The following is a 49,462-nucleotide window of genomic DNA, read 5'->3' on the forward strand; positions in this document are numbered from 1 at the left end:
TCTTCTAGCAGTTGCTTGACGTTCTTCATCGCTTGCTCGGCCTGGGCGCGTGGATCGCCGAGGCCGACGAGGTTACCGTCGAAGTCGGTACCGATCTGGCCGCGCACATAGATGGTGTTGCCGGCACGCACGGCCTGGCACAGGTCGTTGTCCAGCGCCTGGTTAGGGTAGGTCTGTCGGGTGTTGAACATGCGGATGCGAGTGTGGGTCGGCATAACGGCAACTCGTGGGAAACGGGATGACGCCAGCTTCACACCGCCCTGACTCCGGCGAAACCAGCATTTGCGCGGGGTAGTGCTTAGGAAAAACCGAAGCCCCTGCAACTCATCGCCTGGCGCGTGACCCGGCACGAACCCTGCAACGCTTCCCCTACAGTCATTGTTGAGAGGGCAGGCGTGATGCTCAGTCGTATTACTCAGCGTCAACTGGAGTATTTCGTCGCGTCGGGAGAGGCGGGCAGCATCAGTGCGGCCGCTGAACGCATCCACGTGTCGTCGCCATCGATCTCGGCGGCGATCACCCATATGGAGGCCGAGCTGGGCATTCAACTGTTTATCCGCCACCACGCCCAGGGCATTTCCCTCACGGCGGTGGGGCGCCTGGTGATGCAGGAAGCCAAGCTGATCCTGGAGCAGATGACCAACCTTTACACCATCGCTTCGGAGTCCTTGAACACCGTGCGTGGGCCGTTGCGAGTCGGCTGCCTGGAGTCGCTGGCGCCGATGATCACGCCGGAACTGGTGTTTGGTTTCGGCCGGGCGTTTCCAGGCGTGCGGCTGACGCAAGCTGAGGGTAACCATGAAGAGCTGCTGGAAAAACTGCGCAGCGGTGAGCTGGATATCGCCCTGACCTACGACTTGGTGACCAGTGCGGACATCGACTTTCAACCCCTGGCGCAGCTGCCGCCGTACGTGATGGTCGGCGAGTATCACCCGCTGGCGAATTCACCGGCCGTCAGCATGCAAGACCTTGAGGCTTACCCGGTGGTGCTGCTCGACACTCCGTGGAGCCGCGACTATTTCCTCAGCCTGTTCATCCAGGCCGGCACTACGCCGAACATCATCATGCGCTCCACCAACCTCGAAACGGTGCGTGCCATGGTGGGCAATGGCATCGGCTATTCCTTTGCGAATGCGCGACCCAAATCGAACCTGTCCCAGGACGGCAAGCGCGTGATCCGCCTGCGACTGGCCGGCGCACACCGGCCGATGCGCCTGGGCTACGCCACGGCCAGCAACACTCAGCTGTCGCGCGTGGTGTCGGCGTTTGCCGAGCGTTGCCGCATGTTCGTGTCCGACCAGTACATCCCCGGCATGGCGCCGCCGAGCTTTTTCGACCCCCATGCGGTGCGGACGCTGACCGGTGTGAATTGAGGATGCTCCACAAAGGGGCACCTATCACCTGGTGGTGAGCGGGCTTGCCCCGCGCTGGCGCGGGGCAAGCCGGCTTATCACTGTAATGTCGCTGCATAGGTTCTGCCTACCCAGTGCCCCGGCTTTTACGAATTGACCCCAAGTGCCTCCCCCCACGACTCTGAACCCATCGATGTAGATCAATTTCTCAGGGCACAGCGACGATGACATTCGACTGGAATTACATGTTTGGTTTGCTGGGCGATGCCGAGTTCTGGCGGGCGACGTGGACGGTGATCAAGCTCAGTACCCTGACCTGGGTCTTGAGCATTGGCCTGGGCTTTCTGCTGGCGCTGGCCAAGCAGTCCAGGCATGGCCTGCTCAGTGTGCCGGCCCGTGGCTATATCTGGCTGTTCCGCAGCCTGCCGCTGCTGGTGTTGTTGATTTTTATCTACAACCTGCCGCAAGCGTTGCCCGGCACCTCGGCGATCCTGGCCGACCCTTTCTGGTCCGGCCTGCTGGCGCTGGTGATCTGCGAAACCGCCTACGTGGCTGAGATCCATCGCGGTGGACTGCTGTCGATTCCCAAAGGGCAGGCCGAAGCAGCGCGGGCGCTGGGCCTGAAGTTTTTCGGCACCCAATTGCGCGTGGTGATTCCCCAGGCACTGCGGGTGGCCTTGCCATCGCTGGCCAACGAATACATTTCCATCGTCAAGCTCACCTCCCTGGTGTCGGTGATTTCCCTGACTGAAATCCTGATGGTCGGCCAGCGCCTGTATTCGCAGAACTTCCTGGTGATCGAGACCATGGCGGCGGTGGCGTTCTTCTACGTGTTTATCGTCACGGTGTTCGACTTCCTGCTCAAACGCCTGGAGCGCTTTCTCGACGTCAACGAGCGCAACGTCTCCCGTGTTCCCGATGCGGCGGTGCTGGCCCTGGCCAGCCAGCAGCGCACAGCCTTGGCGCGTCCGGTCACCCACGGCGAGCCCGCGTTGCAAGCTGCGCGGTTGCACAAGGCCTACAACGATATCGAGGTGCTGGGCTCGGTCAACCTGCAAATACAGCCCGGTGAAGTGGTGTCGGTGATCGGCCCGTCCGGCTCCGGCAAGACTACGTTGATCCGCCTGCTCAACGGCCTTGAACAACTGGACAACGGCGAAATCAGGATCAACGGCCAGCCGTTCATTCACTTGAATAAAGTCGGCGCGCAGAAACCCCAGTACATCGAGCACGCCGAGCATCGCCTGAACATCGGCATGGTGTTCCAGAGCTTCAACCTGTTCCCGCATCTGACCGTGCTCGACAACCTGCTGATGGCGCCGAAATACCATCGCCTGGGCGCGACCGCCGAACTCAAGCAGCAGGCCTACGCACTGCTGCACAAGGTCGGCATGCTCGACCACGCCTGGAAGTACCCGCACCAGCTGTCCGGCGGCCAGCAGCAACGCGTGGCCATTGCCCGTGCCTTGATGATGCGCCCGCAGATCATGCTGTTCGACGAGCCCACCTCGGCGCTCGACCCGGAGAAGGTCAACGAAGTGCTGCAAGTCATCGAAGCCCTGGCCGAGGAGGGCATCACCATGGTGATCGTCACCCACGAGATGAACTTCGCCTTCAAGGTATCCGACCGCATCGTATTCATGGAGAAGGGCCGCGTGGTCTGCGACGACACGCCGGGCGCCCTGCGCAGCGGACACAACCCACGCGTGGAGGCGTTCCTCAAGGACGTCTCGTTGGCGTGACCCCCTCAACGTTCAGGACACACAACATGATCGAGCAAGCGCAAATCGAACAATTCCAGCGTGACGGTTTCTTGGTGGTCGAAGGCGTGCTGTCATCGGCGGAAGTGGCTGAGCTGCAACACGACTTCGACCAGTGGGTCGAAGAAAGCCGCGGCCACTCGCAGGGCTGGGGCGCCACCGTGGATGGCCGCGAGCGCTTTGACCTGGAGGGCGACCACCGCGCCGATCACCCGTCGCTGCGCCGGGTCAGTTCGCCCACCGAGATCTCGGCGGCCTATGAGCGCGTGGCGTTGCACTCGCGCATGGCGGCGATTTCCGCGCAGCTGATCGGCGCCAATGGCGCACGCTTTCACCACAGCAAGATCAACTCGAAACTGCCCCACACTGCGACTCAGGTGAAGTGGCACCAGGACTTCCTGTTCACGCCCCACAGCAACGACGACATCGTCACCGCCTTGCTGATGGTCAGCGAAGTGACCCCTGAAAACGGACCGCTGAACGTGATCCCCGGCAGCCACAAGGGCCCGCTCTGGTCGCACTGGCAGCACCAGCGTTTCACCGGTTCCGTGGACGACGCCGTCGTTGACGCGCACTGCCAGCACCCGGTGGCCTGCTACGGCCCCGCTGGCTCCGTGTGCTTCATGCACACCCGTCTGCTGCATGCCTCCAGCCCAAACGAGACCGAACTGCCGCGGACCCTCTTCATCAGCGTGTACGCCGCTGAAGACGCGTTGCCATTCGGCGAAAACCCATTGCCCAGTGCACACGCCGGCCTGTTGGTGGCCGGTGAAGAAAGCGGCTTGGTGCGTTCCACGGACAACCACATGCGCTTGCCGCAGAAGCCCCGTGGCGCCTCGTTCTTCGTGCAACAGGCCGGCCAAGATTCCGCCACTGCCTAACCTCCCAAAAACCTTGCAGGTAATCACCATGACAGCGTTTCGTAAAAGTATTCGTCCCCTTGCCGTGTGCCTGCTGGGCGCCGCGGTTGCGATGACTTCGTTGGCAGCTTCGGCGTTCCAGCAGGACGGCAAGATCATCGCCGGCTCCGACGTGACGTTCTTCCCTTATGAGTACATGGATAACAACAAGCCCGCAGGTTTTGACATCGAGTTCATGGACGGCTTGGGCAAGGTCATGGGCCGCAAGGTCGAAACCCTCGACACGCGTTTCCCCAACCTGATCACCGGCCTGCAGGCCGGGCGTTTCGATGTGACCAACTCGTCGATGTACATCACGGCGGAACGGGTCAAAGTCATCGATATGATCCCTTACCTCAAGAGCGGTGAGTCGATCCTCACCCTCAAGGACAGCAGCTTCCAGCCCAAGACCCCGGAAGAGTTCTGCGGCCACAAGATCGGCTCCATGGGCGCCACCTCGTGGTTGGCGCAGATGAACAAGCTGTCCACCGAGTACTGCGTGGCCAAGGGACTGAAGCCGATCCAGATCAGCGAATACAGCACCGACCCGCAGACCACCCAGGCCCTGCTGGCCCACGCGGTAGAAGCGCAAATCACCGACGCCGCCGTGGCCCGTGGCGTGATCGACAAGCTCGGCAGCCGCGTGGTGATTTCCTCCGACACGCTGATCTACCCGGTGCTGAACGGCTTTGGTGTGAAGAAGGGCAATGACACGGTGAAGAAGGCCTTGCTCGACGGCCTGGAAAAATACCGCGCCACGCCGGAATACGCCGCCTTGCTTAAGAAGTACAACTTCCAGGCACCGACCGATGCCGACATCGCGGCGCTGATGCCGAAGTAAACCTATCAGCGCGTGCCGCATTCGCGTGCGGCCGCGCCCTGCGGAGACCGATTCATGGCGTTATCCCACGAAGAACAGGCGCGCATCGACCTGGCGGCGACCTTTCGCATCATCGCGCACCTGGGCATGCACGAAGCCGTGGCCAACCACTTCAGTGCTGCGGTGTCGGCCGATGGCAAACAGTTTTTGCTCAACCCGAAGTGGAAGCACTTTTCACGTATTCGCGCGAGCGATCTGCTGTTGTTGAACGCCGATGATTCGGCCTGTGCCGATCACCCGAACGTGGACCCCACCGCCTGGTCGATCCACGGGCAGATCCATCGCCTGTTGCCGCAGACCCGCGCGGTGTTGCACTTGCACCCGGTCTACACCACGGCAGTGGCGTGCCTGGCCAAGCCGCATATCCCGCCGATCGACCAGAACACCGCGCGTTATTTCAACCGCGTGGCGGTGGACGAACTGTACGGCGGCATGGCCGACACCGAGGCCGAAGGCGCACGCCTGGCCGGGCTGCTGGATGGCAAGAGTCGGCTGCTGATGGGCAATCACGGCGTGATGGTCACGGCCGGCTCCATTGGTGAAGCCTTTGACGATATCTGGACCCTGGAGCGCGCCTGCCAGATCCTCGTCACCGCCTGGTCCACCGGGCAGCCGTTGCGGGTGTTGTCCGATGAAGTGGCGGAAAAAACCGCGCGCGGCTGGGAAGGTATTGCCGATTTCTCGCGCCGGCACTTTGAAGAAATGAAGCAGTTGATGATCGACGCAGACCCTTCCGTGCTCGACTGAGGACTCCACATGACTTTTTCCGTTGTCGCCCGCTGCGCCGAGACGGGCCAGTTGGGCATCGCCATCAGCTCTTCGAGCATTGCCGTGGGCGCGCGTTGCCCGTGGCTGCGGCCCGGCGTAGGGGCGGTAGCGTCGCAGAACATCACCTTGCCGAGCCTGGGGCCGCAGGTGCTGGACCTGTTGGAACAGGGGGTGGCGCCGAGTGAGGCGCTGGCCGCCTTGGCTGGGCAGGATCACAGTGAATATCGCCAGGTGACGGTGATTGATAACGCAGGCCGCACGGCGCATTTCAGCGGCGCGCAGACCCTGGGCATCCACCATGCGGTGAGTGGCGAGCAGTGTGTGGCGGCGGGGAATATGCTCGCCCATCCTGCTGTGATCGATGCCATGGTGGCTGCTTTCGAAAAAGCCTCCGGGCATCTGGCCGACCGCTTGCTGGCGGCGATGCAAGCCGGTGTGGCAGGCGGTGGTGAAGCCGGGCCGGTGCATTCGGCGGCACTGGTGGTGGTGGATGACCTCTTGTGGCCCATCGTCAACCTGCGGGTGGACTGGGCGGATGAAGACCCCATCGGCGCCCTCGACCAGCTCTGGCAGGCTTATCGCGGGCAGTTGCAGGCCTACATCGACCGTGCCATCAACCCGCAGATCGCACCCGGCTACGCCGTACCCGGAGACGATCGATGAACAGCCGCGAACTGCTGGCGCAACTGGTGCGTTTTGACACCACCAGCCGCGAATCCAACCTGGCCCTGATCGACTTTGTGCGCACGTATTTGCAGGACCACGGCGTGGCCTGCGCGTTGGTGTACAACGAACACAAGAGCAAGGCCAACCTGCTCGCGACTATCGGCCCGGCAGAAGTGCCCGGCATCGTGTTGTCCGGGCATACCGACGTGGTGCCGGTGGAGGGGCAGCGCTGGAGCGTGGCGCCGTTTGACCTCACCGAGAAAGACGGCAAGTTGTACGGCCGTGGCACGGCGGACATGAAGGGCTATATCGCCTGTGTGCTGGCGTGCGTGCCGGCCCTGGTGAAGGCTTCGCTGCGCATGCCGGTGCACATTGCGCTGTCGTATGACGAAGAAGTCGGTTGCCTGGGTGTGCGTTCGCTGATCGAGCGATTCCATGAGCAACCGGTCAAACCGCTGCTGTGCGTGATCGGCGAACCCACCGAACTCAAGCCGGTACTCGGCCACAAGGGCAAACTGGCGATGCGTTGCCACGTGCATGGAGCGGCGTGCCATTCGGCCTATGCGCCGGCGGGCGTGAATGCCATTGAATATGCCGCGTGTTTGATCAGCGAGCTGGTGCGGCTCGGCGAAACGCTCAAGGCGCCGCCGCATCTGGATCAGCGCTTTGCTCCGGCGTTTTCCACGGTGCAGACCGGCCTGATCAACGGCGGCAAGGCACTGAACATCGTTCCGCAGGACTGCAGTTTCGATTTCGAAGTGCGTTCCTTGCCCGCCCAGGATCCCTGGCAGGTTGCCCGGCAATTGCAGGCATACGCCGAGCAAACCCTGTTGCCGGCGATGCGGGCGGTGAGCGAGCAATCGGCGATCAGCCTCAGCGAGTTGTCCAGCTATCCGGGGTTGGCCACGTCGCTGGAAAGCCAGGCCGCCGAGTGGGTGGCGCAGTTCTGTGGCTCGCGGGAGTTCGCCACCGTGGCCTTTGGCACTGAAGGCGGATTGTTTGACCAGGCCGGCATTCCCACGGTGGTGTGCGGGCCGGGCAGCATGGAGCAGGGGCACAAGCCGGACGAGTTTATCAGCGTGGCGCAGTTGCAGGCCTGTGATCGGATGCTGGCGCGGGTGCTGGAGTTTGTGAGCCAGCCTGCAAACTAAGGTATACACGGCCCATACCCAAGTAGGATTACGAGCGGTGTTGCCCCGTCGCACACTGTTTTGCAGTGCGATGCACTCGCCGCAAACAACCGGAGAGCGACCATGCAAACCCCGCTGGAAGTCCTGATGAACCAGGGCACAGCGGGGTGTCTGTGACCTCTGGCCGTTATACCTGTGCCACACCCACCCGCCACTGCGCAGGCGGCAGGATCCCATTCACCAGGTAATTGCCCACAATCCGCGACTTGTACACGCGCGGGTTGTGGTTCGCCAGGGTTCGCGCGTTTCGCCACAACCGGTCCAGCGCCTTGTTGCTGGCGGTGGCACTGGCGCCCAGTGCATCGAACAGCGCCGTGGTGGCCGCCAGTGTCGCATCCACCACCGGGTTCACGGCCAGGCACACTTCCAATTCAGCCAGCGCAACCTGCGGATCGTCATCGTGCAACGGTTGGTCATGGGCGATTACATACTGCGCGGTGTGCTCCAGCCGTTGCGCCGCTTGCTGGGCGATGGCTTGCGCAGCGTAGGCCTGGCTGGCGACTTCGCCGATCACTTGCAGCAGTTGCACGTCCTGGCCGGCGGTGTCGGCATTGCCGGTGGTGAAGGTGCGCGCGCGTTGGCGGAGTTCTTCGGCGCCGCTGAGGGCGGCGCGGCGGGCGATGCCGGCGAGGGTACTGAGGTGGTAGAGCTGGAAGAACGATTGACCGTGGCCAAAGCGCTGTTGGGTGAGGCGTACGTCGTCGTCCACCACGGGCGCGTTGTCGAAGATGCAGGTGCCGCTGGCGGTGAGGCGTTGGCCGAAACCGTTCCAGTCATCGACGATCTGCACGCCGGGGGCCTTGAGGTCGACGACCACGCTGTAGATCGTGCCGTCTTCGCCGGTGGCGATGGTGTTGATCAGGTCGCTGTAGAGCGCGCCGGTGGTGTAGAACTTTCTGCCGCTGATGCGCAAGGCGCCAGCTTCGTCACGGTGCAGGCGGGTTTCGAAATCGCCGCGGGTCTGGTTGCCGACTTCGGTGCTGCCGGGGGAGAGCAGGGCGCCCTGGCCGAGCCGGTCTAGCCATTTGGCGCGCCAAACCCGGTCCTTGGCACTGAGCACGTCTTCGCAGAAACCGAAGTGCCCACGCAGGGCTTGGGTGATGTTGGAGTCGGCGGCGGACAGTTCCGTGAGCAACGTCAGCAATTCGACCAGCGTCGCATCCTGGCCGCCGTAACTGGCCGGCAGACGCCAGCGCGGCAAGCCCAAGGCGTTCAGTTGCTGGATCACGGTGGCGAGGCTGCCGCGTGTCTGATCCGCCACCGCCGCCTGCGCGAGAATCTGCGCAAAGAGGGGACGAAACGGCGCGGCCAGTTGTTCGTAGCGGGCGGTGGGCGGTGTGCCCCAGATATTCAAAGTGGGAATCGACATGCAATGGACCTTGCAGAAAATGGTTCAGGTGCTGGGGTCCAGTGGTCTGGTACGGCCACCCTAACTCAGGTGCGGCAAAGTTTTTAATACGAATAGCAGCTAGCGAGCTGTACGACGGTTCTATCGATAGTGCCTAACAGTATTAAACCCCGCGCTTTTATTGCGTTAGCTTCTACGTCAAACGGCCAGACTGCATACCCACAGATGGTTGAACCAACCCTCCAACCCTGTGGGATTTTCCATGATCAACCGTCGAACACTGCTGTCCTTGCTGGGCCTGGCCTCTCTTGCACTGTCTGGAACGTCGGCCGGAGCCGCCGAGCCGCTGACCCTCACCGTGGGTGATCAGTTTTTCTCCAACCGTATCGTGCTGGAGCTGTCGGGTGAGCTTAAAGACCTGCCGTACAAAATCGATTTCAAACGGTTCAACACCGGCTCGCCGGTGGCCTCGGCCGTGGCCAGCGGCGCGCTGGATGTGGGCATCGTCGGCGACACCCCGGTGATCAGCCTGGCCGCCAATGGTGCGCCGGTCAAAGTGGTCGCCAGCACCCAGACCAGCCTCGACGGTGTGGGTATCGTGGCGCGCAAGGGCATTCACTCGGTGGCTGACCTCAAAGGCAAGACCGTCGCCATCTGGAACGGCTCGTGGAGCCAGCAACTGGCGTACAGGGCGCTGGATGAAGCCGGTGTGCCGCGCAGCAGCGTCAACTTCAAATACCTGCTGCCGGCAGAGGCCAGCCTGGCGCTGACCCAGGGCGACATCGACGCCTTCGGCACCTGGGAACCCTACGTGTCGCTGCAGGAAAAAGAAGGCAGCACCCTGATCCGCAACGCCAAGGGCCTGATGAGCGCACCGACCTACATCGTCGCCTACGAGCCGGCCCTGGCGCAGAAAAGCGCGATCATCAAGGACTTCATCGCCCGCCTGACCCGCGCTCGGCAGTGGAGCAACACTCACGTCGATGAGTACGCCGAAGCCTGGTCCAAGGCCAACCAGTCGGCGCCGGAAATCGCCAAGGTGTGGTTCAAGCGCGACGCGATCAAGGTGCTGCCGATCTCGCCGACGATTATCAGCGAGGCCCAGGCCACGGCGGATTTTTTGGTGGATGCGCAGATGTTGAAGCAGCGGTATGACGTGGCGCCGTTGTTTGATCGGGTGCTTTAAACACGGGGGAAACAAGCCCTCATAGTATCCACCCAATGGTTGTCGGGCCCGGCTACCGAATGTATTTCGTGCGTACGGGTATCACGGCCTACTTGAGGCTGTGGGGGCGCGATAAAACCGACCAGAAAAGGGGGGCAAAGACGCGCTATGAAATGATCCAGAAGCTGATGCTGGCGCCAGGGATTGAGCTGACTGTGCGGCCGATTGCAGGAGCGAGCAAGCCCGCCCCTACAAACCTCTGAATCAGCGCACCAGGCACGGCTGCTTGTTGTTGAAGCGCCACCCCGGAATCAGAAACTGCATCGCCACGCTGTCATCCCGCGCGCCGAGGCCCATGCCTTTGTACACCTCATGGGCCTTGGCGACCGCGTCCATGTCGATCTCCACCCCCAGGCCTGGCTTGTTTGGCACTTTCACGTAGCCGCCTTCGATTTTCAGTGGCGCCTTGGTCAGGTGTTGACCGTCCTGCCAGATCCAGTGGGTGTCGATGGCGGTGATGTCGCCAGGGGCCGCGGCGGCTACCTGGGTGAACATCGCCAGGGAAATATCGAAGTGGTTGTTGGAGTGCGAGCCCCAGGTCAGGCCCCATTCATGGCACATCTGCGCCACGCGTACCGAGCCTTGCAGGGTCCAGAAATGCGGATCGGCGAGGGGGATGTCGACGGATTGCAGTTGGATCGCATGACCCATTTCACGCCAGTCGGTGGCGATCATGTTGGTGGCGGTCTTGAGGCCTGTGGCGCGACGGAATTCGGCCATGACTTCGCGGCCCGAGTAGCCGTTCTCGGCGCCGCAAGGGTCTTCTGCGTAGGCGAGTACGTGGTGCTGGTCGCGGCACAGCCGGATGGCTTCTTTCAATGACCAGGCGCCATTCGGGTCGAGCGTGATGCGGGCATCCGGAAAGCGTTCGGCCAGGGCGGTGACGGCTTGGATTTCTTCGTCGCCGCTCAGCACGCCGCCTTTGAGCTTGAAGTCGTTGAAACCATACTTGGCCTTGGCGGCTTCAGCCAGGCGCACCACGGCGTCGGCCGTCAGGGCTGTTTCGTGACGCAGGCGGAACCACTCATCGTCGCTGTCGGCTTCGTTGCGGTAGGCCAGAGGGGTTGCGCTGCGGTCGCCGACATAGAACAGGTAGCCGAGCATTTTTACCGCGTCGCGTTGCTGCCCCTCACCGAGCAAGGCCGCCACCGGGACGTCGAGGAATTGACCCAGCAGGTCGAGCAGCGCGGCTTCCATGGCCGTGACGGCGTGGATGGTGATACGCAGGTCAAAGGTCTGCAAGCCACGACCGGCAGCGTCGCGGGAGGCAAAGGTGCTGCGCATCTGGTTGAGGATGCGCTGGTATTGGCCAATGGGTTGGCCGATCACCAGGCTGCGAGCGTCTTCCAGGGTTTCGCGGATGCGCTCGCCACCGGGCACTTCGCCCACGCCGGTGTTGCCGGAGCTGTCCTTGAGAATCACGATATTGCGTGTGAAGTAGGGGCCGTGGGCGCCGCTGAGGTTGAGCAGCATGCTGTCATGGCCGGCGACGGGGATGACCTGAAAGTGAGTAACGACGGGCGTAGTCATGGCAAGTTCCTGAATAAGCTCAAAGAGGTTTGCTGAGGGCGGCGTTTGTTGGCTCGGCGCTCGGTGAAATCGGAACGGCAGAGGGCGAGGTCTTGGCGAAAAACACCAGGATCGCGGCCAGCAACGAAGTGCCGGCCAGGCCGTAAAGGCCGCCCTGGATCGAGCCGGTGGTCTGTTCCAGGAAGCCGAAGGTGGTGGGGGCGACGAAGCCGCCCAGATTGCCGATGGAGTTGATCAGCGCGATCACCGCGGCGGCAATGCGCACATCCAGGTAACCCTGGGGTATCGGCCAGAACAGCGACGACGCCGACTTGAAACCGATGGCCGCGAAGCAGATCGCCACGAAGGCAAAGATCGGCCCGCCCGTGGTAGACATGAACATGCCCGCTGCCGCAATCAACAGCGCCGCCGCGACCCAAGCCTGCTGGAACTTGAATTTGCCAGACAGCGAGGCGAAGGCATACATGGCGATGATCGAGATCAGCCACGGGATCGAGTTGAAGAAGCCGACCTGCACATCCGTGAGGTCACCCATCTTCTTGATGATGCTCGGCAGCCAGAAGGTAGCGGCATAGATCGTCAGTTGGATGCAAAAGTACAGTGCGCAGAACAGCAGGATCTGGCGGTCCTTGAGCAGTTTGCCGAGGGTCGGTTTGACCGTGGTGAGGGCTTCACGGTCGCGCTGCTCCTGGTCGATGGCGTTGACCAGCGCGTCCTGCTCTTCGCGGGTCATCCACTGGGCGTCGTGGGGTTTCGAGTCCAGCCAGAACCACACAAAGAACCCCAGTGCCACCGAGGCCAGGCCTTCAATGGCAAACATCCATTGCCAGCCATGGAAACCAAAGCCTTCGATCTGCAACAGCGCGCCTGAAAGCGGGCCGGAAATCAGCGACGCAACCGCCGAGCCGCTCAAAAAGATTGCAATGGCTTTACCGCGTTCCGCGCCAGGCAGCCAGCGTGTGAAGTAGTAGATCACCCCAGGAAAGAAGCCGGCCTCGGCCACACCCAGCAGGAAGCGCAGGATATAGAAGTGGGTTTCGTTCTGGATGAACGCCATCAGCGTGGCGACGATGCCCCAGGTGAACATGATGCGGGTCAGCCAGAGACGTGCGCCGACCTTTTGCAGCAGCATGTTGGACGGCACTTCGAACAGGGCGTAGCCGATGAAGAACAACCCGGCGCCGAAACCATAGGCGGCCGCGCCGATGCCCAGATCATGCTCCATGTGCGTGCGCACAAAGCCGATGTTGACCCGGTCGATGTAGTTGAGGATGAACATGATCACGAACAGTGGGAGCACATGGCTCTTCACTTTGCTCACGGCGCGCGCGACGACGGGATCACGGTGTGGAGCGGCAGATGCATGGCTTGAATTGTTCACAATTCAAAACTCCCCCTGATTATTTTTATGCGGGTTTGCGTGTCTTGTTGATAGACATCATACAAGTAGGTTTCTTGCGACCGCAATCCGCTGGGGAGTGTTTTTCTTCTTATAACGCGGTGGGTAGAACAGATATTCCGGTTATTTATAGCGTGTTTATTGGGCGCGGTGCGGGTTCTTGAGCGAGATTTTTACCGGCAAAGAGCGTGAGGAGGGTATCTGTGAGCGTGAACGATAAGTTTGGTTGTCATACAAGTTGTGGGTTTTTTCAATCAACCCACGCTTGGCGCCGGGCTGGGTGTTAAGCTCCCCGCAGCTCAACCCCGTGGACCTGTTGCAATGCCCATCGAAAGTGGAATCCCCCTGCGTAAACGCTCCACCAACCTGGCCCAGGGCGTGGTCGATGTGCTGACCCAGCGCATTCTGCTCGGCCAATTGAAACCCGGCGAAAAGCTGCCTTCGGAATCCACCATCGTGCTTGAGCACGGTGTGAGCCGAACCGTCGTGCGCGAAGCGATCTCCAAATTGCAGGCCTCCGGGCTGGTCGAGACCCGCCACGGCATCGGCACCTTCGTGCTGGCGCAACAGGCCCAGCAGGGCTTGCGCCTGCATGTGGACACGGTGGCCAGCGTGCGCAACATGCTCGAACTGCGCCTGGGCCTGGAGGTGCAAGCCGCCGCGCTGGCGGCATTGCGCCGCACCGACGAACAGCTGGACCACATGCGCCAGGCACTCGACGACTACCAGGCCTCCCTGGCCAACAACGACAGCTGCGTGGAGGAAGACAAACGCTTTCACCAGTTGATCGCCGAGGCCACCGGCAATACCTTCTTCACCGAAATCATGCTGCACCTGGGCAATGCAATGATCCCGCGCACCCAGGTGAAAGGCGATGAACGTGGCGGCGCCGACTTTGCCAAGCTGGGCCAGTTGGCGAACCTGGAACATGAGGCGATCTTCAACGCGATCAAACGCCAGGACCCGGACGCTGCCCGCGCGGCCATGGTGTTGCACCTGACGAACAGCCGGGATCGTTTTTCGGGGGAGCAGGGCCGTTGAACGAACACACCTTGTCCAAACGCCTGGAGCGCGTCGCCGCCAACGTACCGGCTGGCGCGCGCCTGGCCGATATTGGCTCCGATCACGGTTATTTGCCGGTGGCGTTGATGCGTCGCGGCCTGATCACGTCGGCCGTGGCGGGGGAGGTCGCGACCACGCCCTTTCATGCGGCGCAACGTAGCGTGCGCGACAACGGCCTGGAGCAACAGATCACGGTGCGCCTGGCCGATGGCTTGGCGGCCATCGAACCTCATGACGGTATCACCGCGATCAGCCTCTGCGGCATGGGCGGCGAGACGATTCGCGACATCCTCGAAAGCGGCAAGCAGCACCTGAGCGGCCAGGAACGCCTGATCCTGCAACCCAACGGCGGCGAGCAACCGCTGCGCCAATGGCTGATGGATAACGGTTATACGATCCTCAGTGAAGAGCTGCTGTTGGAGAACCGTTTCTACTACGAAATCATCGTCGCCGAGCGCGCTGGGCCAGTGGCTTACACTGCTGAACAGCTGTACTTCGGGCCGCTGCAAATGCAGGCCCGCAGCCCGGCGTTCATCGCCAAGTGGCAACGCATGTTGCGCCAGAAGCACAAGACCCTGTCCAGCTTCGAGCGCGCTCGGCAGGCGGTGTCGCAAGAGAAGCGACAAGAGATTGCCCAACAGGCCAGATGGATTGCCGCGTTACTGGCCTGATACCCCTTCATTCAAACCTGATGACCTAGGACACCGACAATGGCCGACGCCACCGACCTCACTTTCTACGACCGCGCCGACGCGCACATCGAACTGTCGAACCAGCAGCTGCAGGCTCACGAAAACCTCGGCCAGGTCAGCGCCTCGATGATGTTCGGCACCACGCGCTTCAATGCCTGGGCCAGTGCGCGCAACTTCAAGTCCGGCGCGGAAATGGCCGATGCACGGGAGGCGATGTTGAAGTACTTCTGTGACCAGTACCGGATGATGCTTGAGGATAATCTGGATGATCACATCAATAATTTCGACCGGTACAAGGTGATGCAATAGGTCCTTTTAAGCGCCTTTAGGGGGCGAAGTCCGAAGGGGCCTGTGCGGTGGGCTGTTCGGTGATAGGGGACGGACCTGGCGGGTTTGCGATGGGGCTGATCAAATGGGTGTACTCCTCGATGATTCGGTTGATCGCCTCCGGTGGCTCGCACGCCTTGAACTCGATACGAATCTGCACCTCATCGGGATCGCGTTCCTGACCCTCACGCTTGGTGGCGCCAAAGGTCACGAAAAACTTCTCGCTGTGGAGGTCGCCGTTCTCCAGGTCGTGGCTGGCTTTTTGCACCTCAGTGCTGTGCATTTTTACCGACAGGTCTACATCCATCTTGTGCAGCGCCAAACCCTTCGGCGCGACCAGTGCGATCAGCGGTACGCTGATGGTATGTCCCTCGGTCAGCGAAATCTCCACCATCTTGGCTTTCATTGGCGTGCCCAGGTCCTCAGCGTTGTAGTCGAAGAACTGGTCGAACAGCGCAATGTATTGATGGGCGATCAAGTTATGCGTGGCCGCTGCGGCCTGCTGCAACCCGCGGGTGATGTGGCTCAAGTCGCTGGCCGACATGGGTTCCTTGGGGCGCGAAAAAAATGCCATGGTGAGCTCCTTTCAAGTCGAGTGGGTTGCCCCGCCCAGAGGGACGGGGCGGGGTGGGACTATTTGGTTTTTTCCGCAGGCTTGGCGTCAGGCAGTGGAAGCACCCCTGCTTTTGGCAGCTCAGTCGGGCTGGTTGGAGTGGCGCTCGGCAGAGTGACCGGCTTGGTGGCGGCATCGGTGAGGAAATCGATGACGCGCATCAAGGCTTCCGGTGGGTCTTGGCGAACGATTTTGGTCTTGATTTCGTAGCGTGCGCGGGTATCTGTCTTACGTGTCTGGGATGACTTGTGGCTGGCGGCACCTTTGACCGAAACGCTGAAAGGACCCCAGCCCATCTTGGCGTCGAAGCTGCCGGAAACATCATTGGAGCTGGTGTCCTCGGCCATTTGGGTGATGGTCAGCTCAAACTCGATGCTGCCTTCTTCGATGGTGATGTTGGGGTGGCTGATCGCAGCCAGCAGCGGAATGCGCATGGTCTTGCTGACCGTGCCTTTGTAGATGCCCTGCTCATCGACGAGGGTTTCGTCATAGTCAAACTGTACCGAAACGGCCTTGCCGTCCTGGATACACACGCCCATGAGAAAGTCCGCATACGCTTTACTGGCAGCGACTTGGGCCTGGATCATTGCCATCAGCGGCCCGGTAATCATCTTGTCCAGTGGGAGTGCGGCGATCACGCCTCCAATGAGACCTTTATCAATATCTGGCATTTTTAATTTCCTTATCTTGAGTGCGCGAAAGTGCGCAACTTCAATTTATCCATGTGGCACTTTGTGATTCAGTAGGAAGTAATTACCGATGAATGCAAATGTCTTGGCGGCGAATATTGGCGATTTGCCGCAGGCTCAGTCCGTACTTCTCGGCTAATACACTTCGTGAAATGCCATCGGAAATACCCATCTGGATATTCTGATTACGGATCTGCCGAAAAAAATGGTCGGACTTGGGTATCTCCAAAGAAATACCTGCGAAGTCATTGATTAAGGCCCGTAAGGCTTCCGGCGATAAAATCAGCGCCAGCGAAGTACGTTGTGCGTGTTTGGGGATGTACTTGGGGCGACCGCCATATACGCAGGTCAGGCGGAACGCGTTTTCCATACCGATACAGGCAACCAGCACCTGAAGGGAGTGGGGGAGTTGTCGAACATCGATGTGTTCCAGGTCTTTCGGTTCCATCGGCCTAACCTCCTTGTGATGTGAGCTGGTCAGAGCTTAGGAAGTAATGCGTGCGGATAATCAGTAGGAAACTTTACCTATGAAGATGGGGAAGTTTTACCTTCTGAAGAGGGGGAGGCGTGGGTGATGGACTGCAGTTTCCTAAACCCAAGAGGAAACTCACCATGCCCAACAATTCGATAGATATGGCTTTCATCGCTCAGCTCGAAGGCGGTAGCGCCACACGTGGTTACGTGCCTGATCCGGAAAACAGCCGTAGCGGCGTCACCATCGGCACCGGCTTTGACCTGGGCCAGCAAAAGGACCTGACTATGCTGCCCAAGGATCTCAGTGACCGGCTTTTACCCTACCTGGGGTTGATCGGTGCGGAAGCCGTCGCATGCCTCGAACGCCTGCCGCTGAATGTCAGTGCGGAGGATGCGCGTAGGATTGACGAGGCCTACAAGGCACCCTTCATCAAGCGCCTGGCCAGTGATTACAGCAAAGCTGCCGGACGCCCATTTGATGCATTACCCGCTCCGATGCAAACCGTGATCGCCTCGGTTGCCTTCCAATATGGCAACCTTGCCAGCCGAACACCGAAGTTCTGGGCGCAAGTTGTGGCGGCGGACTGGAACGCAGCCGAGAGCAACTTGAGGAATTTCGGCGATCGTTATTCCACCCGACGTTGCAAGGAAGCCGCTTTGTTGGCGAGTGCTTTGTAACACTCTAGGAACAGCCACCCAAGCGAATCTTGGGTGGCTGTTTGCATCAAGGGCAGGGTTTGGCGAGCAACAGGCTCACCGATCGCATCGCGTGGGCATCTTCAACATCGGCGCCTTCGTGCAGAGTGCGCCAGTCCACATCAACGCACAGTGCCGTGACGGCCACGTTGTTGAATAAACCTACTTTGTCTGCAAAGTCATAGCGGTAGGTGGCGCGGGTTGACGCGAAGGGTGTAACGGTCGTTGCCTTATTCAAAACGGTGGACACAAGGTCGGGTACTTGTGCCATGGGTGCAGTGAAGTACGTGGGGGAGTTTTTGTTGAAAAAACCATGCTCACGCGTGGCTCTCCATAATTGCTGCCACTGAAAATGACTCGCATGGGCGTTTAGTGTGACGGCATACTCTTTTAGCGTTTGAGGTTCAACATCGGCAGTACTGAGCGCGTGCGCCGGCGCCGCCAACATGTATAGCGCTGCCAGTGAGGCGCCCATCAATAATCGACGTTCCATGTTCAACTCCTGATAGTGGGGGATGAAAAAGCCTGTCCGAAAACAGGCTTTTTCCGATTGCCGCAGCCCTGGATCAATAGGTGTCTTCCACCAGATACTCCCAGCTGTCGGCATTGTTAATGACGGCATTCAGGTTCCCGTCATGTTGCTGTGCCTGCTGAACCAGGCGCAGGCAGGCGTCGCGTCCATCAGCATTGTCGTCAGTGTTCAGCACATCGCGGAAATGGCTGGTTTCGTGGATAAGCGTACCGGCGCGGGAGTCATTGCCATACGTCGGGGCCTCGAAGAAGGGGCGGGCGACTGTGATGACGTGCGCCGGGCCTTGAAGGTTGACGTTTACTTTGGCGAACCAGTCAGCCTGCGGGTCTGTGTCATAAAAAACCTGGTTTTGATGAATGTTGCTCAACGCCGTACGAATCAGCCCCAGGCGTCGCGCCAATTCCTGCAGATTCTGAGGATGGGCGACGCCCATCCAAACCCGGGCGACAGTGGCATTACCGGCATTGAGTTGGTCGATGGTGTAGTTGAGTGAACGCAGTGCCGCCCAGCGTGCTGCGCGGAAGGTTCGGTTTTCAGAACTGGTCAATGGACGTACGGGCATGATGAATCTCCAGTGGTGTTAGGAGATTTCAGTGTGAGCGTGGAGAAAAGCGCTAATCAGCAGGAAGTAATTCCGCTGTTCCTACGGACTGCGCCAATAGTTACAGCGGCGTCTTCAGCACTGAGTGCTTTTGCCCCATTTTCGAGCACGGCACTTGCACGCTAAACGCGCGAGGCCGCCTGTCTCCAGCCCCACTACCCACGGCCCGTATCTTGCTTGAGCCAAGCTAATCAATGACATGGCATTTTGCCGTTAGTCATTTCAAGGCTTCACCCCGCGGTGCACCGCGTGGGTCGTTTTTGGGGAGTGGTCGGACATGCACAGCCTTTTATCACCCGGTATCCGCCTGCTGGGGCGTTTCGGCTTTGCGCGCAAGTTCCAGATCCTGTTCTTCCTGTTCATGCTGCCCCTGGCGGGTAGCCTGTGGATGATCGGTTCGGACTATCGCGACAAATTGACCGTGATTTCCAGCGAGCAGTCCGGGGTTCGGCAACTGCTGGCCCTGGATGCGCTCGATGGTCAACTGACGGCCCAACGCAACCTCGCCGCGCGCTGGAAAGCGGCAGACATCCTGCACGCGCCCACCCCGGCGGCGAAGGCGGCGATGGACAAGGTCGACGCCAATTTCCCGGTTATCCTGCAAAGCCTGCAAGCCCTGGGCGATTCGCTCAAAGCCCAGAACGCCAGTGCGGACATCCAGGCCCGCTTTGACGCGTTGCAGGCCACGGTCAAGGGCATGGACTCCCAATCCCTGCGTACCGTGGGCTGGTGGCCGGATGGCTACGACCGTTTCACCTCGGCCCTGACCGCGATGCAAATCTTGCGCGAGCAGATCACCCTGGATGCCGGGCTGATCCTCGACCCGTGGCTGGAAACCTACCTGCTGATGCAGATTTCCACCCAGTACACCCCCGACCTGATCGAGCGCATAGGCCGCATGGCCAGTGTCGGTCAGGCGTCCATTGCTTCGGGTCAATTCACCTTGCAGAGCCGTTTGCAGATGCGCGATTTGCGCAGTCGCATTGGCGATGCGCGGGACCAATTGGTCAAGGCGGCGGCCTCACTCAAGGCCAAGCAATATGCGGGTATTGAACCCTGGACGGCGCAGTACGACAACAGCCTGCAACGCCTGGACAGCGAACTCAAAGTGCTCGACGACGGCGTGTTCGGCGGCACCATCAAACTCGACACGGCGGCCTTCGACACCAGTGTCGACGGCATGCTCGACAGCCTGGGCGCGCTGCGCAACCAGTCCCTCGCCTCGCTGGATGCGCGCCTGGGCCACTACCGTGACCGTTCGTTGCAGAAATTCGTGCCGGTGGCAGCAACGTTCAGCCTGCTGGCCTTGGCCGCGTTGTACCTGTTCATGTGCCTGCAAGCCTCGATCCGCCGCAGCGCCAGCGGCATCACCACCCTGGCCGAATCCCTGCGGGACGGCAACCTGTGTGTCGAAGTGGCGGTGGAAGGGCGCGATGAACTCGCGGCCATCAGCACCGCGCTCAACGTGGCGGTGGTGCAACTGCGCACCAGCCTGTTGGGAGTCAATCACGAGACGCAGCAGCTGGGTTCGGCAGTGCTGACCCTCAACGCCCAATCGGGCAACACCCTCACCGAAGTCGAAGACCAGCAACAACAAATCAGCCAGATTGCCACCGCCGCCACCCAACTGGCCGCGACGTCTTTGGGCGTCGCTAGAAGCTGTGAGCACGCTTCGGACAGCGCCCAACAGACCCGGCGCATTGCCGAAGACAGTAGCCGCGACAGCCAGCGCACCACAGCCAGCATCCAGCAACTCAACGTGCGCCTGACCGACACCGCCGATGCGCTGGAGCAGGTCAGCCAGCGGGGACAGCAGATTCAATCGGTGGTCGACACCATCCGTGGCATCGCCGAACAGACCAACCTGCTGGCGCTCAACGCCGCCATCGAGGCCGCCCGTGCTGGTGAACAGGGGCGCGGATTTGCCGTGGTCGCCGATGAAGTGCGCAGCCTGTCGCAACGTACCCAGGCCTCCACGGCGCAGATCGCCGGCACTGTCGACAGCCTGCGCGCCACGGTCAGCCAGGCAGTCGCCCTGATGGGCGCGGCGTGTGAGCAAGCGCTGACGGATGCGCAATCCGTCACCGGGCTGGGTACCCGTTTGGGCGAGATTGCCGGCGCGGTGCAGCACGTCACCGACACCCTGGCACAGATCGCCACCGCCGTTGAGGAGCAAGCCGCCACGGCGGATGAAGTGAGCGGTAATATCCAGCAAGTGGACCAGGCGGCAGGGCGTTTACTGGACGGTGCGCGGGCAGTGAACCAGGCGGCTGACACCCTGAGCAAAGGCAGCCAGGCGCTGAGCGACAACACCGCGCGATTTCGTCTGAGCTGACCAGGATTTTGTGAAGGGCAAGCGTGTTGTGGTGAGCGGGGCAAGCCCGCTCACCACATTGTCCCGATCCTCATGGCAGGAACCTTCGGTCGCTCCAGGGCTCACTTACTAAGTCGCCCCGTTTCGTCGCCGAAAGGACTCCGCATGACTTCAGCCCCGCCAACGACTCTCCCGCACGGCCCCGTCACCCGCGAGCTGAGCTTGCGCGCGGTCATCACCGGCAGTGTCCTCGGCATCCTCCTTACGCCTTCGAATGTGTATGCCGGGTTGAAGATCGGCTGGTCGTTCAACATGTCGATCATCGCGCTACTGATCGGCTACGCCATCTTTCAGGGAGTGGCCAAGCGTTCCACCGAGCACCTGCCGTGGACCTTGCACGAAAGCAACATCAACCAGACCGTCGCGTCGGCCGCCGCGTCAATCATTTCCGGTGGGTTGGTGGCGCCGATCCCGGCCTATACCTTGTTGACCGGCAACCAGTTGGACGCCGTCCCGATGATCGCCTGGGTGTTCTCGGTGAGTTTCCTGGGCATCTGGATCGCCTGGTATCTACGGCCCTCGCTGCTGAATGACAAGGCACTGAAATTCCCCGAAGGCATGGCCACCTTGGAAACCCTGTTGCACATCTATAACCACGGCCGCGAAGCCGCGACGCGCTTGAAGGTGTTGTTCAGCGCCGCGTTGCTCTCCGGGCTGGTCAAGTGGGTGGACACCTTTATGTGGGCCTTCCCGCGCTGGTCGCCCATCGCTCAGTTGGAGCGCCTGACCTTCACCGCCGACCCTTCGCTGCTGCTGGTGGGCTTCGGCGGCATCATCGGCATTCGCGTGGGCCTGACTCTGCTGCTCGGTGCTTTGCTCGCCTGGGGCGGCTTGGGCCCCTGGTTGTTGGCGCAACACCTGGTCACGTTGCCTGCGGACAGCAGCGGCCCGCAGTTCGCTGCGCTGGTGGAGTGGTTGCTGTGGCCGGGCGTGAGCTTGATGGTGTGTTCCACCTTGGCGTCACTGGCGATTCGTTTGTGGGCGTTGTACCGGTCAACGCACTCCAGCGGTGGATCGACTTGGACAGTGCCCAAGCCAGGTCCGGCCGCCGGTTTTGCGTTGGCGATTGTGCTGGTGGTGAGCCTGCAGGCGCTGCTGTTCGGTATCAACCTGGGCATGGCGTTGCTCACTATTCCCTTGGCGATCTGCCTCGCCGCCGTCGCCGCGCGCGTGGTGGGCGCCACCGGTATTCCGCCCATCGGTGCCATCGGGCAACTGTCCCAGCTGAGCTTCGGCATCGTCGCGCCGGGGCAGGTGCCGATCAACCTGATGAGCGCCAACACGGCCGGCGGCGCGGCCGGGCAATGCACGGACTTGATGAATGATTTCAAGGTGGGCAAGGCCATTGGCGCCACGCCGCACAAGCAAGTGATCGCGCAAATCCTGGGGATCTTCATCGGCAGCATTGTCGGCGTATTCGCCTACCTGGCCTTGATCCCTGATCCGCAATCCATGCTGCTCACCGAAGAATGGCCGGCACCGGCGGTCGCCACCTGGAAAGCCGTGGCGCAAACCCTCACCCATGGACTCGATTCTCTGTCCACCAGCATCCGCTGGGCGATTGCCATTGGCGGCTTGGTTGGCGTGGTGCTGGGTGTGCTGGACAGCACGTTGCCTGCCCATCGTGCCCGCTTCCTTCCGAGTGCCGCCGCCCTTGGCCTGGCCTTCGTATTGCCGGCCTCGGTCTCGCTGATGATGGCCCTGGGCGCGATACTGACCTGGCTGGTGAGCTGCCGCTGGCCGAGCCTCACCGAGCGCTTTGCGATCACCGCTGCCGCCGGTTTGATTGCCGGGGAGAGCATCACCGGGGTAGGGGCATCACTGTGGTCGATGGTGAGCTGAAGCGTGGCTCGGCAAAGGCCGAGCCTGCCATCACGGCCTCAGGCGATCTTCACGTTCATGGTGATCTTCGCGGTAAACACCTTCACCTCACCCTCATCGAAAATATCCACGGGCACGATCTTGTCTCCAGCGGTTGACCAATCAATGCCGCTGCCATCCGCGACGGCGCGTATGTTTGACTTGGCCTTCGCCAGATACTCTACGGTCATGCCCTTGGGAATCCATTTGGCACCTGACGGGATCGACACGTCCGTCATCGTCCCACCCGCCAATTCCGCTGCGTTGCACAGCGCAATGGCATGCACGGAGGCCAGGTGATTGGTGATTTCCTTGCGAAACGGCACGTTGACCACGGCATGCCCAGGGCGCAGTTCGGCGATTTCCGGGTTGATGGTGCTGAAGTAGGGCGCCACTTGGCAGGCCATTTGGCTGAACGCTGCCGGGCCTACACTGTTGAACATGCTGAGAAACTGGCTCATGGATTATCCTCGCAATGGGTTAACAGAATAATATTCTGTAAAAGAACAATATTCTGTAAATTGCGCGAGTGTCAAGCCATGCCTTCTCTGCAGGCGGCTGTACCTTTAGACTCCGCACATTTGGCGAGCCACTTCATGCACGCACCTGATCTGATCGAGCGCACCTTCCCGAGCCGGCGCAGCGACCTCAAGCGCAGCATCCTGCGCGAGGCCCTGGCCAGCTTTAACGAAGTCGGTATCGAAGCGACGAATATCGAAACCATCCGCGCGCGGTGCGAGACCAGTGTGGGCGCCATCTACCATCATTTCGGCAACAAGGAAGGCATCGTCGCCGCGCTGTTTTTTGCCGCGCTGGACGATCAGGCCGCACTGCGAGAACAACACCTCAAGCAGGCACAAACCGCTCAGGCGGGGGTGGAAGCGCTGGTACGCAGTTATGTGGAGTGGGTGGATGCGCAACCCGAGTGGGCGCGCTTTATGTTCCAGAGCCGCTTCGCCGTGGCCAACGGCCCGCACAAGGACGAACTGCTCACCCGCAACAAGCAGCGCAATGCGCAATTGACCGAGTGGATGAGCGGCGAAGGCCGCCGTGAGGCGTTCAGCCATATCCCGGCTGAATTGTTGCTGTCGCTGATCATCGGCTCGGCGGAAAGCTACGCCCGTGCGTGGTTATCCGGCCGGGTCAAGCACAGCCCGAATCACTACGCGCAATTGCTGGCGCAGGCGGCGTGGGCCTCGATCAGTCAAACGCCTCCAGAATAAACGCCTCCAGCGTCGCCTCTTCCAGGATCTCCATGGAGAAATGCCCAAAGCGTTTGGGCAGCCAGATAATGCGCCCCCCGGAAGGTGACTGCAGATGCTCGCGGGCCAGAGGCACGCCGTTCTCGTTCTCAGGCTGCACACCCGCGGCGATCAGCTGGTCATAGGCGATCTCGATGTCCGGCGTGGTGTAGCAATGGCGATAAATCATGCCTTCGCCGTGAGCATCCAACAGTTCGCGCAGGTTCCCGGCGATCGGCTGGACCAGCATGAAGCGTTCTTGCCCCATCAGCACCACGGCATAGCGCACATGCAGGCCGCCGCGTTCCCACACCAAGGTCTTGGAGAGGCGTGCATTGAGGATGCGTGCGTAATAGGCACAGGCTTCCTCAAGGTTTTCGACCAGTATGTCGACGTGGCTGAATTTCAGATCCATGGTGTGTCCCCTTCCGAACCGATCCCCATGGTAACCACGGCGTCCGTCACGCAGAAAATAATTTGTCGGCACTCGCGGAGGCTGGCGTAGTCTGTTTCCAAGACACCCCTCTCGCCCCGCGGAGCACTCAATGATCATCGTCCACCACCTCAACAACTCACGCTCGCAACGCATCCTGTGGCTGCTCGAAGAACTCGGCCTGCCCTACGAGATCAAGCGCTACCAGCGCGACCCGAAAACCAACCTCGCACCACCGGAACTCAAGGCGATCAACCCGCTGGGTAAATCCCCGGTGATCGAAGACGGCGACCGGGTGCTGATCGAGTCCGCCGCCATCATCGATTACCTGATCCGCCGCCACGGCCAGGGCCGCCTGCAGCCGGACCCGGCCAGCGCCACCTACGACCAATACGTGCAATGGCTGCATTTTGCCGAAGGTTCGGCCATGTTGCCGCTGATGCTCAACCTCTACGTCGGCCGCCTGGGCGAGGCTGGCGCGCCGTTGCATCCGCGTATCGAATCGGAAGTGGCCAACTACCTTGGTTACCTGAACGACGTGCTCGCGGATAAAAGCTACCTGCTCGGCGATGAACTGAGCGGCGCGGATATCCAGATGAGCTTTATCGGTGAAATCGCCAAGGCCCAGGGCAAGTTGCAGGCTTATCCGAACCTGGCGGCGTGGGTGCAGAAATTCCAGGCGCGACCTGCGTATCGCAAGGCAGTGGAGCAGGGCGGGGAGTATGCGTTTGCCAAATAAAGGCCCCGGCGTGACGTTTTAAAGCAGCAGCGGGGCTCCGTTCATTTCTCGTCGCAGTGGTTACAACTGTTAACGAATTGAACGGGGCAATCGCTATAGGCTTGGCGGTGTCCAAACCGGAGTCGTACGCCATGAACCTGCGAGCCATCGCCGCCACGTTGTTTGCCTTTGCCCTGTTGCTGCCGTCACCGGCCGAGGCCGGCACGCCTATCACCCACGTCGCCATTTACCGGGGGCCGGCGGGCTGTGACGACTGTTCCGAAAACGTGGCAAAAGCCCTGCAACGCCTCAACCCTGACTACCACATTGATTTTGTGGGCGCGGATGAGTCGATCGACATCACGCCGCAAACCCTGGCGCGCTATGACCTTTACGTGCAACCCGGCGGCGGCCAGGACATCCCCGGCGCCCTGCGCAGCCTGGGAGAGGCGCGCAGCGAGGCCATCCGTGGTTATGTTGCCAACGGTGGGCGCTACCTGGGGTTGTGCATGGGCGCCTACCTGGCGGATGACAGCAATCTCGGTTTGATCCCGCAGGACCTCGACGCAGAAGCCGGTCGTCCCGGTTTTGAAGTACCTGGCATTGCCGATGCCGCCGTTCAGGTCACCTGGGCGGGCAAGGTGGACCACGTCTTCTTCCAGGACGGCCCGTACTTTCCCAAAGGGTCACACACCACCATCGCGACCTACCGCAACGGTGATGTGGCGGCGGCGCGGTACACCTATGAGAAAGGCGTGGTGGTGCTAAGTGGCCCGCATCCCGAGGCCGGGCAAGCGTGGTTCGAGAATGCTGATATTCCGTTGAGCAAGATGCCTGAAGGGGATCTTTTCGGCTCGCTGATCCGCAGCTTTTGAGACCCACCTATTCCTTTGCAGTGGTCAGACCAACCTGCGTCAGCGCACCACGTCCAGCGTCTGGATTTCATTCACATAGTGGGTCTGGCTCGACGTCGACTCCAGCGTCAGCGCGACGCCCAGGTCCTCGATAAACGCGCGGGACGATGAATACCCGTCCTGCTCGCAGGCCAACCGGATCGCATCGCCCGTCAGCGACGCAAACACCTGGCGCGCCGGGAAGCGCTCGCCCACCTTGCAGGTCAAGGTGGTTTCGGTCGGTTTGTCGGTGGGCTTGACCGGTACATTGGCCATCTGCAGATGGGCACTCAAGGTCTGGCCCGGCGCCCAACTCGTCGGTAGTTTCACCTCGGCCTCGCGGGTCTGCAGCACCTGGCCGTCGCCCACACCGTTCATTTTCGATTTCAGCTGGATCAGGTCCGCCAGCATCAAACGGTCCACATTGAAGGCGCTGCCGTAGGCTTCATTTTTCACCAGCAAACCGCCCTCGGCCTTGAACCTGATCGTGATCGGTGCGTCCTTGCCCGCGCCATTCTTTGACAGGTAGGTGTAGCTCAACGTCTTGAACTTGGGCTGCAACAGCGGCGAGTCGAGGCCCTGGAGCACGTTGGGCGGCACCGGCACATCGGCGAGGTTAGTGTCGGCCACGGTGCGCGGGTAATCCACCGGCGCAATGTCCGGCCGCAACAGCGCCAGCAACCCGGCATTCACGCCGCCCTGCACCGAACAGCTCACACGGGAATACTTGCCCTCCGGCTCCACGATCAGCACCCGTTCCACATTGCGCAGCCCCGGTGCCTTGCCCGGCATGGGTTTGATCGCCTGCCAACTGTTGCCCACCTTCAACTCGCTGCGCGTGTATTGCCCCTCGCCTTTTTGCAGCGCCCCCGGTTGGTCCAGCAATGCCGCGAAGCGCTGGGCGACGTCATCAAGACTGCCGTCCACCGTGAAACCCCAGAAATAATACAGGCCCAACGGGCCAAGATCGCTGACCTCGTCGTTGTAGGACAGCAGCTTCAACCCCGCAATGGCTGGCGCGCTCACCGGCACCGCAGTGGCCTTGGGGTCGGTGCGATCGCGCACCGCGATCCAGGCGAAGTCCTTTTCCTGCTTGAGCGGTGCATAGGCCTGCCAGGCGTCACGGTGGGTGTTCAGACGGCTGAAGAACGTCTCGTCACAGCGGGTGAAGGCCTTGAGCGTGTCGACCAACGCAGCGTCGTCGGCCTGGGCAATCGAAGGCGACAGCAGGGCAGATGCGAGCAGGGCAGCGGAAAACGGCAACTTCATGGGAAAGGACTTCCTTATCGGCGGGCGAGAAACAGGGCGAGGCATTATCCAGCAGTTGGGCGCCAGGCTCTAGTTGGCTGAGCGCGTCAGGCGCAAACGCCAATTGCCGCCGTGCTGAGCATGGCAGGCTTCTTCAGAATCAACGTGAACACAACGCGCCAAATGTACAGGCGGGATCTCGGCGTCGTGCAGCGCGGTGGCGGTCAGCTCGCGGAGACGTGCATCCAGCCCCGTGGCCACGGCATGCGCCTGGTTGGCGCGGGTGTCGAAGACCCAAGTGATGCGCAGACTGTGGGGGAAGTCGGCGTAGTTGACGGTGTGGGTCAGCCATTCAAACCCTGGGATTTCGGCTTTGGCGGTTTCGCAAGCGTCGGTCAGGGTGGCGACAAGGCGACGTTCGATGCGGGCGCTGTCGCGTTTTGATGAAGTCACAGAAAGCTCCGAAAGAAGGCAGGCACCGCAGATTAACAGGGTGCAGGTGACGGCTAGGGCTGAATTCTTAGCGCACTGATGATAAACCCATGCAGGCTATTGACCGCCTTCGACCCGCGAGACGCCCGGCTGCGTAGAATCGACACCTCCATCGGCTCGATATTCCCCAAACCGTGCTCGCTGCCCAAGACCTGAAGTGACGGCTGCACCGTGCACTGAGTAATCGCGGCAATCGCGAGCCCGCCCTCAACCGCAGCCACTTGGCCGGCGAGGCTGGAGCTGTTGTACACCACCTTGAACTGACGCCCCTGCTGGGCCAGTGAATTCACCGCATACCGGCGAGCCAGGCTGGCGCTTTCGTAGACGGCGATAGGCACCGGGTCCCGGCGCCACAGTTCGAACTGAGGCGAGCCTACCCACACCATCGGTTCCTTGAACAGAAAGGTGCCACTGTGCGGCGAGTCCCTGGACACCAGCGCCAGATCAAGGTCACCACTGCGCACGCGTGGGATCAGTGCGGTGGACTGTTCACAGGTCAGTTCGATGTCCACACCGGCGTAACGCGGCGCAAAACGCTTGAGCACCGGCGTGAGGTACTTTGCCGCATAGTCTTCCGCGACCCCGAGACGAATGCGCCCGGTCAAGGCTTCACCATGAAACGCCGCCTGGGTTTCGGCGTGCAAGGCGAGCATGCGACGGGCAAAGCCCAGCAATGTCTGGCCGTCATCGGTCAACTGCAGGTGCCTCGGGCCTCGGTTCAACAAAGGCCGTCCCAGCGCGGCCTCCAGTTTCTTCATTTGCATGCTGACGGCGGACTGCGAACGGTTGACCTCATGGGCCGCGCCCGACAGCGAACCGGCGTCCACCACCGCCACAAAGCACTTGAGCCAATCGATCTGCAAATCACTGGAAGGCATGCGGTTTACCTCTATTCGTTTATCGAATGGCTGTGTAGTGAATTATGCGCTTTTCATGATAGCCGTTCGCTCGCAGGATACGGGCTTGAATCCACCGTTGCCGGACCTGATCATGCCCTTCGAGACCTGGTTGCTCTACCTGTTCACCTGCTGTGGCATAGCGGTAGTGCCTGGCCCCAATGCGTTGTTGGCGCTGACCCATGGCGCGATCCATGGCAGCCGCAAAACCCTGTTCACTATCAGCGGAGGCGTGCTCGGCTTTGCCTTTGTGCTCATGCTGTGCGCACTGGGCCTGGGCGCGTTGATCCAGGCCTCCGCCACCTGGTTTACCGCCTTGAAAGTGGCTGGTGGGCTGTACCTGATCTGGTTGGGTTTCGGGTTGTGGCGATCCGCCCCGGTCAGCCTGGACGCGGCCGGCGCCCCGACGCTGAGCAGTGGGTCGCTGTTTCGTCAGGGACTGGTATCGGCCATTTCAAACCCCAAGGCATTGCTGCTGTTTACCGCGTTTATTCCACCTTTCCTGGACCCGCACAGAAGCCTCATCGCGCAGACGGCCACCATTGCGCTGACTTACGCTGTCGTTGAGTTTGTCGTTGAATACACAGTGGCCAGCGCCGCACACCGGGTTCGACCTTGGCTGGCGCGTAGCGGGCGACGGTTCAATAAAGTCTGCGGTGGGTTCTTTGTGGTGTTTGGGTTGGCGCTGCCCATTCACAGCTGAGGGCAAGGCTTCCCTTTGTTTCTTCGCAATCACCGGCGACAACGCGCCCGACGCCAGCTCATCCAAGATAAACGCCTTGGCCGGCGGTCAATTGCATCACGCGTTTCACCAGGTGTTCTTCATCGCTGACGATGACGCTGGCGTTGCCGTAGGTGCAGTCACGGCGGCGTGAGTAGAGGCTCAAACCACGTCAGGCGCGGCGATGTTGCAATATTGCCCTTTGAAATACAGCAACGGCTGCGTCGCTTCCGCCTCTTGCAGGTTCAGTGCTTTCACTTCGCCAATCACGATCAGGTGATCTCCGGCGGCGTGTTCGGCGTGAATGTCGCAGTCCAGCCAATGCAGGCTGCCGGCGATGATCGGGTTGCCCAGCGGCGATGCCTGCCAGTCGACGTCGTGCCACTTGTCGGTGCCGCGCCGCGCGAACTGGTTGGAGATCCTGACCTGCGCACCCGAGAGGATATTGACGGCGAATCGACCGGCCTGGCGGATTTTGGGGTAGCTGGCGGAACTGGCCATGACGCTGAATGACACCAGCGGTGGGTTCATCGACACGCTGTAGAACGACTGGCAGGTGAAGCCAATCGGCTCGCCATCGATGTGCGATGTAATCACCGTGATGCCGGAGGCGTAGTGCCCGAGCGCTTCGCGAAAACTCAAGGGCTCGATGGCCGCACGGGGACGTGACAGGGTGGGCATCAGTTCGACAGTTCTCGGCGGATGATTTCAGCGCCTGCACTCAACGCATTCAGCTTGCCGCGTGCCACACGGCGGGGCAGGGGGGCCATGCCGCAGTTGGTGCACGGGTAAAGCTTGTCGGCATCCACGAACTGCAGGGCTTTGCGCAGGGTATTGGCGACTTCTTCCGGTGTTTCAATGGCGTGGTTGGCCACGTCAATGGCACCGACCATCACTTTTTTACCGCGAATGAGTTCGATGAGTTCCATGGGCACATGGGAGTTATGGCATTCCAGCGAGACGATATCGATACTGGATTGCTGCAGCTTGGGAAACGCCTCTTCATATTGCCGCCACTCGGAGCCCAGCGTCTTTTTCCAATCGGTATTGGCTTTGATGCCGTAGCCGTAGCAGATGTGCACCGCGGTTTCACATTTAAGGCCCTCGATGGCCCTTTCCAGGGTGGCAACGCCCCAATCATTCACCTCATCGAAGAAGACGTTAAAGGCCGGCTCGTCAAACTGGATGATGTCCACACCTGCCGCCTCCAGTTCGCGGGCTTCTTCATTGAGGATCTTGGCAAATTCCCAAGCCAGTTTTTCGCGACTTTTATAGTGGTTGTCATACAGCGTATCGATCATCGTCATGGGGCCTGGCAGCGCCCACTTTATCGGTTGATGGGTTTGCTGGCGCAGGAACTTGGCGTCCTCGACAAACACAGGCTTTTGACGCGTGACAGCACCCACCACCGTCGGGACGCTCGCCTCATAACGGTCACGGATTCTGACGGTTTCACGCTTCTCGAAATCAACGCCGCTGAGGTGCTCGATAAAGGTGGTGACGAAGTGTTGGCGCGTTTGTTCACCATCACTGACGATATCAATGCCGGCGTTTTGTTGTTCTTGCAGGGACAAGCGCAACGCATCTTGCTTGCCCTCGATCAAGGCCTCGTCTTGCAGTTTCCAGGGCGACCAAAGTGTCTCGGGTTGTGCAAGCCAGGACGGTTTAGGCAAGCTGCCGGCCGTTGAAGTAGGTAATAACTTTTTCATTCGGGGTGACCTTGTCTTTTAAATGAATCAACGCGCGCCGTGGGCAGACCATTGCTCCAGCACCGACTGGTAGGGCTTGATGAAGTTTTCCTCAACAAATTTGCCCTGTTCAATGGCCAGTCGGCTGCGTTCTTCGCGGTCATATACAATCCGCGTTAATGAATAATCTTGGTGTTGCAGGCTGGGCTGGTAAGATTTGCCGGCTGCAGAGTTAGCGTTGTAGATCTCCGGGCGGTAAATCTTCTGGAAGGTGTCCATAGTGCTGATGGTGCTGATCAGCTCAAGCGTGGTGTAGTCGCTGAGCACATCGCCAGCAAAGTAAAAAGCCAAGGGCGCCACGCTATTGGCAGGCATGAAATAGCGAACTTTCAGCCCCATCTTCTTGAAGTATTCATCCGTCAGGGAGTATTCATCTTGCAGGTATTCGACGCCCAGTACAGGGTGCAGGTTTTCAGTGCGATGATAGGTCTTGGCACTCGACACACTCAGGCAGATGACGGGCGGCTTGTTAAAGTGTTCTTTATAAGTGCTTGAGTTGACGAAGCTCTTGAATAACTTTCCGTGCAGCTCCCCAAAGTCAGCGGGTGTGCTGAAGTGGGGCTGGTGCTTGTTGTGCTCCAGCAAGCGCACGCTGAAGTCATAGTCGCGCACGTAAGAGGAGAAGTTATTACCGACAATGCCTGGCAGGCGCTCGTTGGTTTTTCGATCGACAATATGGGTTTTCAATATTTCAATCAACGGAATGGCATGGCCGCTACGTTGATCATCGATGTCCATTTCAACGGAAATGATGTCAAGTTCGACAGAATAACGATCGCCTTTTGGGTTATCCCAGTGGGCCAAGGCGTTGAAACGGTTGTCAATCATCCTTAACGTATTGCGCAAGTTTTCTTGACGACTCGCGCCCCTCGCCAAATTGGCAAAGTTGGTGGTGATGCGCGTATTTTCGGCGGGGTGGTAGTGTTCGTCGAAACGAATGCTCTTGACCGTAAATGCAAACTCTTTGTTCATAGTGATACCACACCCTTTTTGCCGCGATAGAACCTGAAGGTATTGAGTGTTCAGGTGCTTATTCAGCGGTCTATAACTTGTCTTTAAGTAAGGTGTATTTTAGGCAGGGCTATAACGTGAGTGAAACTGAATTGATTTCACTGAACCTTTAGCCCTCCTCATGATGGTGCATGTCCGTTGAAGACGTCGTTGCCGGTGCCAGCATCAAAACCAGCCCATTTCTGTGCAAACCGGTCTACCATGCCTCCCCGGCAGTGGTTCCACGCGCTACCGATCTCTCTCTTGCAAGGTATCGCCCATGTCCATCGACCAGATTTCCCTCCCTAAAGGCGTAGGCCCGCACGCCAGCAAACTCCTCGACGCCATCACCGGCGCTGCCACCCACGAAGCACTCAACCGCGCCGGTGGCAAGGCCGAAGGTTTTGTTCTCGGGCTGGAATCCACCAAGGCGATCAAAAGCCAGGTCGCCGAGTCGCTGTATGTGGCCTACGACGACGCGGCGAGTCACCGGGCAACTGAATTGAACGGCTAGGTGCTAGTCCTGTCATGAGGGTGCGCTAGAGTGGGTGCCTGACGCTGGCCCGATAGAAAGGAATGCCCATGACATTGACCGTCGACGATTTGCTCAACCTGGCCATGGCCAACCCCATCAACGCCGAAATCACCGCGCGCCTGCCTGACCTCGGGGTGGACCAGTGCTTTCTCACGGCGGGCTGCCTGTTCCAGGCGGTGTGGAATCATCAGTCGAACCTGCCTGCTGCCCAGGGCATCAAGGACTACGACGTTTTCTACTTTGATACGGACCTGTCCTACGAGGCTGAGGACGCGGTGATCCGTGCGGCCGAGGTGTTGTTTCAGGACCTGGGCGTGAATGTGGAAGTCAAAAATCAGGCACGGGTTCATCTCTGGTACGGCGAGCGGTTTGGTCGGCCTTATCCGCAGTTGCACACGGCCAAACAGGGCATCGACCGGTATCTGGTCGCGGGCACCTGCATCGGCCTGGAGATTGCGACGGGCGAGGTGTACGCGCCCTATGGGCTGGAGGATGTGGAGCAGGGGGTACTGCGCATCAACCCGGTGCATCCGGAGCCTGAGTTGTTTATGCAGAAGGCCCGCAGTTATAAGGCGCGCTGGCCTGGGTTAAGGATTGTGGAGCCTGCCTGGCTTTAGCGAGGCTGCGAAAGCGCCAGGCCAGGCGATAAAGTGGCCCGGCATTGCCAGTTCCCACCTGTTGATCCGCAGTGAACTTTTACCTGCATACAACACGTCAAAGCTTGAAATGCCCAGCCAAGGACCGCTCATGACGTTCTTCATTTTCCTGCTCGCCTGCGCCGCCGCTGCCAGTACCGGCATGCTCTTTAAACCCGGTGCCTGGTACGAATCCCTGGTCAAACCCAGCTTCACCCCGCCCAATTGGCTGTTCCCGGTGGCGTGGACGCTCATCTACCTGCTGCTGGCCTGGGCCGGCTATCGCCTGAGCCTGATGCCTGGCAGCCAAACCGTGTTGGCGCTGTGGGCGGCGCAGATTGCGTTGAACACCTTGTGGACGCCGGTGTTCTTCGGTGCTCATCGCCTCCTGGCCGGGATGGTGATTCTGGCGGTGCTGTGGCTGACCGTCGCGGCGATGGTGGTGTTGGCGGTGCAGTTGGACCTGATCACCGGCTTGATCCTGTTCCCGTACCTGGCGTGGCTGTGCGTGGCGGCGGCGCTGAACTTCTCGATCCTGCGGAACAATCGCTGATGGCTTATCAACCCTGGCCCGCCAGTGAGACAGAACGGGTCGAGATGCGCCGCTTCAATCAAAAGCTCGCCTGGTTGCCGCGCTTCAAGATCCGTAATCGGGTCACGCCGCGTTTGATCCAGGCGCTGTTGCGGGTCAGTCAAAAGATCAAGAAAGCCCCTCTGGCTGAAACCCACTGCGCCGACTCAGTGCCCGTGCGCATCCTGCGCCCAAGGGGCAAGCCCAAAGGCGTGGTGCTGGATATCCACGGCGGCGGCTGGGTGATCGGCAACGCGCAGATGGATGACGACCTCAACCTGGGCCTGGTCAATGCCTGCGACGTGGCAGTGGTGTCGGTGGATTATCGGCTGGCGATCGACACACCGATCGAGGGCCTGATGGACGACTGCCTGGCGGCGGCGCGTTGGCTGCTCACCACCGAGGAATTTGCCGACCTGCCGGTGATCGTCGTCGGCGAATCGGCCGGTGGTCATTTGGCCGCGGCGACCTTACTGGGGTTGAAGCAATGGCCGGCGTTGCTCCAGCGGGTGAGCGGCGCGATGTTGTATTACGGCGTTTATGACCTGACCGGCACACCCAGTGTGCGCATGGCAGGGCCGGACACCTTATTGCTGGACGGGCCGGGCATGGTCGAGGCGCTGCGCATGCTCACGCCGGGGTTGAGCGATGACATGCGTCGGCAGCCGCCGTTGTCACCGTTGTATGGCGACTTTGAAGGCCTGCCCCCGGCGTTGATGTTTGTGGGTGAACTGGACCCGTTGAAGGATGACACGCTGTTGATCGCTGAACGGTGGCCGGGGGCAGAAGCGCATTTGTTGCCGGAGGCGGCGCATGGCTTTATTCATTTTCCGGTGGCAATGGGGGCGAGTGTGCTTGCCTATAGTCGCCAGTGGATAAGGCATCGTGTGAATGGGCCTGGAACTTAAAAGTTGATCGGTTGGTCAGGTTGTTCATCTTCCATAACAAGGGTTCCCCTATGCGCGAATACACCCTCAACTACCTGTTCAACGACGAACCGCGGACCCACGTGTTCGCACTCCAGCAACCCCAACTGCCGGTGCATGAAGCGGCGTTGCACTTGCTGCAGTTGCATTTCGGCGATGCGGAAAATGGTTTGATCCTGCCGCCTGCGGATGCGACGCCGGATGAAATTCTGCAGCAGGCACAGGTGATGGGGATTACGCAGATCGAGGTTGCATGAGCCCAAGGCCGAGTATTCAGGCAGTCACAGCGGCGGATATCCCTGAGGTCATGAGGTTCGTGCTGCGCGCCCGCGCCGAGCTTTTCCCCACGCTCAGCGCGACGGGAGTGCCGGCGGACCTGGCGCATTTCGAGGCGACCTACCTGCAGGGCGATGGGCATTTTCTTGTTGCTCGCGATGAGGGCCAGATCGTCGCTGGCATCGGCTATCTGCCCTATGACGGGCGTTTCCCGCAGTTGAATTACCAGGGCCGCAAGACCGTGGAGGTGGTGCGCCTGTTTGTGCTGCCGGCGTTTCGCCGCTGTGGTCTGGCGGGCGAGTTGTACCGTGCGCTGGAGGTGCAAGCTAAAGAGGATCGGGTCGCGGTGATGTACCTGCACACCCATCCGTTTTTACCGGGGGCGATTGATTTTTGGCTTCGACAGGGGTTCGAGGTAGTGGATGTGGACGCGGACCCGGTGTGGCGCACGACGCATATGCAACGCGCCCTCTAACACAACAGTTGAATGCCCTGATCAGTTCGGGCGCAAGCGCAGTATCTGCGACCCATCGAACGGGTCCGTCAGGTAGTGCGCCTGCACCCCAAACGTCTCCTGCAAACGCTGCGGCGTCAGGACCTCCAGTGGTTTACCCAGCGCCACCAACCGCCCGTGATCCAGCACCGCCAGCCGATCACAGGTCAACGCTTGATTCAGATCATGCAGGGCAATCAAGGTGGTGACGGGCAACCCTTGCACGCCCTGCAAAATGCCGAGCTGATGCTGGATATCCAGGTGATTGGTCGGCTCATCCAGCAACAGGATCTGCGGCCGCTGCGCCAACGCACGGGCGATGTGCACGCGTTGGCGTTCACCGCCCGAGAGGCTGCGCCAGGCGCGATGGCTCAAGTGGGTGGCGTCGACGTCACGCAAGGCCTGATTGACGATGGCGTCGTCTTCGCCGGACCACGGGCTCAGCGCTGACAACCATGGAGTGCGGCCCAGCGCCACCGCGTCGAACACGCGGATGGCGTCGTCGGTGTCGGCCTGCTGTTCCACCACCGCCAGCTGCTGCGCGATGGCGCGGCGCGACAGCTTGCCCAGGCGTTGGCCGCCCAGTAAGACTTCGCCGGACGCCGGCGTGCGCAGCCCGGCGAGCAGCTTGAGCAAGGTGGATTTGCCGGAGCCGTTCGGCCCGACGATGCCGAGGGTTTCGCCCGGCTGCACGTCCAGATGGATATCGCGCAGCAACTGCGCTTCACGCACCTTGAAGCCCAACCCTCTGCAGCTCAGTACTGTCATCGCGCATTCCTCCGGCCAATGAGGATCAGCGCAAACACCGGCGCGCCGACCAGCGCCGTGACCACGCCGACCGGAATCACCTGGCCTTTGATCAAGGTGCGCGACAGTACATCGGCTGCAATCAAGAACAACGCGCCGCCCAACGCACTGGCCGGCAGCAAGCGCGAGTGCCCGGTGCCGAGCAGCAGGCGCACGGCGTGGGGGATTACCAATCCGACAAAGCCGATGGAGCCAACAATCGACACCATCACCGCCGTCACCAGGGCCGCGCAGCCCACCAGCACAAATTGCACCCGGCGCACCGGAATGCCGAGGGACGCTGCCGAGTCGCTGCCGAAGGTAAACGCATCCAACGCACGGCGGTGCCACAGGCACACCGCCAAGCCTGCGACGGCCACCGGCACCGCTAACCACACCGAGGGCCAGCGCACACCACTGAGGTTGCCGAGCAGCCAGAACAGGATGCCGCGCGCCTGTTCGGAACTGGCGGATTTGGTGATCAGGAAGGCGGTGAGCGCATTGAACAACTGCGAGCCGGCAATGCCCGCCAGAATGATCTGGCCGGTGCCGCTGGCCGAACCGCTGGCGCGCGCGAGCAGGATCACCAGCGCAAACGCCGCCATGGCGCCAACAAACGCGCCCGCCGACAACGAAATCAACCCGCCGCCCACGCCGATCAACGCCACCAGCACCGCGCCAGTCGAAGCGCCGGCACTGATGCCCAGCAGGTAGGGATCGGCCAGTGGGTTGCGCAACAGCGATTGCAGGATCACCCCGCACGTCGCCAGCCCGGCGCCACACGCAGCGGCGACCAGGGCGCGGGTGAGGCGGTAGTTCCACACCACGCCTTCGTCGATGGGGTCAAGCACGTAGCTGGCCGCCCACAGTTTGTTGGCGAGCACCTGGAGCACGACTTGCGGCGAGATGGCGGTTTCGCCGATCGCCACCCCCGCGAGTAGGGCGGCTAATAGCAGGGCCAGGGCGAGTAGGGTGCGCGTCATTTGGGCAGGTCGTAGCCGTCGATGGCCGTGGCCAGTTGCTCAAGCCCGTCGAACGTGCGGATGCTGGCCTGCAGCGCCAGGGCATCGAGGATGATGATGCGGTTGTTTTTCACCGCGTCCATGTTGCGAGTCACGGGATCGCTGCGCAGGAAGGCCAGTTTCTTTTCATGGTCGTCGGCGGGGTAGCGGCGGCGGTCCATGCGTGCGATCACCAGAAAGGTCGGGTTGGCCTTGGCGAGGGTTTCCCAGCCGACGGCGGGCCATTCTTCATCGGATTGCACCACGTTGTGCAGACCGAGGGTTTCCAGCATGAACTCTGGAATGCCCTTGTGGCCGGCCACGTAAGGATCGCTGGCCATCTCGGAACTGGAGAACCACACCAAGGCACTGGCTTGCTTGAGGCCTTTGCTTTGCACGGTGGCAACAGATTTGGCCAAGCGTACCTTGAGGTCGTCGTTCAACTGTTGGCCGCGCGCCTGTACGTCGAAGATCTCGGCGAGTTGGCTGATGCTTTTATAGATCGTCTCGATTCGGAACGGCTCCAGCCGTGTGCCGTCGGCGCCTACCAGGTTGTCCTTGCCTTCGCAGTCGGAGGGCAGCAGGTAAGTGGGGATCTTCAGTTCATGGAATTGCTCGCGGGTGCCGACCACGCCCTGGGGCCCGACCACCCACTCCAGCTCGGCGGCCACCAGCTGCGGGCGCTTGGCGATCACGGCTTCAAAGCTCGGCTCATTGTTGGCTAGCCGCTCGATGCCGTCGTTCTGCACCTTGTACTGCGGCAGTACGCTGTTGAACCACAGTGAGGTGCCGACCACTTTGTCGCCCACGCCCAATGCGTAGAGCATCTCGGTGGCCGCCTGGCCGATGGTCACGCTGCGGGCGGGGGCTTGCTGGAAGGTCAGGCGACTGCCGCAGTTTTCCACGGTCAGTGGGTAGTGGGTGGGCGCGGCTTGGGCGAGGGCACAGAAGCCCAGGCCGGTGAGCAGGGCGGTAACGCGTGGCAGCATGGGGCAATCTCCGAATGAACCGTACGTGCCATTCGGAAATACACCCTTAAGCGCTGCACTAGAAAAACAGGCAAGAATGTCCTTCCCGGACACCCCGCCGGTTGGTAATTGAGCTTGGGCCGGCAGGTCTCCTGACTGATGCGTCGTCGCCAGGCTCCGGCCTTCCCGGACAAGGTCCAGTGGCATCAGGGAGCAGGCTCAGCACCTACAGTTGCGGGGGCAGTTCCGATTGGCGAGGGTGTACCGCGCTTCGGATTCCCTATTAGTCCCGTTTGGGAACCGGCGCGGTATGGTAGTTGATTAGGGCGGGGCGATATAGCCCGAGGCACGCCCGGTCAGAGACGAATGTCTTCAGGCCCCTGTATCAGCGCTTCAATCCGCGTGCCGGTGGCGCGTTCTTCGTTGCTGAAGCCGTCGTAGTCGGCCAGGTTGGCGAAACGCAGGCCGGTGAGGCGTTCTATCTGAATCACGCTGCGCTGGTAGGTCCTGAGCTGGCCGAACACCAGGTCGAGCTGGCCCAGCTCGCGGCTCTGGTCGATCATGTAGGCGCTGGCCGAAGGCTTGCCGTCATCGCTGAGGTAGGCGACCACTTTCCAGAACGCCTTGGGGATCTGGACGCCCCGGTACACCCGGTCGTCGTCGGCGAACACCGGGCCGGTGAACACGGTGGCTCGGGCTTTCCAGCGCTGGGTGTTGTCGAGGATGTAGTCTTCGAGCTCCAGCCACGTTTTCTGGTTGAACCCGCTCATCTGCGGTGAACAGTTTGTGAAATGGAAGGTGTCGAAGTTGGCGGTTTGCGCCGCGTCGCCCCAGTTGGGGTCTTGTCGGCGCACCAGGTGGCCGCGATCCAGGCCGTTGCTGGCATACAGTGCTTCGCCCACCTGCGCATCAATGGGCAGGCGTCCGTCGTAGGCCCAGGTGTCGTTGCTGCGAATGATGTCCATATGCTGCCCGCCATCGATGTTGACGCCCACATACAGCGCGAGCCGCTTCGAGCGTGACATCGTTATCGAGAAGTGCGTGTAGTCCAGGCGCTTCTGGACATCGCCGGCCAAGGTCTCTTCAACCGTAGGCCAGGGCACCCCGAAGCTGCCGAGAAAGTCCTCAGCGTAGCCGCGTCGGTCCTTCAAGTCGTTGGCCGAGGTGACGCGGGGCGTCGCGGCTCGTGCCTCCAGCAATGTGGGGCTCGGTGCGATCAATGGGCGCAGGTCAGCGAGCCTGGGGCGGTATGAAAGGTCGATTTTGGCTTTACGTGCGGGCATCGGTCAGTCCTCCTTGGATAAACACGACTGCAACATAGGTTAATGACAATTGATGACACGCGATAACCCCTGGAGGCTATCCTGAATCGATGACCCGGACGTTGTTACCTGCCAAATGGAGCCAGCCAATGTGTGTTCGCCAGCCGAATCGTAATCCGATTTTCTGCCTGATCCCGCCCTATATGCTCGACCAGATCGCGCGCAACGGGGACAAAGCGCAACGGGAGGTCGCGTTGCGCACCCGCGCCAAGGACACAACGTTCCGCTCGCTACGGATGGTCGCCGTGCCTGCCAAGGGACCGGCGCATATGGCCCTGGCCATGGGGGCCGATAAACGCCGCTCGATCTACAGCGCCGAGGGCGCCGACAGCCTGCCGGGCACGCTGGTGCGTGGCGAGGGGCAGCCCGCCAGTGGTGATGCGGCGGTGGACGAGGCCTATGATGGCTTGGGCGCCACCTTCGATTTTTTCGACGAGGTCTTCGATCGCAACTCCATCGACGATGCCGGGATGGCGCTGGACGCCACTGTGCACTTTGGCCAGAACTACAACAATGCGTTCTGGAACTCGACCCAGATGGTGTTCGGGGATGGAGACGGGCAGTTGTTCAACCGCTTTACGGTGGCCCTCGACGTGATTGGCCATGAGTTGGCCCACGGCGTCACCGAGGACGAGGCCAAACTGATGTATTTCAACCAGTCCGGGGCGTTGAATGAATCGCTGTCGGACGTGTTCGGTTCGCTGATCAAGCAGTATGCGTTGAAGCAACGTGCGGAAGACGCCGATTGGTTGATCGGCAAAGGGCTGTTCACCCAAAAGATCAAAGGCACCGCCCTGCGCTCGATGAAAGCCCCCGGCACGGCGTTTGACGACAAACTGCTGGGCAAGGACCCCCAGCCCGGGCACATGGATGATTTTGTGCAGACCTACGAGGACAATGGCGGGGTGCATATCAACTCCGGCATTCCCAACCATGCGTTCTACCAGGTGGCGACCATACTGGGCGGGTTCGCCTGGGAGCGCGCCGGGCGCATCTGGTATGACGCGCTGCGTGATGCGCGGCTGCGGCCCAACTCGGGTTTCCTGCGCTTTGCGCGCATTACTTACGATATTGCAGGCCGACTCTACGGCGCTAACAAGGACGAACAGAAAGCGGTCAAGGACGGTTGGAAGGCGGTCGGCATTGCTGTCTGACGAGAGGAACGGCCATGCAAATTTCAATCAAGGAAAACGGCGGGCCCGGTTTTTTTCCGGGCCTGGCCAAGCCACAGACGGTGGAACTGGACACGCTGCCGGAGCAGGAACAACAGGAGCTGCGGCAGCTTGTCGAGGCTTGCGACTTCTTTCAACTGCCGCCCAGCAATGCGCCTGCCCCCGGTAATCCGGGCCAAGTGCATTACACCGTGACGGTAAAGGACGACGAGCGCGAGCACACCGTTTGCGTGCTCGCGCCGGTGAAGTCACAGGCGCTGGATGGGCTGGTGCAGTGCGTGCGACGGCATATTCGCTGTTGAGGCCGCTTTAGGTCTAGCGGGACGGTTCGACAGGCCCCCTTGCCACCGATGTCGCTTGATTTACTTGCGATCCAGCCACACCGTCTGGGCGTTGCAGAATTCCCGCACGCCGAAGTGCGATAGCTCGCGTCCGAAACCACTCTTTTTCACGCCACCAAATGCCACCCGAGGGTCGGAGACGCTGAAGGCGTTGATGAAGATGCCGCCGGTTTCCAGCTGATTGGCGATGTCCCGTGCCTTCGCGGAGTCGGTGGTGAAGATGCTGGCCGTGAGGCCAAACTCGCTGTCATTCGCCAGGGCCACCGCATGGTCGGCATCACGGGCGGTGATGATCGAGGCGACTGGGCCGAACAGTTCCTGTTTGAACGAGGTCATCTGGTCGGTGACGTCTGCCAGCACGGTCGGTTCGTAGTAGTTGCCGGCGCCGGGCACTTTGTGGCCGCCCAGCAGCAGGGTGGCGCCTTCTTCCAAGGTCGCCTGGACCTGGCCGTGCAGCTCGTCGCGCAGGTCGAAGCGTGCCATCGGGCCGATGTAGGTGGCGGCTGACGTCGGGTCGCCCATCACCAGAGCGCGGCTGGCTTCCAGGAATTTGACGGTGAAAGCCTCCACCACACCTTCTTCGATGATCAGGCGCTTGGCGGCGGCGCAGACTTGGCCGCTGTTCTGGAAACGACCGATCAGCGCCGCTTGCACCGCGGCGTCGAGGTCGGCGTCGTTGAGTACGATGAACGGGTCGGACCCGCCCAGTTCCAGCACGCACTTTTTCAGCGCGGCGCCGGCCTGAGAGCCGATGGCGATGCCTGCACGTACGCTGCCGGTCAGGGTGACGGCGGCGATGCGCGGATCGGCGATGGCCTTGGACACGCCGTCGTTGGTCACGTTGACCACTTCAAACAGACCTTCGGCGAAGCCGGCCTTCTGGAACGCTCGTTGGATCAGATAGGCACTGCCCATCACGTTTGGCGCGTGTTTGAGCACGTAGGTATTGCCGGCCAGCATCGTCGGTACGGCGCCGCGCAGCACTTGCCACACCGGGAAGTTCCACGGCATCACGGCGAAGATAGGGCCTAGCGGGCGGTATTCGATCTGCGCACTGCCGTTGTCCACCAGGGTCGGTTCCGGGGCGAGCATGGCCGGGCCGTGGGCGGCGTACCACTCGCTGAGTTGCGCGCACTTTTCGATTTCGGCACGGGCCTGGGCGATGGGTTTGCCCATTTCCAGGGTGATCATCTGCGCCATGTCTTCGGCTTGTTCGCGCAGGGCGCTGGCCAGGCTCAGCAGCAACTCGGCGCGCTGGCTGACCGGCTGACGGCGCCAGGCGCGGAAGGCGAGGGTGGAGCGGTCGAGGGCGGCGTCCAGTTGCTGCGCGGTTTCATACGGATAGCTGCCGACCGTTTCGCCGTTGGCCGGGTTGATCGAGAGGGCGTGGGTAGTCGCGTTCATGGCACCGTCCTGCTGAGTGAATTAGGTTGAGTTCAGCGTACTGGGCTATATCTTTTCTGGAAACTGAATAATATTAAGCAATACATTCACGATTGGAGAATGATTTGGACCTGGTGCAACTGGAAATCTTCAAGGCCGTTGCCGAGCAAGGCAGCATCAGCGCCGCCGCGCAGTTGATTCATCGCGTGCCGTCGAACCTGACCACGCGCATCAAGCAACTGGAGCAGGACCTCGGTGTGGAGTTGTTCATCCGCGAGAAAAGCCGCCTGCGCCTGTCACCGGCCGGGTGGAATTTCCTCGGTTATGCGCGGCGCATCCTCGACCTGGTGCAGGAAGCCCGCGCGACAGTCGCGGGGGAGGAGCCCCAGGGTGCGTTTGCCCTGGGATCGCTGGAGAGCACGGCGGCGGTGCGTATCCCGGCGTTGCTGGCGGCGTACAACCAGAAACACACCAAGGTCGAGTTGGACCTGAGTACCGGGCCTTCAGGCACCATGATCGAAGGCGTGTTGTCGGGGCGGCTGACGGCAGCGTTTGTCGACGGCCCGCTATTGCACGCGACCCTGGAAGGTGTGGCGGTGTTTGAGGAAGAGATGGTGGTGATTGCGCCGCTGCATCACGCGCCGATCACTCGTGGGCAGGACGTGAACGGGGAGAGCATCTACACCTTTCGCTCCAACTGCTCGTACCGGCATCACCTGGAGCGCTGGTTTTCACAGGACGGCGCGGTGCCGGGCAAGATCTTCGAGATCGAGTCCTACCACGGCATGCTCGCTTGCGTCAGCGCCGGCGCGGGCCTCGCGCTGATGCCGCGCAGCATGCTCGACAGCATGCCGGGGTCGGCGGCGGTGAGTGTTTGGCCACTGATGGACAACTTCCGGATCCTGCACACCTGGCTGATCTGGCGGCGGGGGACGGTGTCGCAGAGTTTGAACAGTTTCGTGAAGTTATTGGAGGAGCAGGGCGCCATCCGTGCGGCTTAGCCACCGAATTGCAGGGTGCCCATCGCCAGCTTTGCCATCAGTGCGGTCGCACCCAATTGCACCAGCCACAGCGCCAGGCCGCCCAGAAAGACGCCCAGCGCCACTTGCAGCACCAGGCTCTTTTGAGGCTTGGGTTGCGGTGCGCGTGGGGCGTAGTCATCCAGTTCGTCACGGTCGGCACGCAGGTCCAGGTCATCGTTTCTCATAGCATTCTCACAGCGAAGGGGCGGTCAAGGTTCAGTCTAGGGGCTGGATACGAAAAAGGGGAAGCCATAGGCTTCCCCTTCTGGTGCAACCGCTGCAGGTTTACAGCACCTGAACGATCGCCTTTGTGACTGCATCAATGTTCGACTGGTTCAACGCCGCCACACAGATACGGCCGGTGTCGAGGGCATAGATACCAAACTCGCTGCGCAAGCGGGTGACTTGCTCAACGGTCAGGCCAGAGTAGGAGAACATCCCACGCTGGCGACCGACGAAGCTGAAGTCGTGGCCCGGAGCTGCCTTGGCCAGTTCGGCCACCATCTGCTCGCGCATGCCACGGATGCGCAGGCGCATTTCGGCCAGTTCGGCTTCCCACTGGGCACGCAGCTCAGGGTTGTTCAGCACCGCTGCAACGATCGCCGCGCCGTGGGTTGGCGGGTTGGAGTAGTTGGTACGGATCACGCGTTTGACCTGGGACAGGATGCGCGCGCTTTCTTCCTTGGAGTCGCCGACGATGGACAGTGCGCCCACACGTTCGCCGTAAAGCGAGAACGACTTGGAGAACGAGCTGGACACAAAGAAGGTCAGGCCCGATTCAGCGAACAGGCGCACGGCGGCAGCGTCTTCGTGGATGCCGTCGCCAAAGCCCTGGTAGGCCATGTCGAGGAATGGCACCAGGTTCTTGGCCTTGATCACGTCCAGCACGTTCTGCCAGTCGGCCGGGCTCAGGTCGACGCCGGTCGGGTTGTGGCAGCAGGCGTGCAGCACCACGATGGACTGGGACGGCAGGGCGTTGAGGTCTTCGAGCAGGCCGGCACGGTTCACGTCGTGGGTGGCGGCGTCGTAGTAGCGGTAGTTCTGCACCGGGAAACCAGCGGTTTCGAACAGCGCGCGGTGGTTTTCCCAGCTCGGGTCGCTGATGGCGACGACGGCGTCTGGCAGCAACTGCTTGAGGAAGTCTGCACCCAGCTTCAGGGCGCCAGTGCCGCCTACCGCTTGCACGGTGGTGACGCGGCCAGCGTTCAGCAGTGGCGATTCAGCGCCGAACAGCAGGGTTTGCACGGCCTTGTCGTAGGCTGCGATGCCGTCGATCGGCAAGTAACCACGGGCGGCGTGTTGCGCCACGCGAATGGCTTCCGCTTCGGCAACGGCACGCAAGAGTGGAATCTTCCCCTCCTCGTTGCAGTAAACGCCCACGCCAAGGTTGACCTTGGTGGTTCGTGTATCGGCGTTGAATGCTTCGTTGAGGCCCAGGATAGGATCGCGTGGTGCCATTTCGACAGCGGAGAACAGGCTCATTTTTGCGGCAGCTCTATGGGGGATAGGAGGGACGTGTCGCGCTCCAGCCGAATGCACTAGAGCGGTGCACAAACGGGGAGCTAGTATAGAGGCCATCACCGCCAAGGGCGACAGCCGAAATGGCTTTTCGGCCAAGTTTTTCGGTTTATTTGCCGACCGTTAGTCTTATTGCAACATTGATTGGTAAGGGCGTGTATGACGATTGCCTTGAAACCCATGACATTCGCCACCACTTATATGTCTATCATGGTTTTTTCCTACTATCCGCTCTGAGTCTTCGCGGGTGGCGGTCTATTTCGTCCTCGACGGGTTTACAGTCTGGGGGTGACCACACGAGGTACGTTATGTCGGATTTCCAACTCGTCACCCGCTTTGAACCCGCTGGCGATCAGCCGGAAGCCATTCGCCAGATGGTCGAGGGCATTGAAGCCGGCCTGGCCCACCAGACGCTGCTCGGGGTGACCGGGTCGGGCAAGACCTTCAGCATTGCCAACGTGATTGCGCAGATCAATCGGCCCACCCTGGTGCTGGCGCCGAACAAGACCCTGGCCGCGCAGCTCTATGGCGAGTTCAAGGCGTTCTTCCCGAACAATGCGGTGGAGTATTTCGTTTCCTACTACGACTACTACCAGCCCGAAGCCTATGTGCCGTCCTCCGATACCTTCATCGAGAAGGATGCGTCGATCAACGATCACATTGAACAGATGCGGCTGTCGGCGACCAAGGCCTTGCTGGAGCGCAAGGACGCGATCATCGTCACCACAGTGTCGTGCATCTACGGCCTGGGCAGCCCGGAAACCTATTTGAAGATGGTCCTGCACGTCGATCGCGGCGACAAGCTCGACCAGCGCGAGCTGCTGCGCCGACTGACCAGCCTGCAGTACACGCGCAATGACATGGACTTCGCCCGTGCCACCTTCCGCGTGCGCGGCGATGTCATCGACATCTACCCGGCGGAATCCGACCTGGAAGCGATCCGCATCGAGCTGTTCGACGATGAAGTCGAGAGTCTGTCGGCCTTCGACCCGCTGACAGGCGAGGTGATCCGCAAGTTGCCGCGCTTCACCTTCTACCCGAAAAGCCACTACGTGACCCCGCGTGAAACCCTGATGGGCGCCATTGAAGGCATCAAGGTCGAGTTGGCCGAGCGCCTGGAGTACCTGCGTTCCAACAACAAGCTGGTGGAAGCCCAGCGCTTGGAGCAGCGCACCCGCTTCGATCTGGAGATGATCCTGGAACTGGGCTACTGCAACGGCATCGAAAACTACTCGCGCTACCTGTCGGGCCGCGAATCCGGTGCGCCGCCGCCGACGCTATATGATTACCTGCCGCCTGACGCGCTGCTGGTAATCGACGAGTCCCACGTCAGCGTGCCGCAAGTGGGCGCGATGTATAAGGGCGACCGTTCCCGCAAAGAAACGCTGGTGGAGTACGGTTTCCGCCTGCCGTCGGCACTGGATAACCGGCCGATGCGTTTTGACGAGTGGGAAGCCATCAGCCCGCAGACCATCTTTGTGTCCGCCACGCCGGGTAACTATGAGGCCGAGCACGCCGGGCGCGTGATCGAGCAGTTGGTAAGGCCGACAGGCCTGGTCGACCCGGAAATCGAAATCCGCCCTGCACTGACCCAGGTCGACGATTTACTCTCGGAAATCACCAAGCGCGTAGCCCTGGAAGAGCGGGTGTTGGTTACCACGCTGACCAAGCGCATGTCCGAAGACTTGACCGACTACCTGGCCGACCACGGCGTGCGCGTGCGTTACCTGCACTCGGACATCGACACCGTGGAGCGTGTAGAGATCATTCGCGACTTGCGCCTGGGCACCTTTGATGTGCTGGTAGGCATCAACCTGCTGCGCGAAGGCCTGGACATGCCGGAAGTGTCGCTGGTGGCGATCCTCGATGCGGACAAGGAGGGCTTCCTGCGCTCTGAACGCTCGCTGATCCAGACCATCGGCCGAGCGGCGCGTAACCTCAACGGTCGGGCGATTCTCTACGCGGACCGCATCACCGGTTCCATGGAGCGGGCGATTGGCGAGACCCAGCGGCGTCGCGACAAGCAGATCGCGTTCAACCTGGAAAATGGCATCACCCCGAAAGGCGTGTTCAAGGACGTTGCCGACATCATGGAAGGCGCCACTGTGCCGGGCTCGCGCAGCAAGAAGCGCAAAGGCATGGCCAAGGCTGCCGAGGAAAGCGCCAAGTACGAGAACGAATTGCGCTCGCCGAGTGAGATCACCAAGCGGATCCGTCAGCTGGAAGAGAAGATGTACCAGTTGGCGCGTGATCTGGAGTTTGAGGCGGCGGCGCAGACGCGCGATGAGATCGGCAAGTTGCGCGAGCGTCTTTTGGCTGTTTGATCTGCGCTGACAGGACTGGCCTCATCGCAGGCAAGCCAGCTCCCACATTTGACTGTATTCACAAATCAAAATGTGGGAGCTGGCTTGCCTGCGATGGCCGCGCCTCGGTCTCCCGGATTCACCCAGGCTGGAGCCCAACCGCCCCAGGCTGTTACCATTCCCCCCTTGTTTCAATTTTCAGTTTTATCGCCCATTCGAGACCTGCCATGACCACCGTCCGCACGCGCATCGCGCCATCGCCTACTGGGGATCCCCACGTTGGCACTGCTTACATCGCCTTGTTCAACTACTGCTTTGCCAAGCAGCACGGCGGTGAATTCATCCTGCGGATCGAAGACACCGATCAACTGCGTTCCACCCGCGAGTCGGAACAGCAGATTTTCGATGCCCTGCGCTGGTTGGGCATTACCTGGGCCGAAGGCCCGGACGTCGGCGGCCCGCACGGCCCGTATCGCCAGAGCGAGCGCAGCGACATCTACAAGCAGTACACCCAGCAATTGGTCGACATGGGCCATGCCTTCCCGTGTTTCTGCACCGCCGAAGAACTCGACCAGATGCGCGCCGAGCAACAGGCCCGTGGCGACACCCCGCGCTACGATGGCCGCGCGTTGCTGCTGTCGAAGGAAGAAGTGGCCCGTCGCCTGGCCGCTGGCGAGCCCCATGTGATCCGCATGAAAGTGCCAAGCGAAGGCGTGTGCGTGGTGCCGGACATGCTACGCGGTGACGTCGAAATCCCGTGGGACCGCATGGACATGCAGGTGCTGATGAAGACCGACGGCCTGCCGACGTACTTTTTGGCCAACGTGGTCGACGACCATCTGATGGGCATCACCCACGTGCTGCGCGGTGAAGAGTGGCTGCCGTCGGCGCCGAAACTGATCCTGCTCTACGAGTACTTCGGCTGGGAACAACCGCAGCTGTGCTACATGCCGCTGCTGCGTAACCCGGACAAGAGCAAACTGTCCAAGCGCAAGAACCCGACCTCGGTGACTTTCTACGAGCGCATGGGCTTCATGCCGGAAGCGATGCTCAACTACCTGGGCCGCATGGGCTGGTCGATGCCGGACGAGCGCGAGAAGTTCTCGCTGCAGGAAATGGTCGACAACTTCGACCTGTCCCGCGTGTCCTTGGGTGGGCCGATCTTCGACATCGAGAAGTTGTCGTGGCTCAACGGCCAATGGCTGCGTGACCTGCCGGTGGATGAATTCGCCAGCCGCGTGCAGCAGTGGGCGCTGAACCCTGAGTACATGATGAAGATTGCGCCACTGGTGCAGGGCAGGGTGGAGACGTTCAGCCAGGTCGCACCGTTGGCCAGCTTCTTCTTTGCCGGGGGCGTTAGTCCGGATCCCAAGCTGTTCGAGTCCAAGAAACTCTCGGGCGACCAGGTTCGTCAGTTGATGCAATTGATCCTGTGGAAGCTGGAAAGCCTGCGCCAGTGGGAGAAGGATGCGATCACCGCGACGATCCAGGCGGTGGTGGAGTCTCTGGAATTGAAGCTGCGCGATGCCATGCCGCTGATGTTTGCCGCGATCACCGGCCAGGCCAGTTCGGTGTCGGTGCTCGATGCGATGGAAATCCTCGGCCCGGACCTGACCCGTTTCCGTCTGCGCCAAGCCCTTGATTTGCTTGGTGGTGTGTCGAAGAAAGAAAACAAAGAGTGGGAAAAGCTGCTGGGCGCTATCGGCTGAGCATGCGGTTGAAACGGCGAAACCCCGGTTTTCCGGGGTTTCACCGGTAAGTGATTGTTATCCCGGCAAAAAATTTTGGAAATTGTTGAAAATAAATTTGACACACTTCCAAAGCGCCATTAAGATTCGCCCCGTCCTCACCGATGAGGGGCTATAGCTCAGCTGGGAGAGCGCTTGCATGGCA

General features: G+C 60.9%; 54 protein-coding genes, 1 pseudogene and 1 riboswitch (1 of these 56 running past the window's edge). Of the genes and pseudogenes, 30 read left to right on the forward strand and 25 right to left on the reverse strand.

The window, feature by feature from the left end; translation table 11 throughout:
* Positions 1–215, reverse strand: the 5' portion of a protein-coding gene (locus tag BMZ57_RS02580; protein WP_010208964.1) for a RidA family protein. The gene continues 208 nt to the left of window position 1, outside the view; the window shows 215 of its 423 coding nt (coding positions 1–215); its start codon is at positions 213–215; its stop codon lies off the left edge, out of view.
* Between the two features lie 183 nt (positions 216–398).
* Here BMZ57_RS02580 and BMZ57_RS02585 point away from each other — a divergent pair, with 183 nt between their 5' ends.
* The 7 genes from BMZ57_RS02585 to argE all read left to right on the forward strand — a co-directional run bounded on the left by BMZ57_RS02585 (position 399) and on the right by argE (position 7,476).
* A complete protein-coding gene (locus tag BMZ57_RS02585) occupies positions 399–1,373 on the forward strand; it encodes a LysR family transcriptional regulator (RefSeq protein ID WP_010208965.1) in 975 nt (324 codons plus the stop codon).
* A 203-nt stretch (positions 1,374–1,576) separates the two neighbouring features.
* Positions 1,577–3,094: an amino acid ABC transporter permease/ATP-binding protein gene (locus BMZ57_RS02590; RefSeq protein WP_069672428.1), complete on the forward strand. Its 1,518-nt coding sequence runs from the start codon at positions 1,577–1,579 to the stop codon at positions 3,092–3,094.
* Positions 3,095–3,120: 26 nt separating this feature from the next.
* The gene (locus tag BMZ57_RS02595; RefSeq protein ID WP_021490764.1) at positions 3,121–3,993 is read left to right on the forward strand and encodes a phytanoyl-CoA dioxygenase family protein; all 873 of its coding nucleotides are present in this window, start codon (positions 3,121–3,123) and stop codon (positions 3,991–3,993) included.
* Between the two features lie 28 nt (positions 3,994–4,021).
* Positions 4,022–4,852 (forward strand): ABC transporter substrate-binding protein, encoded by an 831-nt coding sequence (locus BMZ57_RS02600; protein WP_021490763.1) that lies wholly within the window; start codon positions 4,022–4,024, stop codon positions 4,850–4,852.
* 54 nt (positions 4,853–4,906) lie between these two features.
* Positions 4,907–5,638, forward strand: coding sequence for a class II aldolase and adducin N-terminal domain-containing protein (locus BMZ57_RS02605; RefSeq protein ID WP_010208969.1), 732 nt, complete (start codon positions 4,907–4,909; stop codon positions 5,636–5,638).
* Positions 5,639–5,647: 9 nt separating this feature from the next.
* On the forward strand, positions 5,648–6,322 hold the full coding sequence (locus tag BMZ57_RS02610; protein ID WP_042571815.1) for a DUF1028 domain-containing protein: 675 nt from the start codon (positions 5,648–5,650) through the stop codon (positions 6,320–6,322).
* On the forward strand, positions 6,319–7,476 hold the full coding sequence (gene argE / locus BMZ57_RS02615; RefSeq protein ID WP_069672429.1) for an acetylornithine deacetylase: 1,158 nt from the start codon (positions 6,319–6,321) through the stop codon (positions 7,474–7,476). Before BMZ57_RS02610 ends, argE begins: the two co-directional genes overlap by 4 nt.
* Before the next feature lie 166 nt (positions 7,477–7,642).
* Here the strand turns inward: argE and BMZ57_RS02620 are convergent, their stop codons facing one another.
* Positions 7,643–8,884, reverse strand: a complete 1,242-nt coding sequence (locus BMZ57_RS02620; RefSeq protein ID WP_042571813.1) for an acyl-CoA dehydrogenase family protein — start codon at positions 8,882–8,884, stop codon at positions 7,643–7,645.
* A gap of 241 nt (positions 8,885–9,125) precedes the next feature.
* On the opposite strand from BMZ57_RS02620, the gene BMZ57_RS02625 reads away from it, so the two are divergent.
* Both BMZ57_RS02625 and BMZ57_RS29685 read left to right on the forward strand, forming a co-directional pair.
* Positions 9,126–10,049 carry an ABC transporter substrate-binding protein gene (locus tag BMZ57_RS02625; protein ID WP_021490760.1) on the forward strand — a complete coding sequence of 308 codons (924 nt, stop codon included), beginning with the start codon at positions 9,126–9,128 and terminating at the stop codon, positions 10,047–10,049.
* A gap of 41 nt (positions 10,050–10,090) precedes the next feature.
* Positions 10,091–10,291 (forward strand): annotated as a pseudogene (locus BMZ57_RS29685) (type II toxin-antitoxin system RelE/ParE family toxin); the annotation flags it as partial.
* Position 10,292: 1 nt separating this feature from the next.
* Here the strand turns inward: BMZ57_RS29685 and gudD are convergent.
* Both gudD and BMZ57_RS02640 read right to left on the reverse strand, forming a co-directional pair.
* Positions 10,293–11,618, reverse strand: coding sequence for a glucarate dehydratase (gudD, locus tag BMZ57_RS02635; protein WP_010208977.1), 1,326 nt, complete (start codon positions 11,616–11,618; stop codon positions 10,293–10,295).
* Positions 11,619–11,637: 19 nt separating this feature from the next.
* Complete coding sequence (locus BMZ57_RS02640) at positions 11,638–12,999, reverse strand: MFS transporter (RefSeq protein ID WP_069672430.1); 1,362 nt, start codon at positions 12,997–12,999, stop codon at positions 11,638–11,640.
* Between the two features lie 339 nt (positions 13,000–13,338).
* Between BMZ57_RS02640 and BMZ57_RS02645 the strand changes: the two genes are divergently transcribed.
* Genes BMZ57_RS02645 through BMZ57_RS02655 form a run of 3 tightly spaced genes read left to right on the forward strand, consistent with a single transcriptional unit; the run spans position 13,339 to position 15,080 of the window.
* Positions 13,339–14,058, forward strand: coding sequence for a FadR/GntR family transcriptional regulator (locus tag BMZ57_RS02645; RefSeq protein ID WP_010208984.1), 720 nt, complete (start codon positions 13,339–13,341; stop codon positions 14,056–14,058).
* On the forward strand, positions 14,055–14,750 hold the full coding sequence (locus tag BMZ57_RS02650) for a tRNA (adenine(22)-N(1))-methyltransferase (RefSeq protein ID WP_010208985.1): 696 nt from the start codon (positions 14,055–14,057) through the stop codon (positions 14,748–14,750). The genes BMZ57_RS02645 and BMZ57_RS02650 overlap by 4 nt, the downstream gene beginning before the upstream one ends.
* Positions 14,751–14,789: 39 nt before the next feature.
* Positions 14,790–15,080 carry a DUF3144 domain-containing protein gene (locus BMZ57_RS02655; protein ID WP_010208986.1) on the forward strand — a complete coding sequence of 97 codons (291 nt, stop codon included), beginning with the start codon at positions 14,790–14,792 and terminating at the stop codon, positions 15,078–15,080.
* 16 nt (positions 15,081–15,096) lie between these two features.
* Here BMZ57_RS02655 and BMZ57_RS02660 read toward each other — a convergent pair whose 3' ends face one another.
* The 3 genes from BMZ57_RS02660 to BMZ57_RS02670 all read right to left on the reverse strand — a co-directional run bounded on the left by BMZ57_RS02660 (position 15,097) and on the right by BMZ57_RS02670 (position 16,848).
* On the reverse strand, positions 15,097–15,672 hold the full coding sequence (locus BMZ57_RS02660) for a DUF2589 domain-containing protein (RefSeq protein ID WP_010208987.1): 576 nt from the start codon (positions 15,670–15,672) through the stop codon (positions 15,097–15,099).
* Positions 15,673–15,731: 59 nt separating this feature from the next.
* Complete coding sequence (locus BMZ57_RS02665; RefSeq protein WP_010208988.1) at positions 15,732–16,382, reverse strand: DUF2589 domain-containing protein; 651 nt, start codon at positions 16,380–16,382, stop codon at positions 15,732–15,734.
* An 82-nt stretch (positions 16,383–16,464) separates the two neighbouring features.
* The gene (locus BMZ57_RS02670; protein ID WP_010208990.1) at positions 16,465–16,848 is read right to left on the reverse strand and encodes a Mor transcription activator family protein; all 384 of its coding nucleotides are present in this window, start codon (positions 16,846–16,848) and stop codon (positions 16,465–16,467) included.
* 164 nt (positions 16,849–17,012) lie between these two features.
* Between BMZ57_RS02670 and BMZ57_RS02675 the strand changes: the two genes are divergently transcribed.
* Complete coding sequence (locus BMZ57_RS02675; RefSeq protein ID WP_021490756.1) at positions 17,013–17,552, forward strand: pesticin C-terminus-like muramidase; 540 nt, start codon at positions 17,013–17,015, stop codon at positions 17,550–17,552.
* Between the two features lie 46 nt (positions 17,553–17,598).
* On the opposite strand, the gene BMZ57_RS02680 is transcribed toward BMZ57_RS02675, so the two are convergent.
* Positions 17,599–18,063, reverse strand: a complete 465-nt coding sequence (locus tag BMZ57_RS02680) for a hypothetical protein (RefSeq protein ID WP_021490755.1) — start codon at positions 18,061–18,063, stop codon at positions 17,599–17,601.
* A 73-nt stretch (positions 18,064–18,136) separates the two neighbouring features.
* On the reverse strand, positions 18,137–18,664 hold the full coding sequence (locus BMZ57_RS02685) for a M35 family metallo-endopeptidase (protein ID WP_010208994.1): 528 nt from the start codon (positions 18,662–18,664) through the stop codon (positions 18,137–18,139).
* A gap of 316 nt (positions 18,665–18,980) precedes the next feature.
* On the opposite strand from BMZ57_RS02685, the gene BMZ57_RS02690 reads away from it, so the two are divergent.
* On the forward strand, positions 18,981–21,038 hold the full coding sequence (locus BMZ57_RS02690; protein ID WP_069672431.1) for a methyl-accepting chemotaxis protein: 2,058 nt from the start codon (positions 18,981–18,983) through the stop codon (positions 21,036–21,038).
* Positions 21,039–21,182: 144 nt separating this feature from the next.
* Positions 21,183–22,919 carry an OPT family oligopeptide transporter gene (locus BMZ57_RS02695; protein ID WP_069672432.1) on the forward strand — a complete coding sequence of 579 codons (1,737 nt, stop codon included), beginning with the start codon at positions 21,183–21,185 and terminating at the stop codon, positions 22,917–22,919.
* 38 nt (positions 22,920–22,957) lie between these two features.
* Here BMZ57_RS02695 and BMZ57_RS02700 read toward each other — a convergent pair whose 3' ends face one another.
* Positions 22,958–23,398 carry a hotdog fold domain-containing protein gene (locus BMZ57_RS02700; RefSeq protein ID WP_010208999.1) on the reverse strand — a complete coding sequence of 147 codons (441 nt, stop codon included), beginning with the start codon at positions 23,396–23,398 and terminating at the stop codon, positions 22,958–22,960.
* A gap of 135 nt (positions 23,399–23,533) precedes the next feature.
* Here BMZ57_RS02700 and BMZ57_RS02705 point away from each other — a divergent pair, with 135 nt between their 5' ends.
* On the forward strand, positions 23,534–24,160 hold the full coding sequence (locus BMZ57_RS02705) for a TetR/AcrR family transcriptional regulator (protein ID WP_010209000.1): 627 nt from the start codon (positions 23,534–23,536) through the stop codon (positions 24,158–24,160).
* Here BMZ57_RS02705 and BMZ57_RS02710 read toward each other — a convergent pair.
* Positions 24,138–24,593 (reverse strand): VOC family protein, encoded by a 456-nt coding sequence (locus BMZ57_RS02710; protein ID WP_069672433.1) that lies wholly within the window; start codon positions 24,591–24,593, stop codon positions 24,138–24,140. The genes BMZ57_RS02705 and BMZ57_RS02710 overlap by 23 nt on opposite strands.
* A gap of 130 nt (positions 24,594–24,723) precedes the next feature.
* Here BMZ57_RS02710 and BMZ57_RS02715 point away from each other — a divergent pair, with 130 nt between their 5' ends.
* The gene (locus BMZ57_RS02715; protein ID WP_010209008.1) at positions 24,724–25,350 is read left to right on the forward strand and encodes a glutathione S-transferase family protein; all 627 of its coding nucleotides are present in this window, start codon (positions 24,724–24,726) and stop codon (positions 25,348–25,350) included.
* Between the two features lie 131 nt (positions 25,351–25,481).
* Positions 25,482–26,204, forward strand: a complete 723-nt coding sequence (locus BMZ57_RS02720; RefSeq protein WP_010209009.1) for a BPL-N domain-containing protein — start codon at positions 25,482–25,484, stop codon at positions 26,202–26,204.
* Positions 26,205–26,243: 39 nt separating this feature from the next.
* On the opposite strand, the gene BMZ57_RS02725 is transcribed toward BMZ57_RS02720, so the two are convergent.
* The 3 genes from BMZ57_RS02725 to BMZ57_RS02735 all read right to left on the reverse strand — a co-directional run bounded on the left by BMZ57_RS02725 (position 26,244) and on the right by BMZ57_RS02735 (position 28,840).
* Positions 26,244–27,491, reverse strand: a complete 1,248-nt coding sequence (locus BMZ57_RS02725; RefSeq protein ID WP_047540561.1) for a hypothetical protein — start codon at positions 27,489–27,491, stop codon at positions 26,244–26,246.
* A 69-nt stretch (positions 27,492–27,560) separates the two neighbouring features.
* Entirely contained in the window at positions 27,561–27,923 is a 363-nt protein-coding gene (locus BMZ57_RS02730; protein WP_021490749.1) for a hypothetical protein, read from the reverse strand.
* A 53-nt stretch (positions 27,924–27,976) separates the two neighbouring features.
* A complete protein-coding gene (locus BMZ57_RS02735; RefSeq protein ID WP_010209013.1) occupies positions 27,977–28,840 on the reverse strand; it encodes a LysR family transcriptional regulator in 864 nt (287 codons plus the stop codon).
* Positions 28,841–28,952: 112 nt separating this feature from the next.
* Between BMZ57_RS02735 and BMZ57_RS02740 the strand changes: the two genes are divergently transcribed.
* Positions 28,953–29,561 carry a LysE family translocator gene (locus BMZ57_RS02740; protein ID WP_029529083.1) on the forward strand — a complete coding sequence of 203 codons (609 nt, stop codon included), beginning with the start codon at positions 28,953–28,955 and terminating at the stop codon, positions 29,559–29,561.
* 58 nt (positions 29,562–29,619) lie between these two features.
* On the opposite strand, the gene BMZ57_RS29960 is transcribed toward BMZ57_RS02740, so the two are convergent.
* The 4 genes from BMZ57_RS29960 to BMZ57_RS02755 are packed head-to-tail and all read right to left on the reverse strand — an operon-like array spanning position 29,620 to position 32,299.
* On the reverse strand, positions 29,620–29,745 hold the full coding sequence (locus BMZ57_RS29960; protein ID WP_258189334.1) for a hypothetical protein: 126 nt from the start codon (positions 29,743–29,745) through the stop codon (positions 29,620–29,622).
* Positions 29,742–30,260, reverse strand: a complete 519-nt coding sequence (locus BMZ57_RS02745) for a flavin reductase family protein (RefSeq protein WP_010209020.1) — start codon at positions 30,258–30,260, stop codon at positions 29,742–29,744. The genes BMZ57_RS29960 and BMZ57_RS02745 overlap by 4 nt, the downstream gene beginning before the upstream one ends.
* Entirely contained in the window at positions 30,260–31,288 is a 1,029-nt protein-coding gene (locus BMZ57_RS02750; protein WP_045791822.1) for a methionine synthase, read from the reverse strand. Before BMZ57_RS02750 ends, BMZ57_RS02745 begins: the two co-directional genes overlap by 1 nt.
* A 27-nt stretch (positions 31,289–31,315) precedes the next feature.
* Positions 31,316–32,299, reverse strand: a complete 984-nt coding sequence (locus tag BMZ57_RS02755; protein ID WP_042571807.1) for a DUF1852 domain-containing protein — start codon at positions 32,297–32,299, stop codon at positions 31,316–31,318.
* Positions 32,300–32,597: 298 nt separating this feature from the next.
* Here BMZ57_RS02755 and BMZ57_RS02760 point away from each other — a divergent pair, with 298 nt between their 5' ends.
* From BMZ57_RS02760 to BMZ57_RS02785, 6 genes are all read left to right on the forward strand, one after another.
* Positions 32,598–32,831, forward strand: coding sequence for a hypothetical protein (locus BMZ57_RS02760; RefSeq protein WP_010209023.1), 234 nt, complete (start codon positions 32,598–32,600; stop codon positions 32,829–32,831).
* Between the two features lie 68 nt (positions 32,832–32,899).
* Entirely contained in the window at positions 32,900–33,469 is a 570-nt protein-coding gene (locus BMZ57_RS02765) for a nucleotidyltransferase family protein (protein WP_010209024.1), read from the forward strand.
* A 130-nt stretch (positions 33,470–33,599) separates the two neighbouring features.
* Positions 33,600–34,040 (forward strand): tryptophan-rich sensory protein TspO, encoded by a 441-nt coding sequence (tspO, locus tag BMZ57_RS02770; protein ID WP_021490746.1) that lies wholly within the window; start codon positions 33,600–33,602, stop codon positions 34,038–34,040.
* The gene (locus BMZ57_RS02775) at positions 34,040–34,966 is read left to right on the forward strand and encodes an alpha/beta hydrolase (protein ID WP_010209030.1); all 927 of its coding nucleotides are present in this window, start codon (positions 34,040–34,042) and stop codon (positions 34,964–34,966) included. The genes tspO and BMZ57_RS02775 overlap by 1 nt, the downstream gene beginning before the upstream one ends.
* 50 nt (positions 34,967–35,016) lie before the next feature.
* Positions 35,017–35,241, forward strand: coding sequence for a hypothetical protein (locus tag BMZ57_RS02780; protein ID WP_010209031.1), 225 nt, complete (start codon positions 35,017–35,019; stop codon positions 35,239–35,241).
* Positions 35,238–35,735 (forward strand): GNAT family N-acetyltransferase, encoded by a 498-nt coding sequence (locus tag BMZ57_RS02785; protein ID WP_029529085.1) that lies wholly within the window; start codon positions 35,238–35,240, stop codon positions 35,733–35,735. The genes BMZ57_RS02780 and BMZ57_RS02785 overlap by 4 nt, the downstream gene beginning before the upstream one ends.
* 21 nt (positions 35,736–35,756) lie before the next feature.
* On the opposite strand, the gene BMZ57_RS02790 is transcribed toward BMZ57_RS02785, so the two are convergent.
* From BMZ57_RS02790 to BMZ57_RS02805, 4 genes are all read right to left on the reverse strand, one after another.
* The gene (locus tag BMZ57_RS02790; protein ID WP_069672434.1) at positions 35,757–36,521 is read right to left on the reverse strand and encodes an ABC transporter ATP-binding protein; all 765 of its coding nucleotides are present in this window, start codon (positions 36,519–36,521) and stop codon (positions 35,757–35,759) included.
* The gene (locus BMZ57_RS02795) at positions 36,518–37,522 is read right to left on the reverse strand and encodes a FecCD family ABC transporter permease (RefSeq protein ID WP_010209036.1); all 1,005 of its coding nucleotides are present in this window, start codon (positions 37,520–37,522) and stop codon (positions 36,518–36,520) included. Before BMZ57_RS02795 ends, BMZ57_RS02790 begins: the two co-directional genes overlap by 4 nt.
* Positions 37,519–38,529, reverse strand: a complete 1,011-nt coding sequence (locus tag BMZ57_RS02800; protein ID WP_021490741.1) for an ABC transporter substrate-binding protein — start codon at positions 38,527–38,529, stop codon at positions 37,519–37,521. Before BMZ57_RS02800 ends, BMZ57_RS02795 begins: the two co-directional genes overlap by 4 nt.
* 104 nt (positions 38,530–38,633) lie before the next feature.
* Positions 38,634–38,828: riboswitch (cobalamin riboswitch) on the reverse strand.
* A 36-nt stretch (positions 38,829–38,864) separates the two neighbouring features.
* On the reverse strand, positions 38,865–39,791 hold the full coding sequence (locus BMZ57_RS02805; RefSeq protein ID WP_069672435.1) for a DNA/RNA non-specific endonuclease: 927 nt from the start codon (positions 39,789–39,791) through the stop codon (positions 38,865–38,867).
* Positions 39,792–39,919: 128 nt separating this feature from the next.
* Between BMZ57_RS02805 and BMZ57_RS02810 the strand changes: the two genes are divergently transcribed.
* Both BMZ57_RS02810 and BMZ57_RS02815 read left to right on the forward strand, forming a co-directional pair.
* Positions 39,920–40,984 carry a M4 family metallopeptidase gene (locus BMZ57_RS02810; protein WP_010209041.1) on the forward strand — a complete coding sequence of 355 codons (1,065 nt, stop codon included), beginning with the start codon at positions 39,920–39,922 and terminating at the stop codon, positions 40,982–40,984.
* A gap of 14 nt (positions 40,985–40,998) precedes the next feature.
* Positions 40,999–41,304: a protealysin inhibitor emfourin gene (locus tag BMZ57_RS02815; protein WP_010209043.1), complete on the forward strand. Its 306-nt coding sequence runs from the start codon at positions 40,999–41,001 to the stop codon at positions 41,302–41,304.
* 60 nt (positions 41,305–41,364) lie between these two features.
* Here BMZ57_RS02815 and BMZ57_RS02820 read toward each other — a convergent pair whose 3' ends face one another.
* On the reverse strand, positions 41,365–42,747 hold the full coding sequence (locus BMZ57_RS02820; protein ID WP_010209044.1) for an aldehyde dehydrogenase family protein: 1,383 nt from the start codon (positions 42,745–42,747) through the stop codon (positions 41,365–41,367).
* Positions 42,748–42,851: 104 nt separating this feature from the next.
* On the opposite strand from BMZ57_RS02820, the gene ptrR reads away from it, so the two are divergent.
* A complete protein-coding gene (gene ptrR / locus BMZ57_RS02825) occupies positions 42,852–43,727 on the forward strand; it encodes a putrescine utilization regulator PtrR (protein ID WP_010209045.1) in 876 nt (291 codons plus the stop codon).
* Here the strand turns inward: ptrR and BMZ57_RS02830 are convergent.
* Both BMZ57_RS02830 and BMZ57_RS02835 read right to left on the reverse strand, forming a co-directional pair.
* A complete protein-coding gene (locus tag BMZ57_RS02830) occupies positions 43,724–43,933 on the reverse strand; it encodes a hypothetical protein (RefSeq protein WP_010209046.1) in 210 nt (69 codons plus the stop codon). The two genes, ptrR and BMZ57_RS02830, sit on opposite strands and share 4 nt — an antisense overlap.
* A 100-nt stretch (positions 43,934–44,033) precedes the next feature.
* Entirely contained in the window at positions 44,034–45,230 is a 1,197-nt protein-coding gene (locus BMZ57_RS02835) for an amino acid aminotransferase (RefSeq protein ID WP_042571803.1), read from the reverse strand.
* A 344-nt stretch (positions 45,231–45,574) separates the two neighbouring features.
* Here BMZ57_RS02835 and uvrB point away from each other — a divergent pair, with 344 nt between their 5' ends.
* Complete coding sequence (gene uvrB, locus BMZ57_RS02840) at positions 45,575–47,590, forward strand: excinuclease ABC subunit UvrB (protein WP_010209048.1); 2,016 nt, start codon at positions 45,575–45,577, stop codon at positions 47,588–47,590.
* A gap of 206 nt (positions 47,591–47,796) precedes the next feature.
* Positions 47,797–49,278 carry a glutamate--tRNA ligase gene (gltX, locus tag BMZ57_RS02845; protein WP_069672436.1) on the forward strand — a complete coding sequence of 494 codons (1,482 nt, stop codon included), beginning with the start codon at positions 47,797–47,799 and terminating at the stop codon, positions 49,276–49,278.
* Positions 49,279–49,462 lie beyond the last annotated feature (184 nt).

The organism is Pseudomonas simiae, assembly GCF_900111895.1.
Classification (GTDB): domain Bacteria; phylum Pseudomonadota; class Gammaproteobacteria; order Pseudomonadales; family Pseudomonadaceae; genus Aquipseudomonas; species Aquipseudomonas simiae.

Bases quoted from the DNA above. Each gene is read 5' to 3' on its own strand.
- BMZ57_RS02700 (WP_010208999.1), bottom strand. From the start codon at position 23,398: ATGAGCCAGTTTCTCAGCATGTTCAACAGTGTAGGCCCGGCAGCGTTC.
- BMZ57_RS02805 (WP_069672435.1), bottom strand. From the start codon at position 39,791: ATGCCCGCACGTAAAGCCAAAATCGACCTTTCATACCGCCCCAGGCTC.
- BMZ57_RS02800 (WP_021490741.1), bottom strand. From the start codon at position 38,529: ATGCTGCCACGCGTTACCGCCCTGCTCACCGGCCTGGGCTTCTGTGCC.
- BMZ57_RS02710 (WP_069672433.1), bottom strand. From the start codon at position 24,593: ATGGATCTGAAATTCAGCCACGTCGACATACTGGTCGAAAACCTTGAG.
- gltX (WP_069672436.1), top strand. From the start codon at position 47,797: ATGACCACCGTCCGCACGCGCATCGCGCCATCGCCTACTGGGGATCCC.
- BMZ57_RS02820 (WP_010209044.1), bottom strand. From the start codon at position 42,747: ATGAACGCGACTACCCACGCCCTCTCGATCAACCCGGCCAACGGCGAA.
- BMZ57_RS02745 (WP_010209020.1), bottom strand. From the start codon at position 30,260: ATGCCCACCCTGTCACGTCCCCGTGCGGCCATCGAGCCCTTGAGTTTT.
- BMZ57_RS02810 (WP_010209041.1), top strand. From the start codon at position 39,920: ATGTGTGTTCGCCAGCCGAATCGTAATCCGATTTTCTGCCTGATCCCG.
- BMZ57_RS02780 (WP_010209031.1), top strand. From the start codon at position 35,017: ATGCGCGAATACACCCTCAACTACCTGTTCAACGACGAACCGCGGACC.
- BMZ57_RS02750 (WP_045791822.1), bottom strand. From the start codon at position 31,288: ATGAAAAAGTTATTACCTACTTCAACGGCCGGCAGCTTGCCTAAACCG.
- BMZ57_RS02665 (WP_010208988.1), bottom strand. From the start codon at position 16,382: ATGCCAGATATTGATAAAGGTCTCATTGGAGGCGTGATCGCCGCACTC.
- BMZ57_RS02585 (WP_010208965.1), top strand. From the start codon at position 399: ATGCTCAGTCGTATTACTCAGCGTCAACTGGAGTATTTCGTCGCGTCG.
- BMZ57_RS02775 (WP_010209030.1), top strand. From the start codon at position 34,040: ATGGCTTATCAACCCTGGCCCGCCAGTGAGACAGAACGGGTCGAGATG.
- BMZ57_RS02695 (WP_069672432.1), top strand. From the start codon at position 21,183: ATGACTTCAGCCCCGCCAACGACTCTCCCGCACGGCCCCGTCACCCGC.
- BMZ57_RS02735 (WP_010209013.1), bottom strand. From the start codon at position 28,840: ATGCCTTCCAGTGATTTGCAGATCGATTGGCTCAAGTGCTTTGTGGCG.
- BMZ57_RS02740 (WP_029529083.1), top strand. From the start codon at position 28,953: ATGCCCTTCGAGACCTGGTTGCTCTACCTGTTCACCTGCTGTGGCATA.
- BMZ57_RS02760 (WP_010209023.1), top strand. From the start codon at position 32,598: ATGTCCATCGACCAGATTTCCCTCCCTAAAGGCGTAGGCCCGCACGCC.
- BMZ57_RS02725 (WP_047540561.1), bottom strand. From the start codon at position 27,491: ATGAAGTTGCCGTTTTCCGCTGCCCTGCTCGCATCTGCCCTGCTGTCG.
- BMZ57_RS02720 (WP_010209009.1), top strand. From the start codon at position 25,482: ATGAACCTGCGAGCCATCGCCGCCACGTTGTTTGCCTTTGCCCTGTTG.
- BMZ57_RS02815 (WP_010209043.1), top strand. From the start codon at position 40,999: ATGCAAATTTCAATCAAGGAAAACGGCGGGCCCGGTTTTTTTCCGGGC.
- BMZ57_RS02690 (WP_069672431.1), top strand. From the start codon at position 18,981: ATGCACAGCCTTTTATCACCCGGTATCCGCCTGCTGGGGCGTTTCGGC.
- BMZ57_RS02785 (WP_029529085.1), top strand. From the start codon at position 35,238: ATGAGCCCAAGGCCGAGTATTCAGGCAGTCACAGCGGCGGATATCCCT.
- BMZ57_RS02620 (WP_042571813.1), bottom strand. From the start codon at position 8,884: ATGTCGATTCCCACTTTGAATATCTGGGGCACACCGCCCACCGCCCGC.
- BMZ57_RS02600 (WP_021490763.1), top strand. From the start codon at position 4,022: ATGACAGCGTTTCGTAAAAGTATTCGTCCCCTTGCCGTGTGCCTGCTG.
- BMZ57_RS02660 (WP_010208987.1), bottom strand. From the start codon at position 15,672: ATGGCATTTTTTTCGCGCCCCAAGGAACCCATGTCGGCCAGCGACTTG.
- uvrB (WP_010209048.1), top strand. From the start codon at position 45,575: ATGTCGGATTTCCAACTCGTCACCCGCTTTGAACCCGCTGGCGATCAG.
- BMZ57_RS02655 (WP_010208986.1), top strand. From the start codon at position 14,790: ATGGCCGACGCCACCGACCTCACTTTCTACGACCGCGCCGACGCGCAC.
- BMZ57_RS02645 (WP_010208984.1), top strand. From the start codon at position 13,339: ATGCCCATCGAAAGTGGAATCCCCCTGCGTAAACGCTCCACCAACCTG.
- BMZ57_RS02835 (WP_042571803.1), bottom strand. From the start codon at position 45,230: ATGAGCCTGTTCTCCGCTGTCGAAATGGCACCACGCGATCCTATCCTG.
- argE (WP_069672429.1), top strand. From the start codon at position 6,319: ATGAACAGCCGCGAACTGCTGGCGCAACTGGTGCGTTTTGACACCACC.
- BMZ57_RS02765 (WP_010209024.1), top strand. From the start codon at position 32,900: ATGACATTGACCGTCGACGATTTGCTCAACCTGGCCATGGCCAACCCC.
- BMZ57_RS02590 (WP_069672428.1), top strand. From the start codon at position 1,577: ATGACATTCGACTGGAATTACATGTTTGGTTTGCTGGGCGATGCCGAG.
- BMZ57_RS02610 (WP_042571815.1), top strand. From the start codon at position 5,648: ATGACTTTTTCCGTTGTCGCCCGCTGCGCCGAGACGGGCCAGTTGGGC.
- BMZ57_RS02715 (WP_010209008.1), top strand. From the start codon at position 24,724: ATGATCATCGTCCACCACCTCAACAACTCACGCTCGCAACGCATCCTG.
- BMZ57_RS02670 (WP_010208990.1), bottom strand. From the start codon at position 16,848: ATGGAACCGAAAGACCTGGAACACATCGATGTTCGACAACTCCCCCAC.
- BMZ57_RS02830 (WP_010209046.1), bottom strand. From the start codon at position 43,933: ATGAGAAACGATGACCTGGACCTGCGTGCCGACCGTGACGAACTGGAT.
- BMZ57_RS02795 (WP_010209036.1), bottom strand. From the start codon at position 37,522: ATGACGCGCACCCTACTCGCCCTGGCCCTGCTATTAGCCGCCCTACTC.
- BMZ57_RS02685 (WP_010208994.1), bottom strand. From the start codon at position 18,664: ATGCCCGTACGTCCATTGACCAGTTCTGAAAACCGAACCTTCCGCGCA.
- BMZ57_RS02595 (WP_021490764.1), top strand. From the start codon at position 3,121: ATGATCGAGCAAGCGCAAATCGAACAATTCCAGCGTGACGGTTTCTTG.
- BMZ57_RS02625 (WP_021490760.1), top strand. From the start codon at position 9,126: ATGATCAACCGTCGAACACTGCTGTCCTTGCTGGGCCTGGCCTCTCTT.
- BMZ57_RS02675 (WP_021490756.1), top strand. From the start codon at position 17,013: ATGCCCAACAATTCGATAGATATGGCTTTCATCGCTCAGCTCGAAGGC.
- BMZ57_RS02605 (WP_010208969.1), top strand. From the start codon at position 4,907: ATGGCGTTATCCCACGAAGAACAGGCGCGCATCGACCTGGCGGCGACC.
- gudD (WP_010208977.1), bottom strand. From the start codon at position 11,618: ATGACTACGCCCGTCGTTACTCACTTTCAGGTCATCCCCGTCGCCGGC.
- tspO (WP_021490746.1), top strand. From the start codon at position 33,600: ATGACGTTCTTCATTTTCCTGCTCGCCTGCGCCGCCGCTGCCAGTACC.
- BMZ57_RS02680 (WP_021490755.1), bottom strand. From the start codon at position 18,063: ATGGAACGTCGATTATTGATGGGCGCCTCACTGGCAGCGCTATACATG.
- BMZ57_RS02705 (WP_010209000.1), top strand. From the start codon at position 23,534: ATGCACGCACCTGATCTGATCGAGCGCACCTTCCCGAGCCGGCGCAGC.
- BMZ57_RS02755 (WP_042571807.1), bottom strand. From the start codon at position 32,299: ATGAACAAAGAGTTTGCATTTACGGTCAAGAGCATTCGTTTCGACGAA.
- BMZ57_RS02790 (WP_069672434.1), bottom strand. From the start codon at position 36,521: ATGACAGTACTGAGCTGCAGAGGGTTGGGCTTCAAGGTGCGTGAAGCG.